General features: G+C 73.1%; 53 protein-coding genes and 2 pseudogenes (2 of these 55 only partly in view). 32 read left to right on the forward strand and 23 right to left on the reverse strand.

The window, feature by feature from the left end; genetic code table 11:
- Positions 1-588, forward strand: the 3' portion of a protein-coding gene (locus tag WBK50_RS10005) for a sugar kinase (protein WP_341335323.1). The gene continues 537 nt to the left of window position 1, outside the view; the window shows 588 of its 1,125 coding nt (coding positions 538-1,125); the start codon falls outside the window, past its left edge; its stop codon occupies positions 586-588.
- Positions 500-1,939: an Nramp family divalent metal transporter gene (locus tag WBK50_RS10010; RefSeq protein WP_341335324.1), complete on the forward strand. Its 1,440-nt coding sequence runs from the start codon at positions 500-502 to the stop codon at positions 1,937-1,939. Before WBK50_RS10005 ends, WBK50_RS10010 begins: the two co-directional genes overlap by 89 nt.
- A 52-nt stretch (positions 1,940-1,991) precedes the next feature.
- Here WBK50_RS10010 and WBK50_RS10015 read toward each other — a convergent pair whose 3' ends face one another.
- The 3 genes from WBK50_RS10015 to WBK50_RS10025 all read right to left on the reverse strand — a co-directional run bounded on the left by WBK50_RS10015 (position 1,992) and on the right by WBK50_RS10025 (position 5,331).
- The gene (locus WBK50_RS10015) at positions 1,992-3,389 is read right to left on the reverse strand and encodes an FAD-binding oxidoreductase (RefSeq protein ID WP_341335325.1); all 1,398 of its coding nucleotides are present in this window, start codon (positions 3,387-3,389) and stop codon (positions 1,992-1,994) included.
- A gap of 187 nt (positions 3,390-3,576) precedes the next feature.
- Positions 3,577-4,314 carry a GntR family transcriptional regulator gene (locus WBK50_RS10020; RefSeq protein ID WP_341335326.1) on the reverse strand — a complete coding sequence of 246 codons (738 nt, stop codon included), beginning with the start codon at positions 4,312-4,314 and terminating at the stop codon, positions 3,577-3,579.
- A 201-nt stretch (positions 4,315-4,515) separates the two neighbouring features.
- Positions 4,516-5,331 (reverse strand): alpha/beta hydrolase, encoded by an 816-nt coding sequence (locus WBK50_RS10025; RefSeq protein ID WP_341335327.1) that lies wholly within the window; start codon positions 5,329-5,331, stop codon positions 4,516-4,518.
- A gap of 167 nt (positions 5,332-5,498) precedes the next feature.
- On the opposite strand from WBK50_RS10025, the pseudogene larE reads away from it, so the two are divergent.
- From larE to larC, 3 genes and pseudogenes are all read left to right on the forward strand, one after another.
- Positions 5,499-6,281: pseudogene (larE, locus tag WBK50_RS10030) on the forward strand (ATP-dependent sacrificial sulfur transferase LarE); the annotation flags it as partial.
- A 70-nt stretch (positions 6,282-6,351) separates the two neighbouring features.
- The gene (larB, locus tag WBK50_RS10035) at positions 6,352-7,041 is read left to right on the forward strand and encodes a nickel pincer cofactor biosynthesis protein LarB (protein ID WP_341339350.1); all 690 of its coding nucleotides are present in this window, start codon (positions 6,352-6,354) and stop codon (positions 7,039-7,041) included.
- Entirely contained in the window at positions 7,038-8,225 is a 1,188-nt protein-coding gene (larC, locus tag WBK50_RS10040) for a nickel pincer cofactor biosynthesis protein LarC (RefSeq protein ID WP_341339351.1), read from the forward strand. Before larB ends, larC begins: the two co-directional genes overlap by 4 nt.
- On the opposite strand, the gene WBK50_RS10045 is transcribed toward larC, so the two are convergent.
- On the reverse strand, positions 8,181-8,591 hold the full coding sequence (locus WBK50_RS10045; RefSeq protein ID WP_341335328.1) for an OsmC family protein: 411 nt from the start codon (positions 8,589-8,591) through the stop codon (positions 8,181-8,183). The genes larC and WBK50_RS10045 overlap by 45 nt on opposite strands.
- 98 nt (positions 8,592-8,689) lie before the next feature.
- On the opposite strand from WBK50_RS10045, the gene WBK50_RS10050 reads away from it, so the two are divergent.
- The 6 genes from WBK50_RS10050 to argH are packed head-to-tail and all read left to right on the forward strand — an operon-like array spanning position 8,690 to position 14,696.
- Positions 8,690-9,040: a hypothetical protein gene (locus tag WBK50_RS10050; protein WP_341335329.1), complete on the forward strand. Its 351-nt coding sequence runs from the start codon at positions 8,690-8,692 to the stop codon at positions 9,038-9,040.
- A gap of 56 nt (positions 9,041-9,096) precedes the next feature.
- On the forward strand, positions 9,097-9,876 hold the full coding sequence (locus WBK50_RS10055; RefSeq protein ID WP_341335330.1) for a phosphosulfolactate synthase: 780 nt from the start codon (positions 9,097-9,099) through the stop codon (positions 9,874-9,876).
- On the forward strand, positions 9,876-10,802 hold the full coding sequence (locus tag WBK50_RS10060) for a DUF7714 family protein (protein WP_341335331.1): 927 nt from the start codon (positions 9,876-9,878) through the stop codon (positions 10,800-10,802). The genes WBK50_RS10055 and WBK50_RS10060 overlap by 1 nt, the downstream gene beginning before the upstream one ends.
- The gene (locus WBK50_RS10065) at positions 10,787-12,145 is read left to right on the forward strand and encodes a class-II fumarase/aspartase family protein (RefSeq protein ID WP_341335332.1); all 1,359 of its coding nucleotides are present in this window, start codon (positions 10,787-10,789) and stop codon (positions 12,143-12,145) included. Before WBK50_RS10060 ends, WBK50_RS10065 begins: the two co-directional genes overlap by 16 nt.
- Positions 12,142-13,152, forward strand: coding sequence for a 1-aminocyclopropane-1-carboxylate deaminase/D-cysteine desulfhydrase (locus WBK50_RS10070; RefSeq protein ID WP_341335333.1), 1,011 nt, complete (start codon positions 12,142-12,144; stop codon positions 13,150-13,152). Before WBK50_RS10065 ends, WBK50_RS10070 begins: the two co-directional genes overlap by 4 nt.
- Entirely contained in the window at positions 13,149-14,696 is a 1,548-nt protein-coding gene (argH, locus tag WBK50_RS10075; protein WP_341335334.1) for an argininosuccinate lyase, read from the forward strand. Before WBK50_RS10070 ends, argH begins: the two co-directional genes overlap by 4 nt.
- On the opposite strand, the gene WBK50_RS10080 is transcribed toward argH, so the two are convergent.
- Both WBK50_RS10080 and WBK50_RS35045 read right to left on the reverse strand, forming a co-directional pair.
- On the reverse strand, positions 14,677-15,078 hold the full coding sequence (locus WBK50_RS10080) for a cupin domain-containing protein (RefSeq protein WP_341335335.1): 402 nt from the start codon (positions 15,076-15,078) through the stop codon (positions 14,677-14,679). The genes argH and WBK50_RS10080 overlap by 20 nt on opposite strands.
- Positions 15,079-15,119: 41 nt before the next feature.
- Positions 15,120-15,290, reverse strand: a pseudogene (locus tag WBK50_RS35045) (hypothetical protein); the annotation flags it as partial.
- Between the two features lie 114 nt (positions 15,291-15,404).
- Between WBK50_RS35045 and WBK50_RS10085 the strand changes: the two are divergent.
- From WBK50_RS10085 to WBK50_RS10100, 4 genes are all read left to right on the forward strand, one after another.
- The gene (locus WBK50_RS10085; RefSeq protein WP_341335336.1) at positions 15,405-16,790 is read left to right on the forward strand and encodes an FAD-dependent oxidoreductase; all 1,386 of its coding nucleotides are present in this window, start codon (positions 15,405-15,407) and stop codon (positions 16,788-16,790) included.
- Between the two features lie 4 nt (positions 16,791-16,794).
- Positions 16,795-17,067 carry a hypothetical protein gene (locus WBK50_RS10090; protein WP_341335337.1) on the forward strand — a complete coding sequence of 91 codons (273 nt, stop codon included), beginning with the start codon at positions 16,795-16,797 and terminating at the stop codon, positions 17,065-17,067.
- A 38-nt stretch (positions 17,068-17,105) separates the two neighbouring features.
- Positions 17,106-17,591: an MSMEG_0572/Sll0783 family nitrogen starvation response protein gene (locus WBK50_RS10095; protein ID WP_341335338.1), complete on the forward strand. Its 486-nt coding sequence runs from the start codon at positions 17,106-17,108 to the stop codon at positions 17,589-17,591.
- A gap of 78 nt (positions 17,592-17,669) precedes the next feature.
- A complete protein-coding gene (locus WBK50_RS10100) occupies positions 17,670-18,470 on the forward strand; it encodes an MSMEG_0567/Sll0786 family nitrogen starvation N-acetyltransferase (RefSeq protein ID WP_341335339.1) in 801 nt (266 codons plus the stop codon).
- Between the two features lie 9 nt (positions 18,471-18,479).
- On the opposite strand, the gene WBK50_RS10105 is transcribed toward WBK50_RS10100, so the two are convergent.
- Entirely contained in the window at positions 18,480-18,641 is a 162-nt protein-coding gene (locus WBK50_RS10105) for a hypothetical protein (protein ID WP_341335340.1), read from the reverse strand.
- Positions 18,642-18,673: 32 nt separating this feature from the next.
- Positions 18,674-21,688 carry an ATP-binding protein gene (locus tag WBK50_RS10110; RefSeq protein ID WP_341335341.1) on the reverse strand — a complete coding sequence of 1,005 codons (3,015 nt, stop codon included), beginning with the start codon at positions 21,686-21,688 and terminating at the stop codon, positions 18,674-18,676.
- A gap of 367 nt (positions 21,689-22,055) precedes the next feature.
- Here WBK50_RS10110 and WBK50_RS10115 point away from each other — a divergent pair, with 367 nt between their 5' ends.
- Genes WBK50_RS10115 through WBK50_RS10130 form a run of 4 tightly spaced genes read left to right on the forward strand, consistent with a single transcriptional unit; the run spans position 22,056 to position 25,559 of the window.
- A complete protein-coding gene (locus WBK50_RS10115; RefSeq protein WP_341335342.1) occupies positions 22,056-22,835 on the forward strand; it encodes an amino acid kinase family protein in 780 nt (259 codons plus the stop codon).
- The gene (locus tag WBK50_RS10120) at positions 22,832-23,200 is read left to right on the forward strand and encodes a hypothetical protein (RefSeq protein ID WP_341335343.1); all 369 of its coding nucleotides are present in this window, start codon (positions 22,832-22,834) and stop codon (positions 23,198-23,200) included. Before WBK50_RS10115 ends, WBK50_RS10120 begins: the two co-directional genes overlap by 4 nt.
- The gene (locus tag WBK50_RS10125; protein ID WP_341335344.1) at positions 23,092-24,375 is read left to right on the forward strand and encodes a protein FdrA; all 1,284 of its coding nucleotides are present in this window, start codon (positions 23,092-23,094) and stop codon (positions 24,373-24,375) included. The genes WBK50_RS10120 and WBK50_RS10125 overlap by 109 nt, the downstream gene beginning before the upstream one ends.
- Positions 24,372-25,559 carry an MSMEG_0565 family glycosyltransferase gene (locus tag WBK50_RS10130; RefSeq protein ID WP_341335345.1) on the forward strand — a complete coding sequence of 396 codons (1,188 nt, stop codon included), beginning with the start codon at positions 24,372-24,374 and terminating at the stop codon, positions 25,557-25,559. The genes WBK50_RS10125 and WBK50_RS10130 overlap by 4 nt, the downstream gene beginning before the upstream one ends.
- A gap of 75 nt (positions 25,560-25,634) precedes the next feature.
- Here WBK50_RS10130 and WBK50_RS10135 read toward each other — a convergent pair whose 3' ends face one another.
- From WBK50_RS10135 to WBK50_RS10160, 6 genes are all read right to left on the reverse strand, one after another.
- Positions 25,635-26,021 carry a nitrile hydratase accessory protein gene (locus WBK50_RS10135; RefSeq protein ID WP_341335346.1) on the reverse strand — a complete coding sequence of 129 codons (387 nt, stop codon included), beginning with the start codon at positions 26,019-26,021 and terminating at the stop codon, positions 25,635-25,637.
- Positions 26,018-26,629 carry a nitrile hydratase subunit alpha gene (gene nthA, locus WBK50_RS10140; RefSeq protein ID WP_341335347.1) on the reverse strand — a complete coding sequence of 204 codons (612 nt, stop codon included), beginning with the start codon at positions 26,627-26,629 and terminating at the stop codon, positions 26,018-26,020. The genes WBK50_RS10135 and nthA overlap by 4 nt, the downstream gene beginning before the upstream one ends.
- Positions 26,626-27,303: a nitrile hydratase subunit beta gene (gene nthB / locus WBK50_RS10145; protein ID WP_341335348.1), complete on the reverse strand. Its 678-nt coding sequence runs from the start codon at positions 27,301-27,303 to the stop codon at positions 26,626-26,628. The genes nthA and nthB overlap by 4 nt, the downstream gene beginning before the upstream one ends.
- 6 nt (positions 27,304-27,309) lie before the next feature.
- Positions 27,310-28,023 carry an oxamate carbamoyltransferase subunit AllH family protein gene (locus WBK50_RS10150; RefSeq protein WP_341335349.1) on the reverse strand — a complete coding sequence of 238 codons (714 nt, stop codon included), beginning with the start codon at positions 28,021-28,023 and terminating at the stop codon, positions 27,310-27,312.
- Positions 28,024-28,050: 27 nt separating this feature from the next.
- Positions 28,051-29,469, reverse strand: coding sequence for a DUF1116 domain-containing protein (locus WBK50_RS10155; RefSeq protein ID WP_341335350.1), 1,419 nt, complete (start codon positions 29,467-29,469; stop codon positions 28,051-28,053).
- 148 nt (positions 29,470-29,617) lie between these two features.
- Positions 29,618-30,367 carry an alpha/beta fold hydrolase gene (locus WBK50_RS10160; protein WP_341335351.1) on the reverse strand — a complete coding sequence of 250 codons (750 nt, stop codon included), beginning with the start codon at positions 30,365-30,367 and terminating at the stop codon, positions 29,618-29,620.
- 162 nt (positions 30,368-30,529) lie between these two features.
- Here WBK50_RS10160 and WBK50_RS10165 point away from each other — a divergent pair, with 162 nt between their 5' ends.
- The 13 genes from WBK50_RS10165 (at position 30,530) to WBK50_RS10225 (ending at position 45,752) form a co-directional block, all read left to right on the forward strand.
- Positions 30,530-33,580: a BTAD domain-containing putative transcriptional regulator gene (locus tag WBK50_RS10165; protein WP_341335352.1), complete on the forward strand. Its 3,051-nt coding sequence runs from the start codon at positions 30,530-30,532 to the stop codon at positions 33,578-33,580.
- 201 nt (positions 33,581-33,781) lie between these two features.
- The gene (locus WBK50_RS10170; RefSeq protein WP_341335353.1) at positions 33,782-33,967 is read left to right on the forward strand and encodes a hypothetical protein; all 186 of its coding nucleotides are present in this window, start codon (positions 33,782-33,784) and stop codon (positions 33,965-33,967) included.
- Positions 33,967-35,208, forward strand: coding sequence for a metal-dependent hydrolase family protein (locus WBK50_RS10175; protein WP_341339352.1), 1,242 nt, complete (start codon positions 33,967-33,969; stop codon positions 35,206-35,208). Before WBK50_RS10170 ends, WBK50_RS10175 begins: the two co-directional genes overlap by 1 nt.
- A gap of 74 nt (positions 35,209-35,282) precedes the next feature.
- A complete protein-coding gene (locus WBK50_RS10180; protein ID WP_341335354.1) occupies positions 35,283-36,677 on the forward strand; it encodes an APC family permease in 1,395 nt (464 codons plus the stop codon).
- 41 nt (positions 36,678-36,718) lie between these two features.
- On the forward strand, positions 36,719-37,849 hold the full coding sequence (locus WBK50_RS10185) for an FAD-dependent oxidoreductase (protein WP_341335355.1): 1,131 nt from the start codon (positions 36,719-36,721) through the stop codon (positions 37,847-37,849).
- A 13-nt stretch (positions 37,850-37,862) separates the two neighbouring features.
- Positions 37,863-38,264: a hypothetical protein gene (locus WBK50_RS10190; RefSeq protein WP_341335356.1), complete on the forward strand. Its 402-nt coding sequence runs from the start codon at positions 37,863-37,865 to the stop codon at positions 38,262-38,264.
- 31 nt (positions 38,265-38,295) lie between these two features.
- Positions 38,296-40,815, forward strand: a complete 2,520-nt coding sequence (locus WBK50_RS10195; RefSeq protein WP_341335357.1) for a xanthine dehydrogenase family protein molybdopterin-binding subunit — start codon at positions 38,296-38,298, stop codon at positions 40,813-40,815.
- Positions 40,816-41,673 (forward strand): FAD binding domain-containing protein, encoded by an 858-nt coding sequence (locus tag WBK50_RS10200; protein ID WP_341335358.1) that lies wholly within the window; start codon positions 40,816-40,818, stop codon positions 41,671-41,673.
- Positions 41,673-42,245 (forward strand): (2Fe-2S)-binding protein, encoded by a 573-nt coding sequence (locus tag WBK50_RS10205; protein WP_341335359.1) that lies wholly within the window; start codon positions 41,673-41,675, stop codon positions 42,243-42,245. The genes WBK50_RS10200 and WBK50_RS10205 overlap by 1 nt, the downstream gene beginning before the upstream one ends.
- A complete protein-coding gene (locus WBK50_RS10210) occupies positions 42,238-43,158 on the forward strand; it encodes an AAA family ATPase (protein WP_341335360.1) in 921 nt (306 codons plus the stop codon). The genes WBK50_RS10205 and WBK50_RS10210 overlap by 8 nt, the downstream gene beginning before the upstream one ends.
- Entirely contained in the window at positions 43,155-44,378 is a 1,224-nt protein-coding gene (locus WBK50_RS10215; protein WP_341335361.1) for a VWA domain-containing protein, read from the forward strand. The genes WBK50_RS10210 and WBK50_RS10215 overlap by 4 nt, the downstream gene beginning before the upstream one ends.
- A complete protein-coding gene (locus tag WBK50_RS10220) occupies positions 44,375-44,806 on the forward strand; it encodes a RidA family protein (RefSeq protein WP_341335362.1) in 432 nt (143 codons plus the stop codon). Before WBK50_RS10215 ends, WBK50_RS10220 begins: the two co-directional genes overlap by 4 nt.
- A 91-nt stretch (positions 44,807-44,897) precedes the next feature.
- Positions 44,898-45,752 carry a fumarylacetoacetate hydrolase family protein gene (locus WBK50_RS10225; RefSeq protein ID WP_341335363.1) on the forward strand — a complete coding sequence of 285 codons (855 nt, stop codon included), beginning with the start codon at positions 44,898-44,900 and terminating at the stop codon, positions 45,750-45,752.
- A gap of 233 nt (positions 45,753-45,985) precedes the next feature.
- Here the strand turns inward: WBK50_RS10225 and WBK50_RS10230 are convergent, their stop codons facing one another.
- From WBK50_RS10230 to WBK50_RS10270, 9 genes are all read right to left on the reverse strand, one after another.
- Positions 45,986-46,513, reverse strand: a complete 528-nt coding sequence (locus tag WBK50_RS10230) for a hemerythrin domain-containing protein (RefSeq protein WP_341335364.1) — start codon at positions 46,511-46,513, stop codon at positions 45,986-45,988.
- Positions 46,514-46,885: 372 nt separating this feature from the next.
- Entirely contained in the window at positions 46,886-47,971 is a 1,086-nt protein-coding gene (locus tag WBK50_RS10235; protein WP_341335365.1) for a DUF917 domain-containing protein, read from the reverse strand.
- On the reverse strand, positions 47,958-49,526 hold the full coding sequence (locus WBK50_RS10240) for a hydantoinase/oxoprolinase family protein (protein ID WP_341335366.1): 1,569 nt from the start codon (positions 49,524-49,526) through the stop codon (positions 47,958-47,960). Before WBK50_RS10240 ends, WBK50_RS10235 begins: the two co-directional genes overlap by 14 nt.
- A complete protein-coding gene (locus WBK50_RS10245) occupies positions 49,526-50,557 on the reverse strand; it encodes an LLM class flavin-dependent oxidoreductase (protein ID WP_341335367.1) in 1,032 nt (343 codons plus the stop codon). Before WBK50_RS10245 ends, WBK50_RS10240 begins: the two co-directional genes overlap by 1 nt.
- Entirely contained in the window at positions 50,554-52,866 is a 2,313-nt protein-coding gene (locus WBK50_RS10250) for a xanthine dehydrogenase family protein molybdopterin-binding subunit (RefSeq protein ID WP_341335368.1), read from the reverse strand. The genes WBK50_RS10245 and WBK50_RS10250 overlap by 4 nt, the downstream gene beginning before the upstream one ends.
- Positions 52,863-53,333 (reverse strand): (2Fe-2S)-binding protein, encoded by a 471-nt coding sequence (locus tag WBK50_RS10255; protein ID WP_341335369.1) that lies wholly within the window; start codon positions 53,331-53,333, stop codon positions 52,863-52,865. The genes WBK50_RS10250 and WBK50_RS10255 overlap by 4 nt, the downstream gene beginning before the upstream one ends.
- A gap of 7 nt (positions 53,334-53,340) precedes the next feature.
- Positions 53,341-54,198: an FAD binding domain-containing protein gene (locus WBK50_RS10260; RefSeq protein ID WP_341335370.1), complete on the reverse strand. Its 858-nt coding sequence runs from the start codon at positions 54,196-54,198 to the stop codon at positions 53,341-53,343.
- A gap of 89 nt (positions 54,199-54,287) precedes the next feature.
- Positions 54,288-55,850: a hydantoinase/oxoprolinase family protein gene (locus WBK50_RS10265; protein WP_341335371.1), complete on the reverse strand. Its 1,563-nt coding sequence runs from the start codon at positions 55,848-55,850 to the stop codon at positions 54,288-54,290.
- Positions 55,834-56,387: the final stretch of a DUF917 domain-containing protein gene (locus WBK50_RS10270; RefSeq protein ID WP_341335372.1), read on the reverse strand. The gene runs 556 nt beyond the window's last position; only the last 554 of its 1,110 coding nucleotides appear in the window; the start codon falls outside the window, past its right edge — the gene reads right to left on this strand; the stop codon is at positions 55,834-55,836. The genes WBK50_RS10265 and WBK50_RS10270 overlap by 17 nt, the downstream gene beginning before the upstream one ends.

Raw genomic sequence — 56,387 nt, forward strand, 5'->3', positions numbered from 1 at the left:
GCCCCCGTGTTCCGGGAGCTGGCTGCGGGCGCGGACATGCTGTTCGCGAGCGACGACGAGGCGCGGATCGCACTCGGGATCCAGGACCCTGCCGGGGCCACGTCCGAGGAGCTCGCCGTGGCTCTCGGCGGGCTCGGCCCGACCGAGGTCGTGGTGAAGAGGGGCCGCCACGGCGCCACCGCCCGAATCGACGGCGCCGAGATCGACGTGCCCGCCGTACCGGTGGACGCGGTGGACACCGTCGGAGCAGGCGACGCCTTCGTCGCGGGCTACCTCGCTTCCCGGCTCACCGGCCGCGATGCCCACGAGCGTCTGTCCACCGCGGCGCTGACCGGAGCGTTCGCAGTCACCGTCCCCGGCGATTGGGAGGCCTCCCCCGACCACATGAGATGTCCCTGCTCGTCGCGGAGGAGAACGTCCAGCGCTGAGGACCACGGGCAACCGCGGCGCCGGCACCGTTCGGCCCCGGCCTCCTCCAACTCCCAAGAGAGGCACTCCGATGACCAGTACGGATCGCAACGACGCGGTCTCCTCCGATCCCTCGCAGAACTTCCCGGTGAAGTACCTGCCTCGACCCCAGGTCCGTGACCTGCCCTCACCGCCGCTGCGTCAGTGGCGCTACGTCGGGCCCGGCATCGTCGCCGCCGGCGTGGGCCTGGCCAGCGGGGAGTTCATCCTCTTCCCCTACATCGCGTCCCAGGTCGGCCTGACCTTCGTCTGGGCGGCGCTGCTCGGCCTGATCACCCAGTACTTCCTGAACATGGAGATCGAGCGGTACACCCTGGCCACGGGGGAGACGGCCGTCACCGGCTTCAGCCGGCTGTGGAAGCACTGGGGCCTGGTGTTCGCGATCCTGGCCTACTTCGCCAACATCTGGCCGGCCTGGGCGACCAGCTCCGCCACGCTGGTCACCTACGCGTTCGGCGGGAACGCCGCGGTCATCGCCGTGGTGATCCTCGTCCTGGTCGGGCTCATCCTCACGCTGGCCCCGATCGTCTACAACGCGCTCGAGAAGGCCCAGATGGTCAAGGTGGCCGCGATCGTGTTGTTGATCGTCGTCGGTGCGCTCGTCGCGATCGGCCCGGCCTGGGCGGACACGCCGCAGATCCTCACCCGGCCCGGGTTCCCCGTCGCCGAGCTCGGGTTCGCCCTGCTGATGGGCGCACTGGCGTTCGCCGGTGCCGGCGGCGGTCAGAACCTGGTGCAGAGCAACTGGATCCGGGACAAGGGCTTCGGCATGGGCCACTACCTCCCGAAGATCGTCTCACCGCTGACGGGCGAGGCGGAGGCCCGGGGCCGGGTCGGGTTCGTCTTCCCGCCGACGGAACAGAACCTCGCGCACTGGCGGGGATGGTGGCGCTTCGCGAACAGGGAGCAACTGCTCACGTTCGTGCTGATCTCGTTCGTGTCGATCGTGTTCATGTCGCTGCTGGCCTACGCGACGGTCTTCGGCAACGGGTCCGTGACCAACGACATCTCGTTCCTCCAGGTGGAGGGGCGGGTCCTGATGGGCAGCGTGGGCACCTGGTTCGGCTACTTCTTCTGGATAATCGGTGCGGTGGCGCTGTTCACGGCGGCACTGGGCATCGTGGACTACACCAGCCGCCTGGCCGCCGACGTGCTGAAGACCATGTACTTCCCCGGCGCCTCGGAGAGCAAGCTCTACGCAGGCCTCGTGTGGGGCCTGGTGATCATTGGGATCCTCGTCATCTCGGTCGGCTTCTCCCAGCCCCTGGCGCTGGCGGTCATCTCCGCCTGCACCGGCGGGACGATGATGTTCATCTACTCGGGGCTGCTGATCGCGATCAACCGCAAGATGCTGCCGAAGCCCATCCGCATCGGTGGGTTCAGGGCCGCTGCCCTGATCTGGTCGTTCCTGCTCTTCGGGGTCCTCGCCGTGCTCACCGTGCAGCAGCAGATCGGCAAACTGCTCGGCTGACCGCGGCCCCGACCGCCCCCCGCCGCCACCTGCGGGGGGCTGTCGTCCGGCGTCAGCGCTGCTCGGTCAGGACCTTTCCCGGGTTGAGGATGCCCAGCGGGTCGAAGACGGCCTTGATGTCGCGGTGGATCCGGGTGCTCAGTTCGCCCAGCTCGGTGGCGAGCCAGTCGCGCTTGAGGACGCCCACCCCGTGCTCGCCGGTGATCGTCCCGTCCAGTGCCAGGCCGAGCTCCATGATCGCGTCGAAGGCCCGGTGCGCCCGCTCGACGGCGGCGGGGTCGCCGCGGTCGAAGATCACCGTTGGATGCATGTTGCCGTCGCCGACGTGGCCGGGGCACGAGACCAGCACGCGGTGCTCCGCGGCGATCGCCTCGATCCCGTCGAGCAGCTCGACCAGCCGGGAGCGCGGGACGGCCACGTCGTCCACGAGGGTGGCGCCCAGCTTCTCGATCGCGAAGTGCACCAGTCGGCGGGCCTCCATGAGCATCGCCGACTCGGTGGCGTCCGAGGCGACGGCCACGTCCAGCGCCCCGGCGTCGTCGCAGATCCGGCCCATCGCCGCGACGTCGTCGGCGGCCCGCGGGCCCCGGTCGGACTGGGCCAGCACGAGCGCCTCCACACCGGCCGGCAGCCCCATGTCCCGGTAGTCCTGGATGGCGCGCACCGTGAGGCCGTCGAGGAACTCGCACATCGACGGCTGCAGCCCGGCTGCCATGATCCGGGTGACGGCGGTGAGCGCGTCGGCGACGGAGCCGAACGCCGCGGCGATCGTCAGGGCGGCCTCCGGGGCGGGGCGCAGCCCCAGCGTCGCCTTCGTGATGACGCCGAGGGTGCCCTCGGACCCCACGAGCAGCCGGGTGAGGTCGTAGCCGGCCACGCCCTTGGCCGTGCGGCGCCCGGTGCGCAGCAGCTCCCCGCTCGCGGTGACCACCTCGAGGCCGCGGACGAAGTCGGCGGTGACCCCGTACTTCACGCAGCACAGCCCGCCCGCGTTGGTCGCCAGGTTGCCGCCGATCGTCGACAGCTCCCAGGACGACGGGTCCGGCGGGTAGTACAGGCCCTGTTCCAGCACGGCGCGCGACAGCACGGCGTTGAGCACGCCGGGTTCGACCACGGCGACCTGGTCGACCGGGTCGACGTCGAGGATGCGGTCCATCCGGGTCAGCGACAGCACGATCCCACCCTCGATCGCGTTGGCCGCGCCGGAGAGCCCGGACCGCGCTCCCTGCGGAACCACCGGCACCCGATGCGCGGAAGCCACCCGCAGCACGTGCTGCACCTCTTCGGTGGACGTCGGCCGCACCACCGCCAGCGGCGACCCGGACGCGCAAAAGGCGGCTTCGTCGTGGCGGTAGGCCTCGGTGCTCGCCGGGTCGGTGAGCACGGCCTCGGTGTGAAGGCCCGCGGCGAGCTCGGAGAGCACGGTCCGGTCGGACGTGGGGTCAGCCACGGCGAGCCCCTCCCGTCACCAGTGCCGCGGCACTGCTGAAATCACCGTCGAGGTCATCACTCATGGCGTCTCCTCCAAGCAGGGCCGTCCGGGTGCCGGGAACGGGCCCGCGACGACTCATGGATCTCGGCCCCACCGCCCGGCGGGCCGACGGCGTGGCGGGCGACGACGAGGCGCCGCAATCTCGTCACGGCTGTCCCCCTTCGATCGCGCGCTCGCGGTAGAGCGGGCGCAACCGCTCGTGGTAGGCGAGCTCGAGGTGCTCGCGCATCGCCCGCTCCGCGGCCGCGGCGTCCCCGGCCAGGATCGCCGCGGTGACCCGCCGGTGCTCGGCGAGGGTCTTCGGGCCGATGCCGCGGTCGTAGTAGAGCCGGAAGATGTGCAGGTGGCAGTGCGTCCGTTCGAACGCCTGCCGTACCTGATCGCTGCCGGCGAGCTCGGCCACCAGAAGGTGGAAGCGGGTGTCGTGCGCAGCGAGGGCCTTGTAGGCGTCATAGCTGTCCGAGTCCGGGGCGTCGCAGGAGTTCATCTCCGCCGCGAGCCGCTCCCGACCGGCGGGGTCGGCCCGTTCCGCGGCGCGGCCCGCCGCCCACGGCTCGATGAGCAGCCGGAACGCGTAGAGGTCGTCGAGCTGCGGGAGCGTGAGCAGCGCCGTCGTCCGGTACCCGCGCAGCGGCTCCTTGACCACGAGCTCGGCGGATTCGAGCCGGGCCAGCGCCTCCCGCACCGGCGTGGGGGAGACCCTCAGCTGCCGGGCCAGCCCGTCGATCGAGACCCGGGCGCCGGGTTCGATGGAGTGGTCCATGATCAGCGTCTTGACGGCCTCGTGGACGTCGTCGGCGAGTACCGGCCGGCGAGGCAGTCGGGCCACGGTGGCCGGGCCCCGGTCTGCGCCGTGCGTCGATCCGCTCGCAGGGCCCCTCATCGCCCGTCCTCCTCGCGTTCGGCCGCCGTCGGTCCGCACCCCTTGGTCGGTGCCGCCCGCTCTCCGATCACCGTTACCTGCACCGGATCCTATAGGATTTTCTCTCCGTTTCCTCGTCCTCGGGCACTGTCACCGGTGGAGGCCGGCAGGCGAACGCCGCCACCGCGGAGTCGGTCGGGTCGCGGGACCGGGAGCTCCGGGTCAACCGGTCCCGGCCCGCGCTGCCGCGTCGACGACCGCCGGCCCATGGCCGAGGTCGGGGTCGTTGTGTCGGGCGCCGGGGACCTCGACATAGGGCGCTCCTGCCGCCGCGGCGACCGCGCGGCTGCGGGTCGGCGGCACGATCTCGTCTGCGCTGCCGGCCACGACGATCACCGGCGCGGACACCGAGCCGACGGTGTCCTCGATCGGGAAGCGGTCCCGCAGTAGGGCTCGCACCGGCAGATACGGATAGTGGGTTGCGGCGACGTCGGCGAGGGAGGTGAACGGGCTGCGCAGCACCAGGGCGCCCACCGGCCGTTCGAGGGCGAGCCGGGTCGCGACAGCGGCGCCGAGGCTCTCCCCGAGCAGCACCAGCCTCCGCGGGTCCACGCCCCGCTCGGCGGTGAGGTGGTGGTGGGCCGCGCGGGCGTCGGCGGCCAGCCCCTCCTCCGTCGGCGTACCGGGGTTGCCGCCGTAGCCCCGGTAGTCGAGGAGGAGCACGTCGAGGCCTGCGGCGGTGAGGGCGCGCGCGAGTGGGACCCGCGCGGCCCGGTTGCCCGCGTTGCCGGGCAGCACCAACACCGTGGCGCCGGTCGCGGGTGCGGAGGCGGGGGCGGGGGCGTGCCACGCTGTCAGGTCGAGCCCGTCCTCGGTGTGCAGGAGCACGGCGGATCCGCCGGGGAACACCTGTGCCGATGCGGCCGCGGGCGGCCCTGAGGGCAGGTAGACCAGCCGCCGCTGGAAGGTCCAGGCCAGGGTGAGGAGCAGGACGGCGAGCAGGGTCAGCCCGGCGAGGACGCGCACGGCGGTGGACACCCGGGCAGTCTGCAACCCCCCCGGGCCCGCAACAACGAGCGTGGCGGGTGAGGCCTCCCCGCGTGGATGCGCGGGGACGATCGCGGCCCACCCGGGACTGGCCGGTGGGTACGAGATACTCCGTCCGCCGCGAATTCACTATGGTGAACGCCGATCGAGGGAGTGGCATGCCGGACAACGAACGTCCTGTGGACCTGCTGGTGAACGCCCTGCGCGCCCGGATCGCCCAGGAGAACCAGGTGATCGTCGCTTTCTCGGGCGGAGCGGACTCGGCCCTGCTGGCGGCGGTCGCGGGCGAGGTCCTCGGCGAACGGGCGGTGGCGGTCACCGCGGTCTCGGCGAGCCTGCCGGTCGCCGAGCGGGCTGCGGCGCGCGCGTTCGCCCGGCAGCGGGGGCTCGCGCACGTCGAGGTCTGCACGGACGAACTGGACCGGCCGGACTACGTCGCGAACCGCGGGGATCGCTGCTTCCACTGCAAGAGTGCGCTGTTCGACGCGCTGGCCCCGATGGTCGCGCTCTCCGGGGCCGTCGTCGCCCTCGGCACGAACACCGACGACCTCGGTGACCACCGCCCCGGGCAGCAGGCGGCGGCGGAGCGGGGCGCGATCATGCCCATGGTCGACGTGGGGCTGAGCAAGGCCGACGTCCGGCGGATCAGCGCCGCGCTCGGCCTCGTCACGTCGGACAAGCCGGCCGCGGCCTGCCTGTCCTCCCGGATCGCCTACGGGGACCCGGTGACCCGGGAAGCGTTGGCGCGCATCGAATCCGCCGAGGCGGCGCTGCACCGGCTGGGCTTCCCGGTGTGCCGGGTGCGCGCGCACGCGGCGGGCACCGTGGCCCGGGTCGAACTGCCGGTGGAGGACCTCGCCCGCGCGACGGCGCTCGGAGCCGAGATCGACGGCGCGGTCCGCGGCGCGGGGTTCGACTTCTGCGCGCTGGACCTGCAGGGCTTCCGGAGCGGCCGGATGAACGTGCTGCTCGGCCTGCCCCCGTCCCCGGGGCACCCGTCCCCGCAGCGAGGTGACCGGCACGGACGGGACGGGTCCGGGGTTCGACGATCTCGGGTACGCCCGGCCCGACGTCGGCCGCGAGGAGCGGCTCGGCGTCCCCGAGGTCGTCTACGGACCGGGCAAGACGGTCGAACACGTGGTGGGCGTCGTCCGAAGCCTGCTGGCTGCCAACACCGGTCCGGTCCTCGTCACCAGGATCGAGCCCGGCGACGCGGCGGCCGTCGCAGCGCAGATCCCCGACGGGCGGTACGACGCGGAGGCTCGGCTGCTGATCTGGCGGCCCGCACCGACGGGGACGTTCCGCCTCGTCGTCGTCACCGCCGGCACTTCCGACGCACCGGTGGCCGCCGAGGCCGGCGCCGTGGCGTCGGCACTGGGGCTGATCGTCCACCGGATCTCCGACGTCGGGGTCGCCGGCCTGCACCGATTGCTCGCGGTCCGACCCGAGCTGGCGGCCGCGGACGCGTTGATCTGCGTCGCCGGGATGGAGGGCGCGCTGCCCAGCGTGGTCGCGGGCCTCGTCGCCTGCCCGGTGATCGCGGTGCCCACATCGGTCGGGTACGGCGCCAGCTTCGAGGGGGTCACCCCGCTTCTGACCATGCTCTCGTCGTGCTCGGCCGGGATCACCGTCGTGAACATCGACTCCGGCTTCGGGGCGGCGATGGCGGCGCGGCGGATCGCCGGGACGGCCGCTCGATGATCCTGTGGCTCAACCCCTTCAGCGGGATCTCCGGGGACATGTTCCTCGGTGCCCTGCTCGATCTCGGGGCGCCGGTCGACGAGGTGCGCGAGGCGGTCGCCGCCACCGGGCTCACGGGCTGGCAGCTCGATGTCGAGCAGGTCTCCCGCGGCGCGCTGACCGCCGCGCGGGCACGGGTCCGCGTCACGGACACGGCCACGGAACGCTCCGCGGCGGCGCTGCTGGAGATGGTCGGACGCGCCCGGCCCACACCCGTCGCGGCGTTGGCCACCCGGGCCGTCCGCGCGATCGCCGACGTCGAGGGACGGCTGCACGGCGTCCCGGTGGCGGACGTCCACCTGCACGAGATCGGCGGCACGGACACCGTGGTGGACACGGTCGGGGTGGCCGCGGCGCTGCACCTGCTCGGTGTCCGGGAGGTGCACTGCGGGCCGCTGGCGATCGGCGCGGGGACGATCTCCGGGAGCCACGGTGTCCTCCCGCTGCCGGCCCCCGCCACGGCGGCGCTGCTGGCCGCGGCCGAGGCGCCGATCGAGCCGAGCGACGCGGCAGGGGAGACGGTCACGCCGACGGGGGCGGCGCTGCTGCTCGCCGCCGGGGCACGGTTCGGCCCCGTCCCGGCCATGACGCTCGGCGGGGTCGGGTACGGCGCAGGCGGCCGGGACGTCCCCGGACGGCCGAACGTACTGCAGGCCCTGCTCGGCCGCGGCGCGGAGGCAGGGACCGCCGCGCCGATGGTCCTGCTCGAGACCAACGTGGACGACGTCACCGGCGAGACCCTGGGCCACCTGCTGGACGGCTTGCTGGCTGCCGGGGCCGCGGACGCCTGGATCACCCCGATCGTGATGAAGAAGTCCCGGCCCGCGCACACGGTGCACGTCCTCGTGGCGCCCGACCGGGTGGTCGAGAGTGAGCGGCTGGTGCTGGCCGAGACCGGCAGCCTCGGGATGCGTCGCAGTCCGGTCGACCGGCTCGCACTGCCCCGGAGGACGTCCACGGTGGAGGTCGACGGGCACCCGATCCGGATGAAATGGGGGCCGTGGGGCGGCAAACCCGAGCACGACGACGTGGCGGCCGCAGCCCGCGCGCTGGGGGTCCCGCTGCGGGAGATGGCCGAGCGCGCCCGGCGTGCCGCCGGTTCAGTGACTCCGAGCCCCGACGACGATCTCGATCTCCGGCGGTGACGCGAGCGTTCGGGTGACGTAGCAGACCCGTTGCGCCGCGGTGATCAGCTCGGTCAGCGCCTCGTCCCGGGGCTCCGCCGCGTGCACGGTGATCCGGAAGGCGTCGAACCGTGGGCCGTCGTAGTGTCCGGTGACGTCCACCTCGAGGCCGGTCAGCGTCACGTCGCGCTTGCGTGCGGTGTAGGCCAGCGCGAGTGTGAAGCACGACGCGATCGCCGCCAGCAGCAGTTCCGTGGGCTGTGGTCCGGTCCCGCCGCCGCCCGCGGACGCCGGCTCGTCCGCCTCGATCTCGAAGCCGCCCGCCGACACGACGGCGCGGAGCCCGCCCTCCCATCGGGCCTGCACGCTGTTCTCCGTCGATCCCATACCGTTCTCCCTGCTGGTTCATCCGGTGCAACGGCTGTGCAACCGGGAGGCGCAATAGTGCGCTGAATCACCTGTCCGCCTGTTCGAGGGAGCTGTCAATGACGACCATGGCCCCGCCCCCGCTGCACCTGCTGACCTGCCGTGACACCTGCCCGTCCGCCTCGGTGTCCGCGGAGCACCACCGTCGGCTGCTCACCGTGGACACCGACCCGGACGAGATGCTCGCCCTGATCGAGCTCGCCGTGACCTGGCACGAACTGGACTACTCCGGGATCCCGGTCGTCGGGCCGGCGGAGTGGCTGACCTTTGCCGAGCGCCACGTGTGGAGCCGCCCCGAGCGCGCCGAGATGGTGTTCGGCCTCGCCGTCGACATCGTCGGTCGTGGTGCGGCCGGCCCGCCGCCGGCGCGGCGAGGGGCGAGCGCGATCGCCGAGTTCGGCCGTCGGTGACACCCTCACGTTTCCGATAGTAGAGGGATATCTACTTTACGATCTAGGGTGGTGCCGTGCCGGAACCCGACTTCCTCGATCTGCCGCACCGCAGGGCCAAGCCCCGGGCGGTGGGGCTGACCCATGTGATCGATCCGGGCGCCGGGCCCGCGGTCGTCACGGACCTGCTGGACTCCGCGGCGGCGCACATCGACATCTGGAAGATCGGGTGGGGCACGGCCTACGTCGACGCCACGCTCGCCACCAAGCTCGCGCTCGTCACCGGTCACGAGATCGCCGTCTGCCTCGGGGGCACCCTGCTCGAGATCGCGTGGGCCCAGGGCCGGGCCGAGGACTGCCTGGCCTGGGCCCGCGACTCGGGGTTCGACCGGGTCGAGGTGTCCCGCGGCACCGTCGCGATGACGCCGCAGGAGAAGCGCGAGCTGATCCGGCGGGCCGCCCGGGACTTCACGGTCCTCGCCGAGGTCGGCGAGAAGGCGCCGGGGGAGCAGAACGCGGCCCGGTACTGGCCCGGCGAATGCCTCGCGGACCTCGACGCGGGTGCTTCGCTCGTCGTCACGGAGGGGCGGCAGAGCGGCACCGTCGGGACGTTCGACCACACCGGGCGCGTCCGTGCGGACGTCGTCGAGGCGGTGGTCGCGGCCGTCGGTGTGGAGCGCGTGGTCTTCGAGGCGCCGAAGGCGAGCCAGCAGGCCTGGTTCATCCGCCGGTTCGGTCCGGAGGTCAACCTCGGCAACGTCGCGCTGTCCGACGTGCTGTCGGTGGAGACGCTTCGGCTCGGCCTCCGCTCGGACACCGCGGTGGCGACGCGGCGGGACACGGCCGAGACGGCGTGATGAGGTCCGGACCCAACCTCGTCCCGAACCGGTACCGCGGCGTCTCCGTCGCGACGGTCCCCGCCGACGTCCCGCTGGACGAGGAGGGTCTGCGCGGGTACCTGCTCGGCCGCGACGCCTACCGGCGCACCCGGTTCGTCGTCTGCCGCCGGGACCCCGCCGTCCCGGGCCCGACCGCATTGGTACACGTCAGCCGCGCGTCGGACACGGAGCTGTTCTCGCCGGTCGTCGGCGTCGAGCTGCTGGCCGGGCCCGAGCGGTGCACCTATGTGGTCGAACCCGAGGCGGACACGGGCATCCCGTCCGTGCTCGCCGCGGTCGCCCGGGACCGGGCCCCGGCCTCCTTCGCGGTGGTCGTCCAGGGTCGGTACGAGCACGTCAACTTCATCGTGGACCCGCAGCCGTTGCGCCTCGTCGTCCGCGAGGTGGTGCCGCCCGAGCCGGCCAAGCTGGCGGACCAGGTCCGCCGGATCATCGCCGTCACAGAGACCCTGCCGCCGATCGAGGTGGTGCCGGAGCTGACCCGCCTCGCGGACCTGGCCGAGCTGTCCGGGAACCCGCCGGGGGCGCACTACCTGCTGCCGTGCCGGGGCGCCGGGGGAGAGGTGCCGGGGTCCCCGGTGTCCTACCTGGACGAACACCCCGAGCGTGCGGACTGGACGCTGCTGGGCTGCGAGCGGTCGCGGATGATCCATCACTGGTTCTACGGCGAGGACCCGCCGCGCGTGGACTTCTGCCCCAAAGAGGCGGTGCTCGCCGGCGGCCGGCCGGCCGACCTCACCCTCACCAAGTGCTGCCTGCAGGAGGAGCACGTGGACGCCGGCGACGGCTGGGTGTGCGTGCCGTGGGGCTCGTCGCTCGACCACATCCGCGAGGCGCTCGCCCGGCTGGTCGCGCAGGAGGAGCCCGCGTGGCAACCCGTCTGAGCTCCTCCGGCCTCTACTCCCACCTGTGGGGGACCGCCGAGTCCGCCGCGCTCTTCGACGAGCGCGCCATGATCCAGTCCTGGCTCGACGTCCTGGCGGCCCTCGCCCGGGCGCAGGCCGCACTCGGCATCGTGCCCGCCGGGTCGGCGGACGCCGTCACCGCCGGTGCCCGCGTCGAGGCCCTCGACCTGGACTACGTGGCCGAGCAGACCCGGATCACCTCGCACTCCACCCTCGGCCTGATCCGGGGGCTGCTCCGGGTGCTGCCGGAGGAGGTGCGCGAGCACGTCTACGTGGGCGCCACCGTGCAGGACGTGACGGACACCTGGTTCGGCCTCGTGATGCGCGACGTCGGCCGGATCGTGTGGCGGGACCTGCGGGCCTGCGAGGCGCGGCTGCTGGAGCTCGCCGCCGAGCACCGCGGCACGGTGATGGCCGGCCGCACGCACGGCCAGCCCGGCGCGCCGATCACCTTCGGGTTCAAGGTCGCAAGCTGGGCGGACGAGGTGCGCCGCCACCTCGACCGGCTCCGCGACGGCCGGGAACGCTGGGTCGTCGGCCAGCTCGGGGGCGCGGTCGGCGCGCTGGCGTTCTTCGGTGCCGACGGTCCCGAGCTGCGCCGCCGGTTCTGTGCCGAGGTGGGGCTCGCGGACCCCGGCATCTCCTGGCTCACCTCGCGGGACCGGATCGCGGAGTTCGGAACGGTACTGGCGATGGTCTGCGGCACCCTGGCCCGGATCGGCACGGAGGTCTACGAACTCGCGCGACCCGAGATCGGCGAGCTCGCGGAGGCCGCCCCGCCCGGCGCGGTCAGCAGCATCACCATGCCGCACAAGCGGAACCCGGAGGGCAGCGAGCACCTGGACACCCTCGCCAGGCTGGCCCGCTCGTCGTCGGCGGTACTGGTCGAGGGCATGGTCGCCGGGCACGAGCGCGACGGGCGGGCCTGGAAGGCCGAGTGGATCGCGCTGCCCGAGGTCTGCCAGCTCACGCTGGTCGCGCTGCAGCTCGGCCGCGGCCTGCTCGACGGGCTGGAGGTCCGGCCCGAGGCGATGGCCCGCACGGTCGACCGGTTCGGTCCGGCCCTGGCCTCGGAGCGCGTGCTGGCGGGGCTCGCCGCGCGGATCGGCAAGCACCGTGCCCAGCAGGCCCTGCACGAGATCCTCCGGGACGAGGGTTCGCCGGACCTGGCCGAGGCGCTGGCGGCGCGCGGGCTGGCCACCGTCGAGGACGTGCGGCGGTGGGGAACCGGCGCCGCGGTGGACGCGGCGGCCGGGATGGTGGACACCGTGTTGGCGCGGGCGCACGCCGCCCGCGCCGCGGAGTCCGAGGTGTGGGCATGACGGATCTGCCTCGATTCCCCCTGGCCGTCCTCCCGACACCGTTGGTAGGCGCACCGCGGCTGGAGCGTGCCCTGGGCTGTGGTCCGCTGCTGGTCAAGCGGGACGACCTGATCGGCTTCGGTGCGGCGGGGAACAAGACCCGCCCGCTCGAGTACCTGCTGGGCGCGGCGCGCGCGCAGGGCGCGGACGTCCTGGTCACCGGCGGGGGCCCCGGCTCGAACTTCTGTCCCGCCGCCGCGCTCGCGGCGCGGGCCGCCGGGCTCGACTGCGAGCTGGTGGTGTGGGGAGATCCGGCCGGTGCGCCGAACCTGGCCCTCGCCGTCGCGGCGGGGGCCACGCTGCGCCCGACCGGCGGGACGGACCGCGCGGCCGTCGACGAGCTGGTGGCGAAGCGTGCCGCCGCGCTGGCCGGGGAGGGCCGGCAGCCGTACGCGGTGCCCCGGGGCGGCTCGACGGACCTCGGCGCCGTCGGGTTCGCGAGGGCCGCCGCGGAACTCGCCGAGCAGCTCCGTGCGCTGGCCGCCCGGCCGGCGGCGATCGTTCTCCCCGTCGGCTCCGGCGGCAGCGTCGCCGGGCTGCTCGCCGGGCTCGCGCCGGTGTTGCCGGAGGTACCCGTCGTGGGGGTCTCGGTGAGCCGCCCCCTCGGCGAGGTGGGCCGCCACGTCCTCGACCTCGCCGGGGGCTGCGCGCGGCTGCTCGGTGGCCCGGCACCGCGGCCGGGGCAGCTCCGGCTGGTCGACGGCCGGGGTGCGGGCTTCGGCACGGCCTCGCCACAGGAGCGGGACCGGGCCCGGCTCGCGCTGCACACCGAGGGCTACCTGCTCGACACGACCTACGGCGCGGAGGCGTTCGCGGTGGCGGCCGACCTCGCGCTCGAGCGCCCCGACGGGCCGGTCGTGTGGTGGCACACCGGCGGCCAGATCCCGGCCGCGGCCTCGCTGCTCGCCACCTCGCTCACGGCCGGGCCGATCGCGGCCGGGGCCCCCACAGGAGAGGAAGGTCCATGACGGGCAGTACCGGAACGGGACGCCGTCGGCGGTCGGAGGGGTTCCCGCAGACCGGCCCCGCGCAGGAGCTGATCGAGTCCGGCTTCGCCCTGGAGAACGCGGACGCGGGCTTCCTGCACCGCGGGCTGAACCTGGCCGACGTCGCGCACGTGCTCGATCTCGCCCGCCGCGGGATCGTGCCGCCCGAGGCCGAGCGTGCGCTGCTCGCGTTGCTGCTCGACGTCGTCGAGATCCCTGCGGAGGACTTCGACTACGACCCGAGCTACGGCGAGCCGTACAACTCACGCGAGCGCTACTTCGTCTCCCGCATCGGAGACGTCGCGGGGTGGCTGCACGCGGGCCGGCCGCGGCGGGAGGCGGCCCGGGTGGCGCTGCGCCTGCACCTGCGCCGGCAGCTGACCGAGTTGGTCGAGGAGGCCGTCGGGTTCGCCTCGGACGCGGTCGACCGGGCCGAGGAGCACGCGGCGACACTCCTGCCGGACCAGACCTACCTGCAGCAGGCCCAGCCGTCGACGTTCGGGCACTACCTGCTCTCGTTCGTCTACTCCACCGTGCGCGACGCCCGACGGCTGCTCGACGAGCTCGACCGGCTGAACACCAGCCCCGGTGGTGCGGGCTGCGTCAACGGCACCCGGCTGCTGGAGGACCGGGACCCGATCGCCGCGGCGCTGGGGTTCGACGGCGTCATCCCGCACACCCGGGACGCGATGTGGCAGGTCGACGGGCTGATCCACATCCTGGCCACGGTGGCGAGCCTGCTGTCGAACTTCTCGAAGCTGGCGGAGGACCTGGAGATCTTCTCCTCCAGCGAGTTCGACTTCGTGGATCTCGCGGACGCCTACAGCCGCTCCAGCATCCTGATGCCACAGAAGCGCAACCCGTACGCGCTGGCGATCGTGCGGGGGGCGTCGGGGGTGGTCATCGGGCGGCTCACCGGCTTCCTCGCGGTGACGAAGAGCCCGTCCGCCCGCAGCGACAACCTGATCTTCGCCTACGGCGAGGTGCCGCGGGCGCTGGACCTGAGCCTGCAGATCACCCGGCTGATGGCCGGGTTGACCCGGACGCTGCGGGTCAACCCGGACCGGATGCGGGAGGAGCTGGACCGGGGCTACACCCAGGCCACGGATCTGGCCGAGCACCTCGTGCAGCGGCTCGGCGTGGACTACCGGACGGCGTACGTCGTCGTGGGCAACACCGTCCGGGCGGCCAGCCGGGGCGGCGTCCCCGGCACCGCGATCACCGGCGCGATGATCGACGAGGCGGCGCTCGCCCACACCGGCGGAACCTGGGGGCTCGCAGGGACGGACCTGGCCGACATCCTGGACCCGCGGCAGATCGTCGCCTCCCGGCGGGCCGAGGGGGGCGCGGCACCGGAGGCGCTGGCGGCCATGGTCGCGGACCTCCGCGGCACGCTCGGCGCGCTGGCGGGCGAGGCCGTCGCCCGCAGCGAGGCCTTCGACCGGTCCGAGCAGGCCCTGCTGGACAGGGCGCGCGACGTGGTCTCGGAGGTGGGTGCGGCGGGTGTCAGGGCTCCGGGACCGTGACGGTGATCAGCTCGGCGACCGTCCGGCCGCCGTTGGTGAAGCGGTGGTCGTGGCGGGTGGGGAAGTGCAGGGCCTCGCCGGCGCCGACGTCGTGGGTCTCGTCCGCGACGACCACGGCGACGCACCCGGACAGCACGACCAGCAGGCACTCCCCGGGCCGTCGCGCGGGCCGGTGCTCGGCGCCGGGGGCGAGACGCAGGACGGTGCCGGTGCTGCGGAAGCGCTCGGCCGGCCCCGTGAGGGTCACCGGCTCGGCCGAGTCCACGCCACGCCAGCGGGTGCGGACACCCAGCGGACCGGCCTCGGAGTCCTCCACGAAATGCCGGATCGGCACCTCGAGCGCTCCGGCGATCTTGAGCAGGGTGGTGACCGTCGGGACCATGTCCCCCGCTCCACCTTGTGCACGGACGCCGCCGACACGTCCGCGGCGTGCGCGAGCTGCTGCAGCGTGAGTCCGCGTTCGCGGCGGAGCGCCCGGACCTTGGGTCCGATGGCGTCGACCACGAGCTCCCAGCCCGCCTGCGTCCCGTCCCGCGTCTCCACGGGGGCTCGTCCGCCCGCAGTGGTGGCGGACGAGCGGGCGGAAGTGGGCATCACGGTCTCCTCAGGTGTTTGACAGGACACGCCCGTTGAGTATGGTAAAAATCAATATCGGATAGTAAACGTAGGTTGGGTCGACCCAGCCTAGACCGGGAAGAGGGCTCCGACGTGTCAGCACGGTCGACAGGACGACGTAGGACGGTCGTCATCGGAGGCGGAGCCGCGGGGCTCGGGTCGGCCGGCGGGGTCAAGGCCTCCGATCCGGATGCCGAAGTCGTCGTCTACACCCAGTTCGAGGACGTCGCCTACAGCCCGTGCGGGATCCCCTACGTGCACGGCGGGGAGATCGAGAGCTTCGACAAGCTGATCCTGGCCGGCAAGCAGGCCTACGTCGACGCCGGGATCGACGTCCGGTACGAGACCGAGGTGACGGCGATCGACACCGGCGCCCGGACCGTCACGGTCGCCGGCGAGGGCACGGTCGGCTACGACAACCTGATTATCGCCACCGGGTTCGACTACGCCGACCCGGGCGTCCCCGGAGGGGACCTCGGCGGCCTCTACTACGTCAAGAACATCCGCCGGGCCGCGGAGTGGGACAAGGTCATCGAGGAGACGAAGCGGGCGGTCGTCGTCGAGGCGGGGCCGCTGGGTCTGGAGATGGTCACGGCGCTCGCCCACCGGGGCGTCGAGACGCACCTGATCGACCCCAACCCGTACGCGCTCGCGATGATGGCGGACCAGGACATCATGGCGCCCGTCGAGGAGTCGTGGCGCGAGCTCGGGGTGCACCTGCACTTCAACACGACGCTCGAGGCGTTCCTCGGCGACGCGGACGGCCAGGTCCGGGCCGTGGCGACGTCCACCGGCGAGATCGCCGCCGAGCTCGTCGTCGTCGCCACGCACAAGACGCCCAACAACACCCTGGCCGCCGCGGCCGGGCTCAAGCTGGGCTCGACCGGAGGCATCGTCGTCGACGAGCGGATGGCCACCTCGGCACCGAACGTCTGGGCCGCGGGCGACGCGGTCGAGATCCCGCACGGCCTGACCCGCACCCCCCTGCAGGGGCTGACCGGATCGCACGCCTACGCCCAGGGCAAGACCGCCGGGACGAACGCCGGGGGCGGGAACCGCGCCTACCGGGCCGTCTACGTCCCGTGGGGCACGCCGGCCGGCAAGTGGGTCATCGGTGGGGCGTCGTTCGGCGAGGCCACGGCGACCGCGCTCGGCATCCCGTACGTGCTCGGGGTGGCCGAGGGCATCTCGCGGGCGCGCTACTACCCGGGCGTCAAGAAGGTCAAGGTCAAGCTGCTCGCCGAACCCGGCACGCTGCGGCTCATCGGCGCCCAGATGATCGGCGGCGGCGAGGGCATCAAGGAGCGCGCGGACTTCCTCGCCCAGGCGATCCGGTTCGGCATGACGCTGCACGACCTCTCGACGATGGAGAACGTCTACTCGCCCGCGATCGGCGCGCTCAACGAGCCGATCGTGGTGGCCGCGACCAACGGGGTCGCCGAGGCCGCGAAGACGAAGACCTCGAAGTCGGGGAGCTGAGCCCATGGCCTCCTCCTCCGCCGGGTTCTTCGGCTGGCTCCGCCGCAACTCCGAGCACTACCTGCTGATCGCCGCGCACGAGAAGCTCGCGCGGCGTGACGGCACGCCGGGTCCGCGCCCGCCGAAGGGTCTCGTGGAGATCTTCTGGCGCCGGGTCTTCGCGCCGGTCTACGGCGTCCTGCCGTGGCCGGTGCGCAGCCGGATCATGCAGGCCATGCCCGGCAGCCACCGCAAGACGTGGGCACCGCCGCCGCGCTCCCAGGGCCCGGCCGTCTGACCCTCGACCGTCACCACCACTGAAACTAGGAGGGCCACGTGGCTCAGATCATCGGTGAGCGCGCACATACGGGCGACGCGATCGTCGACTACGAGCACAAGATGTTCGACGACATCCAGGCCAACGAGGGCGAGAAGGCCTACATCTTCATGCACACCGTGCCCTACGAGGGCTCGGTCGGCCTGGTCAACATGCTCACCTGCACCCGGATCAACCGGAAGGGCTTCGACACCACGCTCGTGCTCTACGGCCCCGGCGTGCAGATGGCCTCGGCCACCCGCGGTTTCCCGACCGTCGGCGCCGAGGCCTTCCCCGGGCACATGGCCTACAACAACCAGTTGCAGACCTTCATGAAGGAGGGCGGGAAGGTCCTCGCCTGCCGCTTCGCCATGGCCGCGCTCTACGGCATGCGCGAGACGGACCTGATCGAGGGTGTCCAGGCCATCCACCCGCTCGACGTCCTGGACTGCACGCTCACAGCCCGTCGCGAAGGCGCGCTCGTCATGCAGACCTGGACGCTCTGACACACCCGGCCGAGCGGGGTGGGGCACGCTCGCCCCACCCCGCTCCGTCTCCCGCACCACTCCGACCGAGGAGTCCCGATGGAGCTCACCGCCGAGACCCGGACCCCGGACCCCGGGCTGCCGCGCCCCGGGGTGCCGCGCTGGCGTGGCGCCGCAGAGTCGCTCTTCCCTGCCCTGGTGTGTGATCCCGAGGGCTACACCGACGCCGTACGGGTGATCGGCGAGCTGACCGCCGCCCTGCGCTCCTCGGCCGCGGGGCGGACCGCGCTCGCCCTGGCCGTCGCCGAACCGGCCGAGTTCCTCGCGGCGCACGGGATCGAGGGTTCCCGCTCGGTCCCGGCCGCCCTGCTCGTGGGGGTGGCCTGCGAGATCCGCGAGCGGGAGCTGCCGCCGGAACCGGTGGAGCGCACGACGGCGCCGGACGGCTGCCGGATCGTCCCGGACGGCCCGGGCCGCGCGGCGCACCACGCCGTCCGGAGCCGGGTCTTCGTCCAGGAGCAGGCCGTGTTCGACGGCTCCGACGTGGACCCTCGCGACACCGCCGCGGACACCCTGCACGTGCTGTGCACCGTCGGCGGCGACCAGGCCGGCTGCGTCCGGCTCTACCCACTCGACGGACCCGGCGACCGGCCGGGGGACTGGCAGGGCGACCGGCTCGCCGTGCTCGCGGAGCACCGCACCGGCCACGTCGGCGCCGAGCTCGTCCGCTTCGCCGTCGCGACGGCCGGCGCGCGAGGGGGGAGTCGCATGATCGCCTACGTCCAGCCCGTGAACGAGCGCTTCTTCCGCAGGCTCGGCTGGAGCGTCGTCCAGGAGTCCGTCTCCTACGTCGGGCGCCCGCACGTGCTGATGGACATCCCGCTCACCGCCGGGGCCTGAGCCGCCGGCTCAGTGGCCCGAGCCGAGCCGGACGGCCAGCCGTCCGTTCGCGACGAACCCCTCCCGGATCTCGGCGGGCAGGGACGCCGCCATCCGGTTCAGGGCCCGGCGCCGGTCGGCGTGCGTCCCCACCTGCGCCACCACGAGGTCCGACCCGATCGACGCCGCCATCCGGGCTGCGTCCTCGGGACGCCCGAGGTGGCTCAACGCCAGGGCCTGGTATTTCGGGGAGGAGAACCGGCGCGCCTCGTCCAGCAGTGCCTCCGCCACGTCCGGCTCCCAGCGTGCCCGCATCTCCAGCAGCCGCATCGCGGCCCGCGGCCGGAAGGGCAGCGACCCGTCCAGCATCGGGACGGCCTCCGCGACGGCCGCCGCCGCGTCGTCCGGGCGGCCCAGCATGAGGTCGCAGTCCGCCAGCGCGAGCTGGGCGTGCAGCTCCTGCTCCAGCTCGAGGGCTCCACCGCCCTTGCGGGCCAGCTCCACGCCCCGCTCCGCGTGCTCCCGGGCCCGGTGCACCTGGCCGAGCCCTGCCACAGCCAGGACGTCGTGGTCTCGATCCCGGCGCGGTAGAACTCGATCTTCTCCGCATCGATCAGCCGGCGAGCGGCGTCGAGAGCGCGCAACGCCCCGGCGAGGTCCCCGGAGTCCCCGCGGGCGAGGGCGGTGAAGAACAGGGTCTGCAGCAGCGGGCGGAACTCGGCGGTGCGCCGGCACAGCACCACCGCCCGGGCGAGCAGGCTGCGGGCCTCCGCGAACCGGTCCTGGTGCTGCAGCAGCGCGCCGCGGTAGGCGAGGGCGAGTGCCGTCGTCGTGTCCCCGGGATCGGTGGACAGGACGCGTTCGTAGGCGCGGCCCGCGCCCGCGTAGTCCCCGTCCCAGTGCCGGACCCGGCCCAGCAGCAGGGTGGCGGTGGGCAGCGCACCGGGCGCGGCGGCGGCGGACTCGGCGAGCTCGGTGGCCTGCTCGGCGAAATCCACGGCGACGAGCGCGTCGCGCGCGTAGAGCGCGGTCCAGCCCAGTTGCTCCAGGGCCCGCGCCTCGAGTTCGAAGTCCCCGACGTCCCGGGCGAGGGCGAGCGTCGCCTCGTGGTCCGCCCGGGCCTCGTCGTAGCGGCCCAGGTCCGACAGCGCCTGGCCGCGGCGCAACAGCGCGGTGGCGGTCTGGTGCTCGTCCCGGCCGGCCCGGGCCGCCTCGACGGCGAGGCCGAGCACGTGCACGGCGTCCGTGTGCGCGAACGCGAGATGGGCGGCGTCGGCGGCGGCCAGCCAGGCCGCCGCCGCGCCGCGCATGTCTCCCGCGGACACGAGATGTCGGGCGGCCGCCTCCGGCCGTCCCTCCCAGAGCGCGGCGATCCGGCGGTGTCTGCTGATCCGCACCGGCTCCGGGACGGCCTCGTAGGCGACCTGGCGGACGATGTCGTTCGCGAAGCGGAAGTACTCCCCCTGCGCGCAGAGCAGCCCCGCCCGCAGCGCCCGGCTGGCGCCTTCCGCGGCCTCCTCCACCCCGATCCCGCTCAGCGCGGACACGTCCTCCAGGGCGAACGTGGTCCCGAGGACGGCGCCGTGGCCCAGCAGGAGCGAGACCTCCGGACCGGCGTGCGCGATCCGCTCGGCGACGGCCTCGCGCAGCGACGGCGGGACCGTGGGGTGCTCGCCCCCACTGCCCAGCTCCGGATGCCGGAGCAGTTCGGTCAGGAAGAGCGGGGACCCTCCCGTCCAGGTGTACAGCTGTTCCGGGTCCTGGCCGGTACCGGCCCGGTCGACGAGCTCGGCCACGGAGTCCGGACCCAGGGGACCGAGCGCGAGCCAGTCGACGCTGTCCCGCAGCGGCGCGGTGACCAGCGGATCCTCGGAACTGCGCTCGGTCAGCAGCACCATGATCCGGCTGCCCTGCCAGTGGCCGGCGAGCAGGTGCAGGCCCTCGATCGTCTGCTGGCCGGCGTGCTCGAGGTCCTCGATCACCAACAGCAGCGGGCGGCGGGCGCTCAGCCGGACCAGGAAACCGCCGAGCGCGTCGAGGCTGCGCCGGTGCTCGAGCTCCGGGCCGGCCGGTTCGTACGCGACCGGGCCGACGACGTCCGCCAGTTCCGGCAGCAGCGCGGTGAGCGTGCCGAGCCGGGTGCCGGCCAGCTCGCGGACGTCCGTCGCCGTGAGCCGGTTGACGACCGAACGGACGGCCTCGACGAGCGGCTGCAGGTACAGCGTGCGCTCGGCTTCGAAGCAACCCACCCGCACGACGAGCCCCCCGGTCCGGCGCGGTTCGGCGGCGAACGCGTCGACGAGGGTGGTCCGGCCCATACCGATCTCGCCGATGATCACGGTCATCGAGGGCGTGCCCCCGGCTGCGGCGGCCCACCGGGCGCGCAGGGTCGCGAGCTCCGCGTCCCGGCCGACCAGCGGTGCGTCCGGAGCCGTTCCGCACTCGGTCTCCGCGGTGGTGACGGCCTCGCTGGGCAGCCGATCCGCGGCCGGCGCTGCGGTCTCCGCGCGCATCACGGACAGGAACACGGACTGGGTGCGGGGCGACGGGTCGCTGCCGAGATGCTCGGCGAGCGCCGTCCTCAGCGTCCGGTAGACCACGAGCGCCGCCCCGGACCGGCCCGCGCGCTGGTGACCGAGCATCGCGAGCCGGCAGGCCTCCTCGTCGAGCGGATCGTCCCGCAGCGCCGCGGCGGCGACCTCGGCGGCGATGTCGTCCGCGCGCAGCTCCAGCGCGGCCGAGCTCCAGCAGATCCGCGCGCGGCGCAGATACCGGTCGACGGAGTCCCGCAGGCTCCGGACCCAGGTGTCGTCGCGCTCGCCGGCGAGCGGGGTGTCCGCGTCCAGCAGCTTCGTGGCCTGCTCGGCCCCGGCGCACGCGATGCCGTAGTGGCCGTGGGCGAGCTCGAACTCGGCGGTCTCGAGGAGCTCGATCGCCTCCCGCACGTCGACGTCGACGAGTTCGGGAACCAGGCGGTAACCCGCGGACGATCCGTCGATGGCGTCGCGGCCCAGAGCCCTGCGCAACCGGCTGACGAGCGCGGCCACGTTCCGGGCGGCGTGCTCGGGCGGATCGACCTCCCAGAGGGCGTCCACCAGCGCACCGGTGGGGACGAACTCTCCGCACCGTTCCGCGAGCACGGCGAGGGCACGCTGCGCCTTGCCCGGTGGCACCGGGGCGAGCAGGGGGCCCTCCACGTCGAGGGGGCCGAGCAGACGTACCCGCAGGGCCGTTCTCACCTGCCGGACTCTAGCCGGTCGGGGGGCCCCGGTGAGGTGGTCCCGGCACTGTCGTCGACGTCCACGGGTATCTACTATAGTTAATTCTTGTGTCGCATCATCAATTTCCCCGGAGGTAGGCCTGTGAGCAGGACCGCCGTCATCGCCCTCGGTGGCAACGCACTCATCCGCAACGGCCAGGCCGGGACCCACCTGGAGCAGATGTCGAACGCCCGCGCCATGGCGGCCGCCGTCTGCCGGCTGCGGGATGCGGGCTGGGGCGTCGTGCTCGTCCACGGGAACGGCCCCCAGGTCGGGAACCTCGCGATCCAGCAGGAGGAGGGGGCGGGCCGGGTGCCCGAGCTTCCCGTTGTTCTGGCTCAACGCGATGACCGAGGGCCAGCTCGGCTGCCTGCTGGTCCTGGCGATGCACGAGGCGGGCCGGGGCCGGCTGCCGGCGGTCGTGTCCGTCGTGACGCACGTCGTGGTGGATCGCGCCGACCCTGCGTTCACCGATCCCTGCAAGCCGATCGGACCCTTCCTCGAGGAGTCGGTGGCGCGACAGCTCGCCGACGAGCGCGGCTGGCACGTCGGTGAGGACTCCGGCCGCGGGTTCCGGCGTCTCGTGCCGTCCCCGGAACCCGGCCGGATCGTCGAGCTGGAGTCGATCCGCTCGCTCGTCGACGGCGGCGCGATCGTGATCGCCGCCGGGGGCGGCGGGGTGCCCGTGGTGGAGGACGGCCCGGCGCTGTGCGGGGTCGACGCCGTGATCGACAAGGATCTCGCCGCCCAGCGGCTCGCGACGTCGCTCGGCGCGGACGCACTCGTCCTGGTCACCGACATCGCCCAGGTCATGGTCGACTACGGCACCCCGTCGGCGCGGCCGCTCGGCGACGTCACCGCGGACGAGGTGCAGGCCTACGCGGACGACGGCCAGTTCCCCGCGGGGAGCATGGGGCCGAAGGTCCGCTCGGCGGTCCGGTTCGTCCGCGACGGCGGCTCCACCGCCGTGATCACGGACGTCGAACGGATGGTGACGTCCCTCGCGGGCGGCACTGCGCCGGCGGGGACCCGGATCCGGCGCTCGCCGGCCGCGCCGTGCGAAGCAGGTGTCTCGTCGTCGCCGCGGCAGTCCGCGGCCGTGAACCGGTCAGGAGCCGTCTCGTGATCCACTCCCTTCGCCTGTATCCCGACACCTACGTCGACTCCGTCGTCCAGCTCTCCGGGACCCGGGCGCTGCGGGCCTCGGACGGCGTGGACTGGGCGGCCGCGGCGATGGCGACGCCGGCCAACCTCGAGGAGCTGGGGGCCCAGGGCTTCGATCTCGCCGACGCCGGCGGGGCGGGTCCGAACGACCTTTTCATCGCGGTGCGGGCGGAGTCCGAGGACGCTGCGGACGCCGCGCGCGCGGCGGGGAGACGGCGATGTTCAGCGCCCGCAGCGGCGGGGCCGGCGGCGAGGACGCCCGCGAGCGCCCGCCGCGCACCCTCGGCGAGGCCGTCGCCAGGCAGCCGGGGTCGAACGTCGCCGTGATCTCGGTCCCCGGCGACCATGCCGGCCTCGAGGCGCACAAAGCACTGAGCGCCGGTCTGGACGTCCTGCTGTTCAGCGACAACGTGTCGGTGGAGACCGAGATCGAGCTGAAGGACCGGGCGAACCGGCTGGGCCGGCTGGTGATGGGCCCGGGTGCCGGGACGGCGATGCTGGGGTACACCTGCCTGGGCTTCGCGAACGTCGTCGGGCGCGGGCGGGTCGCGGTAGTCGCGGCGGCGGGTACCGGGGCCCAGGAGGCGGCTGCGCTGCTCGACCGGTGGGGTGTCGGCGTCTCGCACGTGATCGGGCTCGGCGGGCGCGACCTGACCGCCGCCGTCGGCGGCCGGATGGCCCGCTCCGCGGTACGCGGGCTCGTCGAGGACGCCGACACGGACGTGATCCTGCTGGTCTCCAAGCCACCGGACGCGGAGGTGGCCCACGCGGTCGTCGAGGCGGCCGCCGGCAAGCCGCTGGTCGCCGCGCTGATAGGGGTGGCGGAGGACTTCGCGGCGCCGGACGGGGTCGTGGTGACGCGGACCCTGGAGGCCGGGGCGGTGGCCGCCGTCGCCGCGATGGGGAAGCAGGCGCCGGACCCGGCCGCGGGCCTCGCAGCCCTGGTGCGCGATGCAGCCGAATCCCTGGGGCCGGAGCGCACGCTCGTCCGCGGCCTCTTCTCCGGCGGGACGCTCTGCTACGAGTCGCTGGTCGTGCTTGCGGACGTGCTCGGCCCGGTGTACTCCAACACCCCGCTCCGCTCCGGGCTCGGCCTGCCCGCGCCCGACGGCGCGCACACCTGCCTGGACCTGGGGGAGGAGGAGTACACGAAGGGCCGGCCCCACCCGATGATCGACGCCGAGGCGCGGATCGAGCTGCTCCGCGAGCAGGCCGCGGACCCGTCGGTCGCCGTGATCGTCCTCGACGTCGTCCTGGGCCACGGGGCTCACGCGGACCCGGCCTCCGAGCTGGCCCCGGTCTGCGCCGCGATCACCGGAGCCGGCGGTCCGGCGGTGGTGGTCTACGTCCTCGGGACCGACGGGGATCCGCAGGGATACGAGCGGCAGCGGCGCGCCTTCGCCGACGCGGGCTGCGTCGTCACCGAGACGGCGGCGCGGGCGTCGTTGGCCGCGGCGGCGATCGCGCTGCGGAAGCCCGAGCTGACCTCGGTGGCGCTGTGACTCCCGATTCCGCGCGGGTCGTCCTGGTGACGCACTCGACGAAGCCGCGCGGCGGGTTCGTGCACACCCTCGGCCTGGCCGAGGCGCTGCACCGGCAGGGACATCCGGTACACCTCGTCGCGCTCGGGGACCCGTCGGCGGGGTTGTTCCGGCCGACGGACGTGCCGCACACCGTCCTCCCGGGGCCGACGAAGACCGGCACCACGCTCGACGAGCGGGTCTTCGCCGCGATCGACACCCTCCACGCCGGGCTGGCGGACCTGCCCGGCCGGGTCGACGTGCTGCACGCGCAGGACTGCATCGCCGCCCGCGCGGCGGCCCGGGTCCGCGACGCGGGCCGCCCGGTGACGGTGGTGCGCACCGTCCACCACGTCGACGACTTCACGACGCGCGCACTCGTCGACTGCCAGCGTGCCGCGATCCGGGAACCGGACGTCGTGCTGGTGGTGAGCGAGCAGTGGCGAGGGATCCTGCGCGACGAGTACGGCCGCACCGCCGAGGTGGTCCCCAACGGGGTCGACCTCAGCCGGTTCCCCGCCCCCGCCGAAGCGGCGCGGCTGGCGCTGCGGGAGCGGATCGGGGCCGGTCCGGACGCTGCACGCGGACGGTTCGTGCTGCTCGCCGTCGGCGGGATCGAGCCGCGGAAGGGCACGCTGCACGCCTTCCGGGCGTTGGGCAGGCTCAAGGCCGAGGGGCTCGACCCGGTGCTCGCGATCGTCGGCGGGCACTCCTTCCAGGACTACACCGCCTACCGGGACGCGGCGCTGGCCGCGCTGCCGGGCCTGGGTCTGACCCTGGGCGAGGACGTCGTCCAGCTCGGCACGGTGAGCGACGCCGAGCTGGCCGGCTGGTACCACGCCGCGGACGCGCTGTCGTTCCCCTCGGTGAAGGAGGGCTGGGGCCTCGTCGTGCTGGAGGCGCTCGCCGCAGGCCTGCCCGTCGTGGCCTCGGACCTCCCGGTGTTCCGGGAGTACCTGACGGACGGGCGGAGCGCGCTGCTCCCGGCGGTGGCCGACGAGGTGGCCCTGGCGGCCGCGATGCGCCGGATGATCACAGACGAGCCGTTGCGTGCGCGGCTGGTGGCGGGCGGCCGCGAGATCCTGCCGCGCTACACGTGGGAGGCCAGCGCCGCCCGGCACCAGGCGGTCTACGCGGGAGTGCGGCGAACGGCGCCGGTCCGCTGAATCCCCAGAAGACGTCATGAACAACGGGGAAGGCCGCCGGTGGGAGCCCGCCGGCGGCCTTCTCGTCGAGGCGGATCAGTGGCCGTGGCCGTGCCCGTGCCCCGTCCGGTCGTCGTGGTCCGCGTGGTCGTACCCCGCGGGCCGCTCGGCCAGCGCGCCGGCGCGGGCGGCGACCTCACCCTCCGCCACGGTGCCGTCCGCGGTCAGGACGTCCTCCAGGGCGGCGAGCCACTGCGTGTAGTAGCTCCAGCACTCGCCCTCCGGATGGCCCTGCTCCCAGGCTGCGATGCGCCGGATCAGTGCTGCCTGGAACTTCTCCCAGGCGAACGCGCCCGCGGCGTGCAGGGTGACGGCCATGCCGAAGGCGCGGCCCTCCCACGGCTCCGCGAAGACGAGCTCGCCGTTGGACCGGGGCGGGGCGGCAGGGCCGTCGACCGCCAGTGGGGCCGGCGTGTCCGTCATGCCGGACCCTGCACCTTCGCCACCCCCACCAGCGCATCCCGGGTGATCAGCGGGATCAGCTCCTCCTCGGTCAGGTCCTCGGTGCCCGCCGGACGCTCCGGGAGGACCAGCCAGCGGACCTCGCTGCTGGAGTCCCGGACGATGATCTCGACGTCGTCCGCCAGGTCGAGACCCATCTCGGAGAGGACGGTGCGCGGCTCGCGCACGACCCTGGCCCGGTAGGCCGGGTCCTTGTACCAGGACGGCGGCAGCCCCAGGACCGGCCACGGGTAGCACGAGCACAGGGTGCAGACCGTGACGTTGTGGACGGTGGGCGTGTTCTCGACGACCACGATGTGCTCGCCCTGCGGGCCGGCGAACCCGAGCTCCTCGATGGCGCTCGTGCCCTCCTTGAGCAGGCGCTGCCGGTACTCGGGATCGGTCCACGCCTTGGCGACGACCTTCGCGCCGTTGAGCGGGCCCACGTTCGTCTCGTAGTTGGCGATGAACTTGTCCATGACGGACGGGTCCACCAGTCCCCGCTCGGTGAGCAGCTGCTCGAGTGCCTCGGTGCGCAGCGAGGGCGACGGGCGCGGGGCGGACTCGGCTTCAGATCCGGAGGTGGTCACGGGGCGGGCTCCAGGTAGCTCTCGAACAGTTCGATGGTCAGGCCGAAGGTCTCGGCGTCCGCGCCCCACAGCTCATGGGAGTCGAAGCGCACCGAGTAGACGTGCTGAGGGTTCTCACCCAGGAAGTGGGCATGGGTGTCCGGCAGCAGGTGTGCCGGCTGGATGATCTCGACGATCCCGGTGTGGCCCCGCACGTAACGGGGCAGCTTGGTGTGCCCGGCGGGCGAGATGTCCTTGGCGCGGACGACGTCCCCGACGGCGAACGCGGGCGCCTCCTCGACGGTGCGCAGCGAGCCCGCCGCGGTGGGGGCGTAGTCCGGCTTCGCCGCCTCGGGGATCTCGGGCTCGGTCACGTCGTCGCCCCGCAGGCGTCGCGCGCGGGCGTCCACGGCGCCCGGGGCCAGGATCGCGCTGTCGGTCAGCATCAGTTCGGCGGCGTTGAGCCAGCGGCCGTAGTAGCCGTCGTCAAAGTAGGCGGGCCGGTCGAGTCGTTCGAGCGCGTGCCGGAACGCGTCGAGGTTCCGGCCGGACACCCGCCCCATGGTGAGCAGGGTCAGGGCGAACGCGCGCCCCTCCCACGACTCGGCGAACACGGGCTCGTCCGGCGTCGGTCGACTCACCGGCCCCCAGCCGTCCTCGCCGCCCAGATCGGCGATCCCGTCCACGCCCACCACCTCCGTTTATGATAGGAGACGATCGTATCCGATAGTACTAAGAGCGCGCGAGAGGCCGTCCGCTCCCGCAGACGCCGCGAGGCGCAGGCCGGCGAGCAGCGCGGCGCCCGAGCTGCTGCCGACGGCGGTCAGCCGGGATGCCGCACCGGGGTCCCGTCGGGTTCCGGCGAGGTCGCCGAGAACATCGTGCGCCGGCCCGATGCACTGCCCCCGTGCGGCCCAGAGCAGGAAGGCCGAGGCGATCGAGTTGGTGGGCACCGAGTGCGCGAGCGCGACGAGCTCCGCCTCGACGGCGGGACCGCCGCCCGCTCGCGCGACGAGGATCAGGCCCGCCAGGAGGTCGTCGCCCTCCGGGGTCAGGCCGGGGCCCCGGCCCCCGAGCACGGGCACGACCGCGGCGATCTCACGCGGCGTGGAGACCTCGCCCAGCGCGGCGGGCGGTGGAAGCCGCCCGGTCCAGCCGGGTGCCGTCAGGCCCAGCGCCCAGGTCTCGCCCCGGAGTACCCGGCCGTCGGCACGGACGGGGTGACCGCACCGGGCCGGTGGAAGGACGGTGCAACGGAGGTGGAGCGGCCCGGGCGGGGCCGCACACGACGTCACGGCGCACAGACCGGCCGGGAACTCCAGGTAGAGCGCCTTCCGGTGCACACCCACGACCCGCCCGACGCCCGGGGCGGCCAACACCTGCCGGGCGCCGAGGCCGACGTCCACTGTGCGCACCGGCCCGGCTCCCTGGATCCCGGCGGCTCAGCGGGCCGACGGGCCGATCCGCCCGGCGAGGGCCACGAGGGCGTCGGTGAAGCACTCCAGGGGCGCGGTCGCCACGCCGGCGCCCACCTGCCCGGTGCCCGCGTCGACGTGCAGGATCCCGGTCGTCACCTTCGGGGTGATGCCGAGCTCCACGACCTTCCGGACGTCGACTCCCAACGGCGTGCCCGCGAACCCCATGGGCGGCAGCGTGAACCGGCTGCTCGTCCCGGCGCAGATCGCGCGGAAACCCTCGGTCGCGGCGGCGGCGTCGGCCATCGTCCCGCCGAGGAATGCGGCGACGGCCGCGGAGCCGCCCGCGGCCGGTCCGCCCATCCCGGTCAGCTCCAGCACCGCGCTGTCGCCGATGTCGCGCGCACTGGTCTCCGGTCCGAAGCCGGAGTAGTAGAGCGCCTCGCCGATCGGCGGCGCCTCGGTGAGATGCCAGTCCGGCGCGCCGGCCAGCTTGATCCCGAACGTGGTGCCGTTGCGGGACATCGTGGTGACGATGCTCGAGCCCTCGACCTGCTCGGCGTGCAGCTGCAGGGACTTCGCCGCCGCCATCGCCAGGTTGAGGAAGAAGAGGTGGTTGCCCGCGAGGTACTGCGCGAACGGGACCCGGGCGGCGTCGGGCAGGGCGGCGATGTGCGGCAGCCAGGTGCGGGCCAGCAGGTTCGTGGCGGCCTGCGTGCGCATGTGCAGGTCGTCGCCCATGGTGATGCCCTGCGCGGCGATCGCCAGGAGGTCGAGCGGGCCGGTGGCGTCCAGGATCGACGCGACGGCCGGGCCCGCGGTGTCCGCGAGGAAGCGGAGCCGGGCGATCGCGGCGTCGGTGTCCCGGCCGAACCAGGCCACCTCGCCGGGCCCCTGGTTGAGCGAGGAGTAGGCGCGGGTGCCGCCCTCGGCGTTCTCCACGACGATCACGGGCTGGGAGGGCCCCACCGCGCTGGCCATCGGTACCACGGTGTCATGGTGGTTGGCCGCATCCAGCCGAACCTCACCGGAGCGTAGGAGCCGCTCGGCGGCCGCGACGTCCGCGGCCCATCCTTCGGCGACGACCGCTGCGCGCATCGAGCGCTGCAGCGGGTCGCACACCTCGGGGTAGGGCAGCGGCGGCCCGCAGTGCAGGATCGTGCGGCCCTCGTACCCGGGGACCGCCTCGCCGACGGTCGACACCCCGACGAGCCGGGGCACCCCCTCGTCGAGCCGCCGCACCACCTCCGCATTGGCCTCGTCGATCCCGGCGGCGGCGTCGGCGTGGAGGATCGTCAGGGCCCGGATCGCGGCCGGGTCGCCGTTCGCGGGGATCCGCCAGTCGACCTGCTGCACGGGGCGGCCCTGCGTTCGCACGGCGTCGGCGAACATGGGGAGGCCGACGTTGACGACCTCCACCGTCTCCGGCAGGACCAGTCCGGGCATTCCGTCGACCTCCGATGTTTCGGATAATGGATGTGCGAACACTATCCGATACGGCGGTCCGCGTCACGCCCGGCGCGGCGCAGCGCCTGGCCGCGGAGCCGGATGACGGCCTGGGCCGAGATCGCCGCGTACGTGCTCGACGTGATCGTCAGGGACGCGTCGGCATGGGCGAGTGTTCGATGATGAACGGCTCCAACAGCGCGTTCAGCTCTGCGGGCCGTTCCAACCACGAGAGGTGCCCGGCGTCGACGATCGTCTCCAGCCGGGCGCCGGGGATCGCCGCGGCCACGTCCCGGTTGTACCAGGGCAGCGTGATGAGGTCCTGGTCCCCGTGCACGACCAGGGTCGGGCAGGTCAGGGTGCCGAGCCGGTCGCGGGTCTCGTGGGCGAGGTCGGCCCGGAAGTGCGCGGCGGTCCCCTCGGGGTTCCGCGAGGTGTGCTCGGCGAGCAGCGCCTCCACCCGTGCCTGCAGGTCGGGTTCCCGGTCGACGACGGCCGGGGCCGACATCCAGAACGCGAACTGGGCGAAGACGTCCAGAGGTCCCTTCTCCAGCGCGTAGAGACGGGACTCGAAGTGCCGCCGGATGTGGTGCTCCCGGGCCGTCGAGGACCAGGTGGCGACGAGGCCGAGGGCGCGGACCAGGTCAGGTCGGGCGAGCGCGAGTTCCTGCGCCACCGCGGATCCGAGGCTGAGCCCCACGACCACAGCCGGACCGACGTCCGCGGCGTCCATCCACCCTGCGACGTCCGCGGCGAGGTCGGCCACGGTCAGCCCGTCGAGCGGGCCGGTGCTGCCCGCGCCACGGAGGTCGACGGTCAGACAGCGGTGGCGGTCGGCGAAATGCGCGGTCTGCGGCGCCCAGCTGGTCCCGTGCAGGCCGGTCCCGGGGATCCACACGACGGCGGGGCCACTTCCGCTTTCCTCGTGGTGAACAGATACTGCGCCAACCGTCGTGCTGGGCACGTGCGCCTCCGTCGTCTCGGGGAGGTGAAACGTAACCCGGTCGACGCACGCCGACGGCAGACTGCGTGAACGGTGGCGAAACGAGGGGAGCGGCGGGTGACCGAGAGGGCGGCGAACCCTGACTGGATCATTCAGCGCAAGATCACCCCACCCCCTCTCGACGGCACGGTGACGCGCAGGCCGCGCGTCGAGGCGTTGCTCGCCCGGCTCGTCGAGCAGCACCGCACCGTCTTCGTGTACGCCTCGGCCGGGGCCGGGAAGACCACCGCCGTGCTGCAGACCGCCGAGCGTCTGGACCGCCCGCTGGTGTGGCTGGACCTCGACACCACGGACGTCGCGACCGGTCGGCTCCTCGTCTACCTGGAAGCCGCGCTCGCCCGGCAGGTCCCCGGGGTGCGCGGCGTGGCCGGTGGCGCGCTGGCCGCGAACCTCGCGCATCCGGAGGTGGCGGGGCTGCTCGCCGAGGCGGTGGAGGGCAGCGACGTCCTCGTGGTCCTCGACGACGCCGAGCGGCTCGCGGAGTCCCCGGCGGCGCTGGGCGTGGTGGGTTCCTTCGCTCGGTACCTGCCCGCATCCGCCCGGCTGGTGCTGCTCAGCAGGGTCGAGCTGTCGTTCGGCACCGGTTTCGGGTTCGGCCCGTGGGCGGCCGCGGTCGGGGAGGAGGATCTGGCGCTCACCGTGCAGGAGGCCACCGACGCGCTCGCCCGCACCGGGCGTCCGGACGTCGATCCGGTCGAGGCGCTGATCGAGACCGGTGGGTGGCTCACGGGTGTCCTCTTCGAGGCCTGGCGCTCGACGGACCACGTGATCGGGCTCGGCGGCGAGGCCGATCCGCTGCACGGCTACCTCGCGACCCAGATCCTCGACCAGCTCGGCGAGGCGGACCGGGACTTCCTCGTCACGACCGCCGTGCTGCAGGAGGTGACCGCGCCAGCGGCCGAAGCGCTGGGACTGTCCGCGGCGTCTTCACGCATGCACTCGTTGCGGGGAATGCGGTTGCCGGTGAGCTGGGACGGCGGCGGTATCCGGATGCGCTGCCATCCCCGGTTCCGGGAGTTCCTGCTGCGCAGGCTCTCCCGGCGGGGGGACGCGGAGGTACGCCGGCTCCGGCAGGTGCACGCGAGGCTGCAGCTCGCCGCCGGGCACGACGAGGAGGCCGTCGAGGAGTTCCTCGCCGCCGAGTGCCTCGACGAGGCGATGAGCGTCGTGCAGCCCGTGCTCGAGCGCGTCATCGAGCGGACGGACTTCGCGATGGCCGAGCGCTGGTTGGCCCGCCTGGCGCCGGTCCGCCGCGAACACCACGTGGAGCTGGCGGGGGCGGAGCTGATGCTGGCGGTGGTCCGTGAGGACTTCGCCGCCGGCGTGCGGCTCGCGGACCGGCTGCACGACGCGGGCCACCGCGACGAGCTGGCCAAGACCTCGGGACGCGCCGCAGGCCTGATGGCCTGGTGCTACCTGCACGCCGGCCGCCCGGCGGACATGCAGGCCGTGGTGGACTCCGGCCTCCCGGGACCGGACCTCGACGCCGCTCGCTACGCGATGCTGCTGGTGGACACCGGACGGAGCGCCGCCGACGACGTGGACCCCGCGCTCGGCGCCCTCACCGGGGGACCGATGGACGCCCTCGTCATGCGCGCGCACTTCGATCTCGGCCGGCTCGGCGAGATGACCACGCGGCCGTCCTCGCCCTGGGCTGTGCGGGCCGCCGAATCCTGGATGGTCAGCGGGCTGCTCGCGACCGGGCGCACCGCCGAGGCGTTCGAGCTGTACCACCGGCTGGTCGACGGCGACGGGGCCGAGCACAGCGTCTGGCTGCAGGCGCTGGTCGGGCCGCGGCTGATGAGCGAGATCGGCGAGCCCGACGCGGCATGGCGGTTGCTGCGCGAGGGGCGGGTGCAGATCGCCGCCACGGGCTCCGCGCTGTTCGACGTCTACAGCAGGCTCATCGAGGCGGAGTTCGAGGTGCGCCTCCGCAAGGACACGACGGCCGCACGCCGCGCGCTCCGCTCCGTCGCCGCGCATCCACTGGCCCGGGCCTACGCGCTGGTGGCGGAGAACCTCGCGATGCTCGACGGCCTGGTCCACCTGACCGAGGGAGACTCCGCCGGCGCGGTCGCACGACTCCGGCGTGCGGTGACCGGGATGCGCCAAGGAGGTCGGCTGCTCCACTTGCCGTCCGCCGCGGTCTACCTGTCGGAAGCCGAGTGGCGCAACGGCGACGAGGACGCCGCCGACGCCGCCGCCGATCTCGCGCTGGAGGCGGCGCGGGGCCAGGGCTCGCCCCACTTCCTGCTCCAGGCGCTCGGCGAGTTCCCCGACGTGCTGGCGCGGCGCCTCGACCTGGAGGTCACCGCCGACTCACCCTGGCACGAGCTCGGTCGCTCGCTGATCAGCAGGGTCGGGGGGCTGGGCGACGTGATCGGTGCCGCGGTGCACGTCACCGAGTTCGGTCGGACCGCCGTCACCCTCAACGGTCAGGAGGCGAAGCCGCGGCTGGCCAAGAGCGTCGAGCTGCTGGCGTTCCTCGCCAACCGTCCCGAGCGGGACCACGTCACGCGGCCCCAGCTGCTCGACGCCCTTTTCGATGGCCGCCGGGACGACTCCGCGTCGTCGTACCTGCGGCAGGCGATCCTGCACCTGCGCAAGGCGGTGCCGGACGTGCTCGAGACCGAGGCCGGGCCCGGGCTGGTGCGGCTCGCGCCGAAGGTGCGCGTCACCAGCGATTCGAAGAGGGTGGTCGCGCTGCTCGGGCAGGCGACGTCGCTGCGGGGCGAGGACCGGCTCCGCCTGCTCCTCGACGCGCTGGAGATCGCCGACCGCGGCGAGTACCTGCCCGGGATCCGCTCGGCCTGGGCCGACGAGCGTCGCCTGCAGCTCGTGGAGATCCTGAAGGACGTCCGGTACGAGGCGGCGGAGGCCGCGTTCGCAACCGGGGCGCTGAGGCGCTCCGACGAGCTCCTGTCCGCTGTGCTGCGCGCCGATCCCGCCCGGGAGGCGGCCTGGCGGCTGCAGATGCGCCTCGCTCACGCCCGGGGCGACTCCGATCGGGTGCTCGCCGCCTACCGGTCCTGTGAACGGGCGTTGCGCGAGCTCGGCGCCGAGCCGTCGGCCACGACGTGTGCGCTGCTCAAAGACCTGCGACGGTGACACAGCCGCGTTTCGGCAAGCGCGGAAACGCTTCCGCAACCGGCTCGAAACAGCTTTTCCCCACCCGAGCCGGCGCGGATTTCGCCTCCCGTTTCGGGAGCGTTCACGCCCTCCCTTCCGCGATTCGGCCGCGCAGGCCACGGTTCTCGGCACCACCTGCGGCCATCCGGGCCACGGGCCCCGCACCGAGGAGCGCCGCGTATGCCGTCCACCTGGTTGCTGATCGAAGGCGGCACCGTCGTCGACGGCGCGGGCAACCCGCCCCTGGTGGGCGCGTCGGTGCTGGTCCGCGACGGGCTGATCCACGACGTCGGCAGCCACGTCACCCGTGATCTGGTGCCGCGGGGGAGACGCTGCGCGAGCTCGACGCGACCGGGCGCACCGTGATGCCCGGACTGATCGACGCCCACTGCCACATGACCTACGGGGAGTCGCGCTCCGAGGAGGAGATCGACCTCTACACGAGCCCCGAGGCCCGCACCCTCAAGGCGGCCTTCCACGCGCAGAAGGTGCTGCGCTCCGGCGTCACCGGAATCTCCCAGCCGGGCGGCAGCTACTACATCGGTGTCGCCCTGCGCGACGCGATCGCCGACGGCATCGTGCAGGGCCCCCGGATGACCTCCGCGGGGCGCTACCTCTCCACGAGCAACGGGCTCACCGACTGGTACCCCGACTCCGTCGGAGTTCCCGAGGGCTCCATCGGCATCGTCCACAACCGGCTCGACGACATGATCGACGAGGTCCGCCACCAGGTGAAGAACGGGGTGGACCTGATCAAGCTGGCGGACAGCCCCTACGGCGATTTCCAGGCGTTCACCACCCACGAGATGACCGTGCTCGCCGACCTCGTGCACCAGCTCGGCAAGAAGATCACCATCCACGCCCGCGGCTCCGCGGAGGTCGACGCCGCGGTCACGGCCGGGGTGGACTGGATCATGCACGGCAACATCATGAGCGACGAGACGATCGCCCACCTCGCGGAGTCGGGGATCCCGCTGGTCCCCACCCTGCTGCTGCTCGCCAACGCCGGCGACTGGGGGCACCTCGTCGGCGCGCCCGTCCCGCTCCGGGACGGGATGAAACGGATGCTGGAGAGGTCCGCGGACACGCTGCACCGCGCGCACGCCGCCGGTGTGCCGATGGTGCTCGGTACCGACAGCGGGTTCTCGCTCACCCCCTACGGCGTGTGGCACGCCCGCGAGCTCGACCTGCTCATGACCTACGCCGGGCTCACCTCGCTGGAGGCGATCCGGGCCGGAACCGCCAACGGCGCCCGCATGCTCGGGCTCGACGGGAAGATCGGAACCGTCGCGCCCGGGATGATCGCCGACCTGATCGTCGTGAACGGCGACCCCGTCGCGGACATCACCGTCCTGCAGCGCCGCGACGCCATCGAGACGGTCATCTCCGGCGGCGCGGTCGTCGAGTTCGACGAGGAGGCGATCGCCCGCTCGTGGCCGCACGAGCGGGGCATCGGCTACTCGGTCACCGACCTCACCTACGACGTCGTACACGGCGCCGACCCGCGGGACCTGCCGCCGGTCGACCCGTTCACCGTCTCCCCGGAGCAGGCCCACGACCTCGTCTCCGACCTCCGCCGGCGGGAACGGTCCGCCGGCAGCTTCTGATCGCCGCGTTCCCCCGGAGCGCGCCGTACCCCGCTCGTCCCCCTGTCGTAAGACGCACGAGAGAGGCACGCCCAATGTCCACCAGTGACGACCTGTCCGAGGACGGCCTCGACGACATCGAGCTCGTCGACGAGAAGCCCCTGTCCTGGTTCGACGTCTCGGCCATCGGCACCGGCGAGATGCTCTTCACGGCCGGCTGGGCCTGGATCGTCTTCATCGCGGCGTCCTACGGGATCCTGTGGTCGATCCTCGGGTTCGTCGGCGGGGCCATCGTCATCCACACCGCATGGTGGCTCTACCGCGAGATGATCACGGCGGTGCCCGAACCCGGCTCGCTGCAGTCCTACGCCCGCGAAGCCGGGGTGTTCCCGCTCGGCACCAGCTACCTGATCCTCTACGCACCGGTGTACGGCGCGTTCATGTGGCTAGAGCTGCTCATCGCCGACGAGCTGCTGGCGCTGCTGTTCCCGGGCGTGCCGGCCGCGGTCTGGCCCTACGTCGTGCTCGTGCCGGTCATCGCGCTGAACCTGCTCGGCCACCAGATCACCGGCAAGGTGCAGTCGATCCTGGTCGTGATCACCCTCGCCGCGGACCTCGTGCTGGCCGTCGCCGTCATCGCGCTCATCGCGAACACCGAGGCGTGGGACATGAACTGGCCGTCGCCCACGCCGGTCACCTTCATGACGTTCTTCACCGTGGCCGGCCTCTGGCTGGGGATCATGGCCGGGATCATGGAGGTCCAGCAGGTCCTCGTGGACGAGTGGAAGGACTTCCGGCGCTCCCGCGACGTCGGCCTGATGTCGGCGGCATGGCAGCTGTGGATCCGGCAGATCCCGCTGGCCCTCGGCGTGCTGGGCAGCCTGCCGGTCGCCGCGCTGCTCGTGATGCCGGTGCCCACCATCGGCGTCGTCGAGGCGAAGTTCGGTCAGAACCCGCTCTTCTACCTCGCGTTGTTCGCGATGCTGATCGCCACCTACACCACGCTGTCCGTCTACTTCATGGGCATGGGCAAGATCCTCGCCCTGTACAGCCAGCAGGGTGCGCTGCCCCGCGCCGTCGGCCGCTACTCGCGCCGCTCCGTGCCGTGGGTCGCGATCGTCATCCTGGGCCTGTTCGCCCTGATCGGCGCGTACTGGTCGGACTTCGCCTTCGTCTCGCACGTCCTGTCGACCTGGTCGACCACCCTCTACTTCGTCGTCGCGCTCCTCTATTTGCTGATGAAGCGGCGCAAGGACCTCGACCGGCCGATCGTGTCGAGGTTCGGCACCCCGCTGGCGGTGTTCCTGCTGGTCTTCACCGCGATCATCGGCGTCGCGATCGCGATGACGGACTGGACGGCCGCGCTCACCTGGGTCGCCCTCGTCGTGATCGTCGTGCTCTACGACATGTTCGTCGTCCCGCGGACCAAGCGGGGCGCCTTCTACCGCGAGCAGATCCTTCGCCGGCGCACCTCGGCGGCTCGTCTCTAGAACCGGACACCTTCCTCCGTACGACCTCGAAAGGACCGCCCATGGGCAAGCCCAGGCACGCGGAGATCGCCGGCGCCGGACTCGGCGGGTTGGCGGCGGCGATCGCGCTCGCACAGCACGGATGGAGCGTTCGCGTCCACGAGCGTTCGGACAGCCTGCGCATGTTCGGCGCCGGCATCTGGTTGTGGGAGAACGGCCTCCGCTCGCTCGACGCGCTGGGTGTCGAGCAGGCGGCGACCAAGCGGGCCAAGCGGATCGAGACCCTGGTCGCGCGGGATCCGGAGGGGCGGCCGCTGATGCACCGCTCCTTCGGATCCGGGGACCGGCTGATGCTCCCGCCGCGGGCGGACCTCTACGACGCGCTCATCGCCCGCGTGGAGGAGCTCGAGGTCGACATCGAGCTGAGCTCCACCGCCGTCGGGGCGACCAAGCACGGCGAGCTCGAGCTCGAGGACGGCACCGTCCGGAAGGCCGACCTGGTCGTCGCGGCCGACGGCGTCTTCTCCCGGTTGCGGGAGACCCTCCTGCTGACCCGCCGGGTCGACTACCTCGACGAGGGATACACCCGGCTGCTGATCCCGCGGCGCGACGGCGACCCGGCCACCGAGATCACGGAGTACTGGAGCGGGTCCCGGCGGCTGCTCTACGACCCCTGCACCGACGACGTCAACTACGTCTGCCTGTGCTGCCCGGTCGACGACGAGGCGGGCCGCCGGGTGCCGGTCGACAAGGGGACGTGGCTCGAGTCGTTCCCGACCCTCGGCGGCATCATCGAGCGGATCGAGGACACCGGGCGCTGGGACCGCGCCATGCGGGTCACCACCCGGGCGTGGTCGAGCGGCGTGGCCGCGGTCGTCGGCGACGCCGCGCACGGGCAGCCGCCGAACCTCGGGCAGGGTGCCAACCTGACGTTCCAGAACACCCTCGCGCTCGCGGAGTACCTGGAGCGCGAGTCCGACGTGGCCGCCGCCCTGACCAGATGGGAGCGCAAGGAGCGGCCGCTCACCGACCACATCCAGCGCTGGACCGACCTCTACGGCCGGGCCGCCAGCGCCTGGCCCGACCGTTTCGCCCACCGGCGCAGCCAGGTCCTGGAGGCGGTCACCCGGATCCCGTGGGTGGACCGGCAGCTGAACAGAGCGGCGCGGCACCGGCCCGTCGGCGCCCGCTGAGCAGGAGGTTTTCATGAGTGAGCCCGCAGGTACGCAGTACCTCCCGCGCCCCGAGACGATCACCCCGGACTACATGCGCGACGTGCTCGACGAGTACTACGCGAAGAAGTGGAACGGGAACAAGGACACCGTCGCCGCCGTCGCGCAGTGGCGGAACTGGCCCCTCGTCGTGCGGATGCCCGACCTCAAGCAGGACTTCACCGTCCTGATCGACGACGGGGTGGTGCAGAAGGTCTCCATCGGCCTGCCCGAGCGGCCGCGGATCCTCACGGTGATGCTCGCGGACACGATGCAGCGCATCTACTACGACGAGACCACCTCGGCCATCGAGTCCATCTCCGGCCGGATCAAGATCCGCGGCAACGAGGTGGAACGGCGCAGGCTCCTCGCCGCGATCTCGTTCCTCACCTGGTGATCATGTCCTCGCCCGTCCAGGAGGCACGACAGTGACCGAAGCACCACCTCGTTCCACGACCGGCACCGCGCCGCACCGCCTCGTCGGTACCTCGGTGCCGCGCAAGGAGGACCTCGCGCTGCTCACCGGCACCGCGCGGTTCATCGACGACATCACCCTCCCCGGGATGGTCCACGCGAAGGTCCTGCGCAGCACCGTCGCGCACGCCCGGGTCCGCTCCGTGGACACCGGGCCGGCGCGCGCGCTGCCCGGCGTGCTCGACGCGCTGGCGGGCGCGGAGCTCGTCGGCAAGGTCAAGCCGTGGGGCGACCTCATGCAGGACCTCCTGGTCGGCGACCACTTCCCGTTCGCCACGGACAAGGTGCTCTACGAGGGCCAGGAGCTCGCGGCGGTCGTCGCCGAGACCGCGTACCAGGCGCTCGACGGGTGCGAGTCCGTGGTCGTCGACCTGGAGCGGCTCCCCGCCGTGGTCGACCCGGAGGCCGCGCTGCGCCCGGACTCCCCGCTCGTCCAGGAGGGGATCGTCTACGAGTTCGGGGACGGCAACATCTTCGACCGCTACAAGGTCCGCATCGGCGACTTCGAGGCCGCCGAGCGCGAGGCGGCCGTCGTCGTCCGGCAGCGTTTCGCCACGAACAAGCAGGCCGGCGCCGCGCTCGACCCGCACGGCTGTGTGGCCAGCTACGACTCCTTCACCGGCGTCCTGACGCTGTACTCGTCCACTCAGTCGATCTACATGGTGCGGGACGTGCTCGCGGACGTGCTGCAGATCCCGCGCACCAAGGTCCGGGTGATCGTGCCCGAGGTCGGCGCGGGCTTCGGCTCGAAGGCGCAGATCTTCGGGCACGAGGTCATCGCCTCGCTGTTCTCGATGCGTCTCGGCCGGCCGGTGAAGCTGGTGCTCGGCCGCGGGGAGATCTTCCGGGCGGGCACGACGCGCAACGCCCAGGTCCGCTACGCCGAGCTCGCGATGACGGCCGACGGCGACATCACCGGGTACCGGGACTACGTCGTCCACAACACCGGCGCGATGTCGGTGTGGGGCAACCAGGTCGTGCACATCGGCACCAACGTCGGCATGTTGCCGTACCCGATCCCGAACATCCACGTCGACTCCGACATCGTGCACACGACCACCGCGCCCGGCGGTCCGTTGCGCGGCTTCGGGATCCCGCAGGTCATCTGGGCCAAGGAGCAGCTCGTCGACATGGCGGCGCGCGAGCTCGGGCTCGACCCGCTCGCGGTCCGGGCCCGCAACGTCGTCGACCCGGAGGAGTTCCCGTTCCGGACCCCGATGGGGCACATCATCGATTCGACGTCGATCAAGCAGTGCCTGCTGGCCAGTGCGGACGCGATCGGCTGGTCCGCCAAGCGGGCCGCGCCGGTGCCGTACGAGGGTCTGGGGCTGGCCGTGTCCATGAAGTACACGAGCTGCCGACACCCCTCGCTGGACACGGACCTCTCCGCCGTGCGGCTGCGGCTGGAGACCGACGGCACGGTCACGATCTACTCCAGCGACGTCTCGCACGGGCAGAGCCACGCCACGATGCTGTCCCAGATCGTCGCCGACGGGCTCGGCGTCGGCATCGAGAAGATCAGCCTGGCCCCGCCGGACAGCATGACCGCCCCGTTCGGGCTCGGCACGTACGCCAGCCGCGGCGCCGCGGTGCTCGGCACCGCCTGCCGGCTCGCGACAGAACGCCTGCGGGACAAGGTCCTTGCGATCGCCGCGCACATACTTGAGGTCGGCCCCGAGGACCTCGACGCGGGGAACGACCGCGTGTACGTCAAGGGGCTACCGGACAGCGGCATCCACCTCGAGATCATCGCGGCGACCGCCGCCTATCGCACCCACCAGCTCCCGCCGGGCTTCGAGCCGACCCTCGAGACGGTCGCGACGTACGACACGCCGACCGAGCGGGAGGCGTCGAACGGCTCGGGCAACCTCAGCGTGACCTACTCCGGAGCAGCGCACGCCGCGCACGTCCGGGTCGACCCGGACACCGGGCAGATCACCGTCGTGGACTACGCGATGGTCCACGACACGGGCACCGTGATCAACCCGCTGGTCGTCGAGGGACAGCACCAGGGCGGGTTCCTGATGGGGCTCGGGATGGCCCTGAGCGAGGACTACGTCTACGACGAGGACGGCCACCAGCTCAACGCCTCGTTCAAGGACTACCTCGCGGTGACGGCACCGGACGTCCCGGAGCTGACGAAGACCTACGAGATCCCCGCACCGTCGACGACCATCCCGGGCGGGCAGAAGGGCGCCGGGGAGTCCGGGACCGGACCGGTTCCGGCCGCGATCGGCAACGCCGTGTTCGACGCGACCGGCGTCCGGTTCACCATCCTGCCGATCACGCCGCAGCGCATGTTGGTCGCCCTGCGCGAGAAGGAGCGGCGAGGTGTCGACACGATCCGCTACCCGGACGACATGCCGGACTTCGCCGGGCCCCGCACGCCCGAGGAGTGGCCGAGGCCCACCGCCGCCGACGGCGGGGACTTCGACTTCGACTTCGACTGGGACGCAGAAGAGGACACGGACTAGATGAAGCCCTTCACCTGGCTCGCACCGGACACCACGGCGGGCGCCGTCGCGATGCTCCGCGAGTACGCGCCGGACGCGCGGGCGATCGCCGGCGGGCAGAGCCTGCTGCTGGCGCTCAAGGACCGCAGCGCTCGGCCGACCCACCTGGTGTCGCTGTCCGGGATCGACGAGCTCGCCGGCCTCCGGACCGCCGACGACGGCTCCCTGGTCGTCGGTGCGGCGACCACGTACGCGATGCTGGCCCGGGCGTCGTTGCCGGGCTGGCACGGGGTCCTGGCCGAGGTCGCGGGCGATCTCGCGGACCGCCCCGTGCGGAACCGGGGCACGATCGGCGGCGCCCTCTGCACCGCCGACCCCCGGTACGACATGCCGGCGTTCGCGATCGGGGTGGGCGCGCGGCTGCAGGTCCGCGGCGCGTCCGGGGACCGGGTCGTGGCCGCCGAGGGCTTCGCCGCGGACGCGGGCGTGACCACGCTCGGCCCCGACGAGATCCTCACCGCCGTCGTCCTGCCCCCGCTCGGCACCTGGGACGCGGTGGCGTTCGAGAAGTTCCGCCACCGCGTGTTCGACGCCGCGATCGTCTCGGTCACCTGCGCCCTGCGCGGTGGGCGGGACGGGACCGCGGCCGAGGCGCGGCTGACGGTCGGTGGCGCGACGCCCGTCCCCGTCACCGTTGCGGGCGCGGCCGCCCTGCTGGCCGGGGGCGCGTCCGCCGCCGAGGTCGGGACGCGGGCCGCCGACGAGGTGCTGCCGGGCGGCACCGCCGGCGGCGAAGCGGTCCGGTACCGGCATGAGCTGATCCGCTCGCTCGTCCGCCGCGCGGTCGACCGGGCCCTGTCCGACGTGAGGACTGTCTGATGCAGAAGGTCACGCTGACCGTCAACGGCCGCGAGGTCACCGCCGAGATCGACGAGCGAACCCTGTTGCTGGAGTTCGTGCGCGACACCGCCGGCCTCACCGGTACCCACAACGGCTGCATGGAGGCCCGTTGCGGGTGCTGTGCGGTCGAGGTCGACGGCGACATCGTCAAGTCCTGCAACGTCCTCGCGGTGCAGGTGGACGGCGCCGAGGTCACGACGATCGAGGGGCTGGCGCCGCAGAAGCTGGGGCCGGTCCAGCAGGTGACGACCCAGACCCTCGCCGGCGTGTACGAACCGGTCGACGCGATCCGCAGCAGCGTCGAGGACCTGCACCCGTTGCAGGCGGCCTTCCACCGGTGCCACGCGCTGCAGTGCGGCTTCTGCACACCCGGCATGGTCATGGTGCTCAAGGACTTCCTGGAGGAGAACCCGTCGCCCTGCCGGGACGACGTCCGGAAGGCGATCGCGGGGAACCTCTGCCGCTGCACCGGATACCAGCACATCGTCGACGCCGCGATGGAGGCCGCCGAGGTGATGCGGGGCTCCGGGGCGACCACGACCGATGACTGACCCGGGGCCGGGCGAGGTCGATTCCGGGGCCGACCCGGTCGCGGATCTCGTGTCGGCGCTGGCGGCGACCGGGTATGTCGCCGACCGGCCGCTCGGGATGGTGCTCCACCTGGCGGGCGCCCTGGAACTCCCGGTGCTGCTGGAGGGCGAGCCGGGGGTCGGCAAGACGTCCGTGGCCGAAGCCCTCGCCGAGGCCACGGGCGCCCGGCTCGTCCGGCTCCAGTGCTACGAGGGCCTGGCGGCGCACCACGCCCTCTACGAGTGGGACTACGCCCGCCAGCTGCTCGCGATCCGCGTGGCCGAGGCGCGTGGCACGGTGGGGGAGGAGCTGCAGCGGACGATCTTCTCCGAGGAGTTCCTGCTGCGCCGGCCGCTGCTGGAGGCGATAAGTCCCACCGACGACGCCCGGCCGGTCGTGCTCCTCGTCGACGAGCTCGACCGCGCCGACGAGGAGTTCGAGGCCCTGCTGCTCGAGCTGCTGGCCCAGTTCCAGGTCACCGTGCCCGAGCTGGGGACGATCACCGCGACGCGCAGGCCGCGGATCGTCCTGACCGCGAACCGCACCCGCCCGCTGTCCGACGCGCTCCGCCGTCGATGCCTCTACCACTGGCTGCCCTATCCCGACCTGCAGCGGGAGATCGAGATCGTCGAGGCGCGGCTGCCCGGCTCGGCGGAGGGCCTCGTCCGCCGGGCGTGCGAACTGGTCGGGCGGCTGCGGGCGGGGGAGTACCGCAAGGCGCCGGGCATCTCCGAGACCGTCGACTGGATCCGCGCGCTGACCCTCGTCGGCGGCGAGCTGGACGACGGGCTGGTCGACGAGACGCTGGGTTGCCTGCTCAAGGACGGCGACGACCTCGAACGCTTCCGGGGGGCCGACGGACGGCGGGTGCTCCGCGAGGCGGGCGTCGCATGAGCGCCGGTGATCTCCGGCGCCCCGTCGACCGCGGCGGCGTCCGCACCGCGCATCTCGCACGGGCCCGGGAGGCCCGGGCCCGGCGCACCGGTCGTCCCGCCCACGACGTCGCGGTCTTCGCCGACCTGCTCCGCGGCTGCGGGGCGACCGTCCCCGGCGGTGCGGTCGCCCGCGCCGTGCGGGCCCTCGGCGTCGTGCCGCTCGACCGGGCCGCGGACGTCCGGGACGCCCTGGGCTGCACCCTCGCCTCGGACCGGCCCGGCCGCCGCCTGTTCGACCTGGTCTTCCCGGTGTTCTGGAGCTCGGCCGAGATCCAGCCGCCGGGCACCGCCGCCGACGCGTCACCGGCCCCCGCCGCCGGCGGCACCACCGCGGACGCGGGCCGGGACGGATCCGGCCTAGACGAGGCAGCGCCGCGCGCCCGGGACCGCCGCACCCCGCGCGCGTCGTACGGACGGCACCACGGCAGCCCGGTGTCGGTCGACGAGATCGACGGCCGGCAGATCGACGCCCTCGCCCGGCGGTTCGCGGCGGCCCTGGCCCGCGCGCCCGGCCGGCGCCGCCGCACCGCGACCGCCGGCGACCTCGTCGACCTGCGGTCGAGCCTGCGGCACAACCTCCGGACGGGCGCCGAGCTGCTCGTCCTGCTGCGGTCGGCGCCGAGGCCGCGACGGGCCCGGCTGGTCGTGCTGTGCGACGTCAGCTCGTCGATGGCGCACGTGACGCCGCTGTTCCTGACCTTCGTCCACGCCCTGGCCCGGCCCGCGAAGGTCGTGGAGATCGGAGTGTTCAACGTCGAGCTGACACTCGTGGGCGAGGTGTTCCGCGGCCGGCCCCGAGGCGTCGCGTTGCGCTGGCTGCGGGCCCAGGACAGCGCGCTGGCCGGCGGCACCCGGATCGGCCACTGCCTGCGCCGGTTCCTCGACGCGGTGGAGCCGCAGCTGACCCGGGACACCGTCGCCCTCGTGCTCAGCGACGGGTGGGACGTCGACGAGCCCGAGCTCCTCGCCGCCCAGATGCGCAGGCTCCGGCGCGGGGTTTCCCGCGTCATCTGGTGCGACCCGCACGCCGCGGCGACCGGGTACGCGCCCGAGGTCCGCGGGCTGCGCGCAGCGCTGCCCCTGGTCGACGACCACCTCGACCTCTCCGGACCGCCCGCGCTGCGGGCACTGATCGACCATCTCGAACGCACCCCGACCCCTCGGAGGATCCCCGCATGACCAGCTCCGCCCGACCTGTCCGCGAGGAGCTCGGCCTCCCCGGGATGCCGCCCCCGCTGTCCCACTACACCGACGCCGTCCGCTTCGGGGACCTGCTCTTCGTCTCCGGGATGGTCGCCCTGGACGAGAACGGCGAGATCGTCGGCCCCGGTGACGTCGCGGCCCAGGCCCGCCGGGTCCACGAGCTCCTGGGCGCAGTCTTCGCGCAGGTCGGGGCGTCGTTCGCCGACGTGCTGAAGGTGACCGTCTTCCTGCTCGACGCGGGGGATCGGCACGCCGTGAACGAGGTCCGCAAGGAGTTCTTCGGTCCCGCGCGCCCGGCGAGCACGCTGATCCAGGTGGGGGCGCTCGTCGTGCCCGGACTCCTGGTGGAGATCGAAGCGGTGGTCGGGATCCCGGCAGGCGAAGGGCGTCACGATCTCGGATAGTGCCCGGTGCCGGCCGGCGAACCGTCGCACGCATCGCCGACGGCGTCACCGCACTCGCCCGAGCATCCCATCTCGTCCTCGAGGAGATCCCTTGCGTCTCGCCAATGTCGCCGGCCGGCTCGTCCTGCTCGACCCCGACGGGAAGGCCGTCGACGTGGAGGCCGCCAGCGGCGGCCGGTTCGGTCCCGACCCGCAGGCGGTCTACGCCCGCTGGGCGGAGTTCGGCGAGTGGGCCGCGACGGCGCCGCTCGACGGTGCCGTCCCGGTCGCCGACGACGAGTTCGACGCGGTGGTGCCGCGGCCGCCGCAGGTGTTCGCGATCGGCCTGAACTACCGCGACCACGCCGACGAGTCGGGCTTCGACCAGCCCACCGAGCCGGTCGTCTTCACGAAGTACGTGTCCAGTTTCACCGGCCCTCGCGGGGACATCACGCTCTCGCCGGGCAATGTGGACTGGGAGGTCGAGCTGGTCGCCGTCGTCGGCGTCGGCGGCCGCGACATCGCCGAGGCCGACGCGTGGGACCACGTGGCGGGGTTCAGCCTGGGTCAGGACATCTCCGACCGCGTCACCCAGTTCGCCGCCCCGCCCGCGCAGTTCGGGCTGGGCAAGTCCCACCCCGGGTTCTCCCCGGTCGGGCCGAGCCTGGTGACGCTCGACGAGCTGCTCGCCGCCGGGCTCGACCCGACCGACCTGGAGCTCGGCTGCCTGGTCAACGGGGAGAGCGTGCAGGAGGGCCGGACCCGGGACATGATCTTCCCGGTCCCGACGATCATCGCGAAGCTCTCGGCGATCGTCACCCTCCTGCCCGGCGATGCCATCTTCACCGGCACCCCGGCCGGGGTCGGGATGGGCAGGACACCTCCCCGGTTCCTGCAGGCCGGCGACGAGCTCGTCACCTGGTGCACCGGGATCGGCGAGATGCGCCACCGCTTCGTGGCGCCGTGATCGGGGGCGCCACGAAGCCGGTTCCTCCGGGGCCGGGCGCAGTGGCGCCACCCTGCGCCCGGGCGTGGGGGAGGCGGGCGCAGGACCCCGAGTGGTGGGGCGGACGTCCCGGTCCCGGCGTTGCCGGCCGCGTCCATGAAGGACACGATCAAGCTCTGCGCAACCCCGACGGCACGTTCGTCGCGGGCAGCCCGAAACGTCCGGCTCAGCGGACCACCAGGTCCGCCAGGTCCTCAGCTCGCGTCGTCCGCAGGTGTGATCAGGCGAGGACGGCGTCGATCGTCTTCTTGAGGGCGCTCGGCTGCGAGGGCCGGCGCGGCGCGTCCTTGCGCATCTCCAGCATCCGGGCGCCGATTTCCTGGAAGCTCCTTGCGTCCGAGGGCTTCCCGTACCTGCGGGAACCACTCGTCCTCCTCTTCCTCGATGTGGTGGCTGACGTTCTCGATCAACACCGTGGTCTTGGCGTCGAAGCGCTCGTCATCGGGCTTCATCGCGGCGAGCTCGACACACAGGACGTCGGCGACGTGGTGCTCCTCGTAGGACTCGAGCACGTCGTCCTCCAACTCCGGGACCCGCTTCCTGACCTCCGGGTACATGCACTCGTTCTCGAGGTAGGTGTGCACCGTGAGGGTTTCGATGATCGCCTCGACGATCCGGCCCTTCGTCTTCAGTGCGTTCTCGCCGGCATTCTCGAAGTCGCGGAAGAGCTTGCGGATCTGCTTGTGATCATCCTTGAGCAGCACGATCGCGTCGGTGGACATTGATCTCCCCTCCAGGTCGCCTGTGGTCAACCGGAGCATGCCCAGCCCGGGCGAGACCCAACCACACGAGCATCCGAACGGGTGTCGGATCACGGCTTGTGCTGGTCGGTGCGCTGCGGTCACGAGGTGACCGGGAGTGCGTGTACGCCGTAGACGGATCCGTCGTGTTTGGCCGGGATCTCCTCCAGCGGGGCGGCGAGCGCCAGGGTCGTTCGGGAACACGATGTTCGAGCAGGGCGAGCGTGCCGGTTGAGCGAGGTCCCGGGACGCTGGTGACGAGGCGCGTCGCCGTTGTCCGGAACACCGACGGCCGGCTCCAGCCGCCGGTGATCCCCGCCCGCCAGGAGGTGGACGGGGATCACTGCGGTGCGGTCACCGCACGGGGAACCGCTCCTCGATCGGGACGAAGTCGAAGTCGTACCCGAAGTAGCGCGGCCCGACGATCTCCAGCCCGGCCGGGGTCCGCCACCGCGGATCGCACGGTGCGGCGGCCACCGTGACCCGGAAGCCGTAGCGGAGGTCCTCGGTGGTGATGGGCTGGCCGGTCTCGGAGTCCAGGACCATGATCAGGTCCGGGACCGAGGCGAGCACCTCGCCGTCGCGCTCGGCGACGAGGTGCTCGTTCTGCGTCTGCAGGCGCAGGGTCGCGCCCGCGTCGTCGTGCAGGCCCTCGATGCGGACCTCGGCGCGGGCGAAGCCGCCCTCGGTCCGGCGGTGCACGTCGACGACCTTGCCCTGGAACAGCTGGACGCCGCCCAGGTACTTCGGGACCACCGCGGCCGGGTCGCCGTGCGCCTCCCGGGTCTCCCGCACGAGCCGGCCCAGCTCCTCGGCCGTCCGCAGGGTGTTCGGGATGGTGCACTCGCGTAGCCGTTCCGCGGCCAGCGGGTACAGCCCGATCAGCGCGGCGCAACCCATGTCGATGGTCTGCGATCGGGCGAGCCGCTCGGTCCACCGGTTGTCGATCGCATCGATGATCGAGGCGTTGCCCTTGTCGTCGGCGATCGCCATCGGCGCGGCCTTGCCACCGAACAGCGTGGGCATGCACATCTGCAGTTCCGGGAACGCGCGGCCCATCAGGTCCGCGTCGATCATCGGCAGCCGCTCCCGTGCCGCCAGGCAGAACGGGATCATCGAGTTCATGCCGCCGATCTCGATCGGCATGGTGTGGGTCGCCCGTTGGCCCAGGTGGTGTTCGAGCTTGCGGAACGCGGTCACGACCTCGTCGCCGCTGGGGAGCTTCTCGACCATCACGGTCGGGGCGCCCATCATCGCCGAGGGGATCACGAAGGCGTCGTCCGGAACCTCGTCGAGGTCCACGACCTCCACCGGCCCGTGCTCACGGATCGCCTCGCGGGCCAGCAACATTCCGATGTAGGGGTCCCCGCCGCCGCCGGTGCCGAGGATGCCGGCCCCGAGGGCGATGTCGGAGAGCTGCCGCTCGTCAACGAGTCGCAACGGTCTTCCTTCCGAGCTGGAGATCCCCGACGGCCTTCACCTTGATCCGGATCGCGTTACCGGGCACGTAGGCGAGCGCCAGCTCCTCCTGGTCGACGATCCGGACGGAGTCGGGCACCGCACCCGCGGCGACGGCGCGTTCGGCGGCCAGTTCCCGGGCCTGCTCGAGTGCGGCGTCGCGGGAGAGCTGCGGGCCGACCGAGAACATCTGGTCCACCTCGCCGCCGACCTGGGCGATCGCGGCCCCGATCGCGTTGGCGACCGAGTGGTGAGCGGGCCTGATCAGGCGGGCGGCGCCCGGCAGGGTGTCGCCGAGCAGGATGCTGCCACCACCGACGACCACCACGGGGATGGCGTCCGAGGCGGTCTTCATCCGGTCCACCGCCTCGCCGATCCGGTCCTCGATGCTCGCCAGCGCGCGGCGGACCAGGTCCGGGTCCACGTCGGCGACCCGGCGGGCATCGCCGACCTCGGCCCTGCCCCCGGCCACCGCGATGTCGGTGGCGGTCAGGGTATCCCCGCCGAACACCCGGCCGAGGTGGGTCAGCCGGTAGCCGACGCTCTCGGGACCGACCAGCGGATCGGCGCCGACGCGCACGTGGCTGCCGCCGCCGATGCCGAGCGGCAGCACGTCGGGCATGCGGAAGTTCGTCCGCACGCCACCGACCTCGATCGTCGATTTGGCCTCCCGTGGGAAACCGTTGACGAGCATGCCGACGTCGGAGGTCGTGCCGCCGATGTCGACCACCGCGCAGTCCTGCAGCCCGGAGAGCAGCGCGGCCCCGCGCATCGAGTTCGTCGGCCCGGAGGCGAACGTCGAGACGGGGTAGCGCTCGGCCTGCTCCACGGTCATCAGCGTGCCGTCGTTCTGGCTGATGTACATCGGGGCGTCGATCCCCGACTCCCGCAGCGCGGCGCGGAACGCCTCGGTGATGTGCCCGGCCAGCTCGGCGAGGCTCGCGTTCATGATCGTCGCGTTCTCGCGCTCGAGCAGCCCCATCCGGCCGAGCTCGGCCGACCGGCTGATCGCCACGTCCGGCACGGTCTCCCGGATGATCTCCTCGGCCCGCCGCTCGATCTCGTCGTTGATCGGGGAAAACACCGACGAGATCGCGACGGCCCGCAGGCCCTTCGCCGCGATCTCGTCGGCCACCCGCTTGAGCTCGTCGGCGTCGAGCGGGGCGATCTCACGGCCGTCGAACTCGTGTCCGCCGTGGCACAGGTAGACGTGCCGGCCCACCGCGTCGCCGAGCCGCTCGGGCCAGTCGATCATGGGCGGCAGCGCCCTGGTGGCCGGCAGCCCGAGCCGGACGCTCGCGACCTCGAGCAGCCGGCGGGCCTCCACGACGGCGTTGGTGAAGTGCGTGGTGCCGATCATGACGGTCTCGACGGTCTCCGCCGCGATCCCGCTCTGGGCGAGCAGGCTGCGCAGGCCGTCGAGGATGCCGGTGGTGACGTCGGCGGAGGTCGGGCTCTTGACCTCCGCCAGCACCCGGTCACCGTCCATCAGCACCGCGTCGGTGTTGGTGCCCCCGACGTCGATCCCGATCCGCATCAGCCCACCGTCCGGTGGCGGACCTGAGGCAGCACCTCGCGCGCGGTGAGCTGCACGACTTCCTTGGCGCGGTCGGTGGCCACCGGGGCCAGGTCCACCGCGTCGGCACCGGCGTCGATCAGGGCCTGGATCTTCGCCGCGCACTCGTCCGGGTCGCCGGCGACGACGAGGTCCTCGACCCACTGGTCGGGCATCTCGCGCAGGATCAGCGCGGCGGGGTCGTCGCCGCCCCGCTGATACATGTCCCACAGCTCGTCGCCGATGCCGTAGATGTCGGTGAGGCCGGACTTCGGCACCGCCGCGAGGTAGAACGCGGCGGCGGTCCGCGCCTCCTGCTTGGCCTTCGCGCCGTCCTTGTCGACCGAGTAGAGCGCGTAGCACGACACGCGGTGGTGCTCGCCCTCGCGACCGGCCTTGGCCTGTCCCTCCGCGACCCGCTCACGCAGCCAGCGCAGGTACTTCGTCCCGGCGAGCACCGACACCAGGGTGGCGTCGGCGATCTCGCCCGACAGGTTGAGCATCCGGGGCCCGATGACGCCCATGTAGATCGGCAGCTTCGTCGTGGCCGGGTGCACCAGCTGGATCTTGTCGAACGAGTGGACCTTGCCCTCGTAGGTGACCTCCTCGCCGTCCAGCAGCCGGCGCACGTTGGTGACCGTCTCGCGCATCGCGGTGTAGGGGGACTTAGGCATGACGCCCATCTGCTCCACCCAGTGCGGGACGCCGAGCCCGATACCGGGCCAGACCCGCCCGGGGTACATGCGGTCGATCGTGGCGAGCTCCATGGCCAGCGCCGCGGGGTGGCGCGCCATCGCGGACACCACACCCACGCCGACCTTGATCTCGCTGGTCGCGTTCAGCGCCGCCATCGCGCCGGAGATGCCGCCGTAGAAGAAGTAGTCCTCGGGGATCCACAGCTCGCCGAAGCCCTCCCGCTCGGCCAGGGCCGAGATCTCCGGGATCTGCTCGGGCGGCAGCTGGCTGGAGACGAGCAGGCCGACGGGGGATCCGTCAGGTGCGGGGGTGTTCATCGCGTCGTTCCTTTCGCGGGGCTCTCGGACTCCTCGCGTAATGCCGCCAGGACGTCGAAGGGGGTGATGGGAAGGTTGCGGATGGGCTTGCCGATCGCGTCGGAGACCGCGCTGGCGATCACCGCGGCGACCGGGATGATCGAGGGCTCGCCGGCGCCCTTGGCCCCGTAGGGGCCGTCCGGCCAGGGGTTGTCCAGCAGTGCGATGTCGATCGGTGGTGCCTCGAACACCGTCGGCAGCCGGTAGTTCTCCAGGCTGTGGTCCACGGTCGCGCCGTCGATCACGCGCAGGTCCTCGTAGAGCGCGTAGCCGACGCCCTGCAGCACCCCGCCGTGGATCTGGCCCTCCACCTGCTGCGGGTTGATCGCGCGGCCGACGTCCTGGGCCACGACGTAGCGCAGGACGGTCACCTTCCCGGTGTCCGGGCAGACCTCCACCTCGGCCGAGTGCACGTGGTAGGTGGGGGTCGCGAAACCGGTGAACAGGGCGCCGGCGAGGCAGCCGGAGTCGAACTGCACGGGCGGGGTGATGTGTCGACCGGTCGCCGAGATCGGCCCCGCGGTGTAGAGCGCGGTCTGGGCCACCGCCGCTAGCGCGACCTTCGCGCCCGGGGAGCCCGCCACCTGGATGTGCCCGTCGGCGAGCTCGAGGTCTGCTGCGGAGGCCTCCAGCATGGTCGCGGCCACGTCGAGGAGCTGCTCGCGGACCTGGGCGCTGGCCTGCACGGCCGCGTTGCCCAGCGAGAACAGCGTCCGGCTGCCCTGGGCGCCGCCGTCGTAGGTCCCGGCGTCGGTGTCCGCGGCGAGGATGATCACGTCGTCCGCGGTCAGCCCGAGCTCCTCGGCGACGATCTGGCGCAGCCCGGCGGCCACCGCGCCGGTGCCGATCTCTGCGCCGGCGCAGATCACGCCGGCGGTGCCGTCCTCGTTGATCTTGACCGTGGCGCCGCCGGGGCCGGGGTTGGTCAGCCAGGTGACCGCGCCGATGCCCTTGCCACGCAGCACCTTCCGGCCGTCGGCCGGGGCGGTCTCCGTCGCCCACGGGGCGATCTCCTCGACCCTGGCGAAGCCCTCCTCGAAGACCGCGTCGTCGAGGACCTGGCCGTTGGCGATGGCCTCACCGGCCTTGACCACGTTGCGCAGCCGCAGCTCGCGGCGGTCGATGCCGAGCTCCGCGGCGATGTGGTCGATGTGCTGCTCGAGGGCGAACATCGCGTAGGGGCCGTTGACGCCCCGGAACGCCGCCGTCGGCGCCGTGTTCGTGTAGACCACCCGGGTGCGGTAACGGGCGGCGGGCACCCGGTAGGTGCCGCCGAACACCAGCCCCGGCACCGCGGCGCACGCGACGATCTCGCCGCTGTACGCGCCGTTGTCGGAGAGGGTGTCGGCCTCCTGGCCGAGGATCTCGCCGTTCGCGGAGACCGCCGTCCGGATGCGGATCTTGGCGTTCTCCCGCGGTCCGGCGGTCTGCAGCTCCTCCCGGCGGGTGTTGACCAGCCGCACCGCCCGGCCGGTCTTGCGCGCGAGCACGCAGACGAACGGCTCGAGCATCGCGTCGATCTTGCCGCCGAAGCCGCCGCCGATCGTGCTGACAACGACGCGCACCTTCGAGGCCGGCACGCCGAGCCACTCGGCCAGCCGGTCCCGGACCAGGAACGGGAACTGTGCCGGGGTGTGTACGACGTAGCGCCCGCCCTCGAAGCGGCCGACGGCGGCGTGCGGCTCGATCGGGGACTGGTGCTGGCGCTGGGTGGTGAACTCGTCCTCCACCACCAGGTGGGCGCCGGCGAACGCGGCGTCCACGTCGCCGCGGTCCAGCGTGGACTCCCAGGCGACGTTGCCCGAGCGGGGCCCGGGTGCCAGCATCGGGTAGGACTCCCACGCGGGGTGGATCAGCCGGGCGCCCTCGGTGAGCGCGGCATCCATATCGGTCAGCGCGTCGAGCGGGTCGATCTCCAGCTCGATCGCGGCGACCGCGGCCTCGGCCTGCTCGAGCGAGTCGGCCGCCACCGCGGCGATCGGCTCGCCGATGTAGCGGACGTCCTCGCGGGCGAACATCGGCTGGTCCTTGAGGATCCAGCCCGAGGTGGTGTCCGGGACGTCCGCGGCGGTGATGATCGCGTGCACCCCGGGCATCGCGGCCGCCCGCGTCGTGTCGAGGCGCCGGATGCGGCCCGCGGGCACCGGTGAGCGCAGCAGCCTGGCCTGCAGCGTCCCGGTCTGGCCGTGGTCCATGCCGTAGACCGCGGCGCCGCGCACCTTGTCGTCGCCGTCGGCGCGGCGGGCGTTGGTCCCGACCACGCGCGTCATGACCGGCCCCCGTTCCCGGCGACGGCCAGCGCCGCCTCGACGATCTTGTGGTAACCGGTGCAGCGGCAGATGTTGCCGGCCAGCGACTCCTTGACGGCGGCCTCGTCCGGGCCGGCGTCCTGCTCGAACAGGGCGGTCAGCGCCATGAGGATGCCCGGCGTGCAGGCGCCGCACTGCACGCCGCCGTGCTCGAGCAGCGCGTCCTGCAGCGGGTTCAGCGGCCCGTCCGGGTCCGCGAGACCCTCGACCGTGCGGACGGCGCGGCCCTCGGTGAGTGCGACCGGCGTCAGGCACGACACGACCGGCCGGTCGTCGACGAGCACGGTGCAGGCGCCGCAGCGGCCCTCGGCGCAGCCCGGCTTGGCGCCGGTGAGCCCGAGCCGGTCCCGCAGCACCGACAGCAGGGGGGTCATGTCCGGTGCGTCGACCTCGACGGGCCGTTCGTTCACCGTGAACGAGTGGGACATCAGTTGCTCACTTCTGCTGGTCGGGGGAGGTGAGGGCGCCGGCGGCGGTGCGGGCCAGCGCGGGCAGGACGGCGAGGCGGTACCAGCCGGGGGCGTCGAGGCCCTCGCGCGCGGTGCACTCGGCGGCGGCGGCCTGTCCGGCCCGCTCGGCGACGGCGTCGTCCAGCGGGCCGCCGACCAGTGCCGCGGCGGCCGCGGGGGAGAGACGGGCGACCTCCTCGACGCCGCCGACGGCGACCCGGGCCGCGGAGACGGCGGCACCGTCGAGGTCGACCGACAGCGCGACCGAGGCGACCGCGTACTCTCCGCCGCCACGGACGGTGAGCCGCTCGAACGCGGAGCGCCGGCTCGCCGGGGCGGGGACGACGACGCGCACGATCAGCTCGCCGGCCGGCCGGGTGCCCCGGGAGGCCAGGTACCCGACGAGCTCCTCGGTCCGCTCGCCGTCCGGCGTGGCCACCACGACGGCGGCGTCGGCGGCCAGCAGCGCCGGCACGAGGTCGGCCTCCGGGAAACCGGCGGCGGCGATGTTGCCGCCCACGGTCGCGGCGCTGCGCACGGCGGGGAACGCCGACCGGCGGGCCGCGTCGACGATCCCGGCCAGCGCCGGGGGGCCGTCGAACGCGGCGAGCTCGTCGTGGGTGACGGCGGCACCGATCTCGACCGTGCCGCCGGCGGTCCGGATGCCACGCAGCTCCACGAGCCCGTCGAGGGCCACGTAGACGCGGGCGACCCGGGCATCCTGCAGCGGCGCCCGCATGATCCAGGTGCCGCCGGCGAGCGCCGCGCCGTCGCCGCCGAGCTCGCTCAGTTCGCGTACCGCGTCGGCCAGCGACGCCGGCCGGCGAACCTCGGAGCGGGTCATGGCCCCCGGGTCGGTCCGCCGGGGTGGGCTCGTTGTCGTCATGGCGTTGTCGTCCTCCTTGTCGCACGTGGTGGAGATGAAGCGGTGTCTCAGCCGAACCGCAGCGGTCCGGCCGCCTTGGCCCTGATCCGCACCGCGGGGTCGGTCAGATAGGCCAGCGGGACCTCTTCGATGTCGACGATCTCGGTGCGTTCCGGGTCCGCACCCGCCCGCACGGCCTGCTGGCGGGCACTCTCGGCCGCCTCCGCGACGGCGGTGGAGCGGCCGCCGACCCCGAACCGGGCGATCCGCTCGACCTGCCCGCTGACCTGACCGATCGCGGCGCCGATCGCGTTGGCGACCTCGTGGTCGGGCGGGCGGAGCACCTCGCTGACCCCGGGTACCCGGTCGGGCACGAGGAAGCCGGCCCCGCCCACCACGATCAGTGGCTGCTTCCCGCGCACGACCTTCGCCTGGTCGACGGCCTCGGCGAGCAGCGCGTCGGAGCGCGCGAGTGCCTCGGCGAGCGCGGCGCGGTGCCGGGCCGGGGGTCGGCGGTGGCCGACCTCGACCCGTCCGCCGGCCACCGCCGCGTCGGTGAGCGTCGCCGTGGCACCGCCGAACACCAACGCCGACTCGGTGAGCCGGTAGCCCACGCTCTGCGGGCCGACACGGACCGGACGCTCCCGGCCCGCCACGACGGTCCCGCCGCCCAGTGGCAGCGTGACCAGCCCCGGCATCCGGAAGTTCGTCCGGACGCCGCCGATCCCGGCCGGGTCGCCCGACTCGCCGGGGAAACCGTTGAGCAGCACCCCGACCTCGGTGGACGTGCCGCCGACGTCGGCCACCAGGGCGTCGCGCACCCCGCTGATGTGCGCCGCCCCGCGGATGCTGTTGGCGGGCCCGCACCCGATGGTCAGCACCGGGTAGCGCAGCGCGTACTCGAGCTCCATGAGGGTGCCGTCGTTCTGCGCGAAGTACTCCGCCGGCCGCAGGCCCTGCCGGGCGAGCGCCTCACCGAAGGAGCGGGCGACCGTCTCCGCGACACCGACCAGCGCGGCGTTGAGGACCGTCGCGTTCTCCCGCTCGATGAGGCCGATGCTGCCCACCTCGTGGCTCAACGACACGTGCACGTCGCCGAGGACGGCCCGGGCGACGGCCTCGGCCGCCAGCTCGTGGCGGTCGGAGACCGCCGAGAACACGCTGGTGATCGCCACCGCCTCCGCGCGGTCCCGGACCGAGGCGAAGAACCGGGCCGCCGCGTCGGGGTCGAACGGCGCCACCTCGGTGCCGTCGAACTCGATGCCCCCGTCGACCACCGCCGTGCCGGCCGCCACCGCGGCCCGCAGATCCGGCGGGAAGGTCGCCAACGGCGGCACCGCGCGGGTGGCCGGGCCGCCGATCCGCAGGACCGCGACCCGGCGCAGCCCGGTGCGCGCCAGCAGCGCATTGGTGGCATGGGTGGTGCCGAGCATGGCGTGCGTGATGCGGTCCCGGCCCTCGCCGAGCCGGGCGAGCACCGCCTCGATGCTCGCGGCGATGCCGGTGGTGACGTCAGGGGTGGTCGGGACCTTGGCCTTGGCCAGCAGCACGTCGTCGCGGTCCACGACGACGGCGTCGGTGTTGGTGCCGCCGACGTCGATCCCCAGTCGCAGGTCAGCAGGCACGGTCATGGCCCGGGTCGACGGGGGAGTAGGGGAAGCGGTAGCCGAACGCGGCGGGACCGGCGACGGCCAGCCCTTCCGGGGTGCGCCACACGTCGGGGCACCCGAACGCGAGGACGGCGACGCGCTGCCCGTAGCGCAGCTTCTCGGTGACGATCGCCTCGCCGGAGCGGGTGTCGAGCACCGTGATGATGTCCGGCACGCAGGCCCGGACCGCGCCGTCCTCCAGCGCGGCGAGGTTCTCGTTCTGGATCTCCAGACGGAGCAGCCGACCCGCGGCCGCGTCCTCGACGATCACCGACCCGCGGACGAAACCGCCCGCCGTCTCCCGCTCGACGTCGATCACCTTCCCGCGGATGAGCTCCACCGCGTCCAGCTCGCCGACCACCACGTCGACCGGGTCGAGGGAGTCCCCGGCCGGGCGCGCCATGGCCGTGCCGAGGGCGAGGGCCCGGGAGACCGATCCGGGCACCGTCGCGCGGCGCGCGGTCTCGACGTCCATCAGGTACAGCGCGGCGACGGCGGCGCCGCCGAAGGCCGCCGTGG

Source organism: Pseudonocardia sp. T1-2H, assembly GCF_038039215.1.
GTDB lineage: Bacteria > Actinomycetota > Actinomycetes > Mycobacteriales > Pseudonocardiaceae > Pseudonocardia.

What these genes read in the sequence shown, in the direction of transcription:
- WBK50_RS10010 (WP_341335324.1), top strand. Translation starts at nt 500, where the DNA reads ATGACCAGTACGGATCGCAACGACGCGGTCTCCTCCGATCCCTCGCAG.
- WBK50_RS10020 (WP_341335326.1), bottom strand. Translation starts at nt 4,314, where the DNA reads ATGAGGGGCCCTGCGAGCGGATCGACGCACGGCGCAGACCGGGGCCCG.
- larC (WP_341339351.1), top strand. Translation starts at nt 7,038, where the DNA reads ATGATCCTGTGGCTCAACCCCTTCAGCGGGATCTCCGGGGACATGTTC.
- WBK50_RS10045 (WP_341335328.1), bottom strand. Translation starts at nt 8,591, where the DNA reads ATGGGATCGACGGAGAACAGCGTGCAGGCCCGATGGGAGGGCGGGCTC.
- WBK50_RS10050 (WP_341335329.1), top strand. Translation starts at nt 8,690, where the DNA reads ATGACGACCATGGCCCCGCCCCCGCTGCACCTGCTGACCTGCCGTGAC.
- WBK50_RS10060 (WP_341335331.1), top strand. Translation starts at nt 9,876, where the DNA reads ATGAGGTCCGGACCCAACCTCGTCCCGAACCGGTACCGCGGCGTCTCC.
- WBK50_RS10070 (WP_341335333.1), top strand. Translation starts at nt 12,142, where the DNA reads ATGACGGATCTGCCTCGATTCCCCCTGGCCGTCCTCCCGACACCGTTG.
- argH (WP_341335334.1), top strand. Translation starts at nt 13,149, where the DNA reads ATGACGGGCAGTACCGGAACGGGACGCCGTCGGCGGTCGGAGGGGTTC.
- WBK50_RS10080 (WP_341335335.1), bottom strand. Translation starts at nt 15,078, where the DNA reads ATGGTCCCGACGGTCACCACCCTGCTCAAGATCGCCGGAGCGCTCGAG.
- WBK50_RS10090 (WP_341335337.1), top strand. Translation starts at nt 16,795, where the DNA reads ATGGCCTCCTCCTCCGCCGGGTTCTTCGGCTGGCTCCGCCGCAACTCC.
- WBK50_RS10100 (WP_341335339.1), top strand. Translation starts at nt 17,670, where the DNA reads ATGGAGCTCACCGCCGAGACCCGGACCCCGGACCCCGGGCTGCCGCGC.
- WBK50_RS10105 (WP_341335340.1), bottom strand. Translation starts at nt 18,641, where the DNA reads ATGGCGGCGTCGATCGGGTCGGACCTCGTGGTGGCGCAGGTGGGGACG.
- WBK50_RS10115 (WP_341335342.1), top strand. Translation starts at nt 22,056, where the DNA reads ATGACCGAGGGCCAGCTCGGCTGCCTGCTGGTCCTGGCGATGCACGAG.
- WBK50_RS10125 (WP_341335344.1), top strand. Translation starts at nt 23,092, where the DNA reads ATGTTCAGCGCCCGCAGCGGCGGGGCCGGCGGCGAGGACGCCCGCGAG.
- WBK50_RS10135 (WP_341335346.1), bottom strand. Translation starts at nt 26,021, where the DNA reads ATGACGGACACGCCGGCCCCACTGGCGGTCGACGGCCCTGCCGCCCCG.
- WBK50_RS10155 (WP_341335350.1), bottom strand. Translation starts at nt 29,469, where the DNA reads ATGCCCGGACTGGTCCTGCCGGAGACGGTGGAGGTCGTCAACGTCGGC.
- WBK50_RS10170 (WP_341335353.1), top strand. Translation starts at nt 33,782, where the DNA reads ATGCCGTCCACCTGGTTGCTGATCGAAGGCGGCACCGTCGTCGACGGC.
- WBK50_RS10175 (WP_341339352.1), top strand. Translation starts at nt 33,967, where the DNA reads ATGCCCGGACTGATCGACGCCCACTGCCACATGACCTACGGGGAGTCG.
- WBK50_RS10180 (WP_341335354.1), top strand. Translation starts at nt 35,283, where the DNA reads ATGTCCACCAGTGACGACCTGTCCGAGGACGGCCTCGACGACATCGAG.
- WBK50_RS10185 (WP_341335355.1), top strand. Translation starts at nt 36,719, where the DNA reads ATGGGCAAGCCCAGGCACGCGGAGATCGCCGGCGCCGGACTCGGCGGG.
- WBK50_RS10190 (WP_341335356.1), top strand. Translation starts at nt 37,863, where the DNA reads ATGAGTGAGCCCGCAGGTACGCAGTACCTCCCGCGCCCCGAGACGATC.
- WBK50_RS10200 (WP_341335358.1), top strand. Translation starts at nt 40,816, where the DNA reads ATGAAGCCCTTCACCTGGCTCGCACCGGACACCACGGCGGGCGCCGTC.
- WBK50_RS10205 (WP_341335359.1), top strand. Translation starts at nt 41,673, where the DNA reads ATGCAGAAGGTCACGCTGACCGTCAACGGCCGCGAGGTCACCGCCGAG.
- WBK50_RS10210 (WP_341335360.1), top strand. Translation starts at nt 42,238, where the DNA reads ATGACTGACCCGGGGCCGGGCGAGGTCGATTCCGGGGCCGACCCGGTC.
- WBK50_RS10215 (WP_341335361.1), top strand. Translation starts at nt 43,155, where the DNA reads ATGAGCGCCGGTGATCTCCGGCGCCCCGTCGACCGCGGCGGCGTCCGC.
- WBK50_RS10220 (WP_341335362.1), top strand. Translation starts at nt 44,375, where the DNA reads ATGACCAGCTCCGCCCGACCTGTCCGCGAGGAGCTCGGCCTCCCCGGG.
- WBK50_RS10230 (WP_341335364.1), bottom strand. Translation starts at nt 46,513, where the DNA reads ATGTCCACCGACGCGATCGTGCTGCTCAAGGATGATCACAAGCAGATC.
- WBK50_RS10240 (WP_341335366.1), bottom strand. Translation starts at nt 49,526, where the DNA reads ATGCGGATCGGGATCGACGTCGGGGGCACCAACACCGACGCGGTGCTG.
- WBK50_RS10245 (WP_341335367.1), bottom strand. Translation starts at nt 50,557, where the DNA reads ATGAACACCCCCGCACCTGACGGATCCCCCGTCGGCCTGCTCGTCTCC.
- WBK50_RS10250 (WP_341335368.1), bottom strand. Translation starts at nt 52,866, where the DNA reads ATGACGCGCGTGGTCGGGACCAACGCCCGCCGCGCCGACGGCGACGAC.
- WBK50_RS10255 (WP_341335369.1), bottom strand. Translation starts at nt 53,333, where the DNA reads ATGTCCCACTCGTTCACGGTGAACGAACGGCCCGTCGAGGTCGACGCA.
- WBK50_RS10260 (WP_341335370.1), bottom strand. Translation starts at nt 54,198, where the DNA reads ATGACCCGCTCCGAGGTTCGCCGGCCGGCGTCGCTGGCCGACGCGGTA.
- WBK50_RS10265 (WP_341335371.1), bottom strand. Translation starts at nt 55,850, where the DNA reads ATGACCGTGCCTGCTGACCTGCGACTGGGGATCGACGTCGGCGGCACC.